General features: G+C 56.0%; 52 protein-coding genes, 4 tRNA genes and 1 pseudogene (1 of these 57 running past the window's edge). 30 read left to right on the top strand and 27 right to left on the bottom strand.

Annotation, left to right across the window (positions count from 1 at the left end):
* A protein-coding gene (locus HMPREF3164_RS10690; RefSeq protein WP_070450952.1) for a dihydrofolate reductase crosses the window boundary here: on the top strand, positions 1–478 show its 3' portion. 209 nt of this gene lie to the left of the window's left edge; only the last 478 of its 687 coding nucleotides appear in the window; its start codon lies off the left edge, out of view; it ends in the stop codon at positions 476–478.
* Between the two features lie 211 nt (positions 479–689).
* Complete coding sequence (gene asd, locus HMPREF3164_RS10685) at positions 690–1,829, top strand: aspartate-semialdehyde dehydrogenase (RefSeq protein ID WP_070450950.1); 1,140 nt, start codon at positions 690–692, stop codon at positions 1,827–1,829.
* Between the two features lie 240 nt (positions 1,830–2,069).
* Here asd and HMPREF3164_RS10680 read toward each other — a convergent pair whose 3' ends face one another.
* Positions 2,070–2,414 carry a PGPGW domain-containing protein gene (locus tag HMPREF3164_RS10680; protein ID WP_048754332.1) on the bottom strand — a complete coding sequence of 115 codons (345 nt, stop codon included), beginning with the start codon at positions 2,412–2,414 and terminating at the stop codon, positions 2,070–2,072.
* Positions 2,415–2,692: 278 nt separating this feature from the next.
* Here HMPREF3164_RS10680 and HMPREF3164_RS10675 point away from each other — a divergent pair, with 278 nt between their 5' ends.
* The 6 genes from HMPREF3164_RS10675 (at position 2,693) to HMPREF3164_RS11470 (ending at position 7,277) form a co-directional block, all read left to right on the top strand.
* Entirely contained in the window at positions 2,693–3,505 is an 813-nt protein-coding gene (locus tag HMPREF3164_RS10675) for a hypothetical protein (RefSeq protein ID WP_070450948.1), read from the top strand.
* Positions 3,506–3,545: 40 nt separating this feature from the next.
* Entirely contained in the window at positions 3,546–3,749 is a 204-nt protein-coding gene (locus HMPREF3164_RS10670; RefSeq protein ID WP_070450946.1) for a hypothetical protein, read from the top strand.
* Positions 3,750–3,931: 182 nt separating this feature from the next.
* Positions 3,932–5,260 (top strand): MFS transporter, encoded by a 1,329-nt coding sequence (locus tag HMPREF3164_RS10665; RefSeq protein ID WP_070450944.1) that lies wholly within the window; start codon positions 3,932–3,934, stop codon positions 5,258–5,260.
* A 299-nt stretch (positions 5,261–5,559) separates the two neighbouring features.
* Positions 5,560–5,709, top strand: coding sequence for a hypothetical protein (locus HMPREF3164_RS11480; RefSeq protein WP_004005373.1), 150 nt, complete (start codon positions 5,560–5,562; stop codon positions 5,707–5,709).
* Complete coding sequence (locus HMPREF3164_RS11475; RefSeq protein ID WP_004005374.1) at positions 5,676–6,398, top strand: hypothetical protein; 723 nt, start codon at positions 5,676–5,678, stop codon at positions 6,396–6,398. Before HMPREF3164_RS11480 ends, HMPREF3164_RS11475 begins: the two co-directional genes overlap by 34 nt.
* Positions 6,399–6,401: 3 nt before the next feature.
* Complete coding sequence (locus HMPREF3164_RS11470) at positions 6,402–7,277, top strand: hypothetical protein (protein ID WP_246822689.1); 876 nt, start codon at positions 6,402–6,404, stop codon at positions 7,275–7,277.
* Between the two features lie 23 nt (positions 7,278–7,300).
* Here HMPREF3164_RS11470 and HMPREF3164_RS10655 read toward each other — a convergent pair whose 3' ends face one another.
* Positions 7,301–7,675, bottom strand: a complete 375-nt coding sequence (locus tag HMPREF3164_RS10655) for a DUF1453 domain-containing protein (RefSeq protein ID WP_246822688.1) — start codon at positions 7,673–7,675, stop codon at positions 7,301–7,303.
* A gap of 202 nt (positions 7,676–7,877) precedes the next feature.
* Here HMPREF3164_RS10655 and HMPREF3164_RS10650 point away from each other — a divergent pair, with 202 nt between their 5' ends.
* Complete coding sequence (locus HMPREF3164_RS10650; protein ID WP_070450940.1) at positions 7,878–8,315, top strand: MarR family transcriptional regulator; 438 nt, start codon at positions 7,878–7,880, stop codon at positions 8,313–8,315.
* A gap of 3 nt (positions 8,316–8,318) precedes the next feature.
* Positions 8,319–8,855 carry a DUF1697 domain-containing protein gene (locus tag HMPREF3164_RS10645; protein WP_070450938.1) on the top strand — a complete coding sequence of 179 codons (537 nt, stop codon included), beginning with the start codon at positions 8,319–8,321 and terminating at the stop codon, positions 8,853–8,855.
* Positions 8,856–8,922: 67 nt separating this feature from the next.
* Here the strand turns inward: HMPREF3164_RS10645 and HMPREF3164_RS10640 are convergent, their stop codons facing one another.
* The 4 genes from HMPREF3164_RS10640 to HMPREF3164_RS10625 all read right to left on the bottom strand — a co-directional run bounded on the left by HMPREF3164_RS10640 (position 8,923) and on the right by HMPREF3164_RS10625 (position 11,532).
* Positions 8,923–9,183, bottom strand: coding sequence for a type II toxin-antitoxin system Phd/YefM family antitoxin (locus tag HMPREF3164_RS10640; protein WP_023133167.1), 261 nt, complete (start codon positions 9,181–9,183; stop codon positions 8,923–8,925).
* 185 nt (positions 9,184–9,368) lie between these two features.
* Positions 9,369–10,478, bottom strand: a complete 1,110-nt coding sequence (locus HMPREF3164_RS10635; protein WP_070450936.1) for a UDP-N-acetylmuramate dehydrogenase — start codon at positions 10,476–10,478, stop codon at positions 9,369–9,371.
* A 137-nt stretch (positions 10,479–10,615) separates the two neighbouring features.
* Positions 10,616–11,077 carry a MaoC family dehydratase gene (locus tag HMPREF3164_RS10630; protein ID WP_070450934.1) on the bottom strand — a complete coding sequence of 154 codons (462 nt, stop codon included), beginning with the start codon at positions 11,075–11,077 and terminating at the stop codon, positions 10,616–10,618.
* Complete coding sequence (locus tag HMPREF3164_RS10625) at positions 11,077–11,532, bottom strand: MaoC family dehydratase N-terminal domain-containing protein (RefSeq protein WP_070450932.1); 456 nt, start codon at positions 11,530–11,532, stop codon at positions 11,077–11,079. Before HMPREF3164_RS10625 ends, HMPREF3164_RS10630 begins: the two co-directional genes overlap by 1 nt.
* 121 nt (positions 11,533–11,653) lie before the next feature.
* On the opposite strand from HMPREF3164_RS10625, the gene HMPREF3164_RS10620 reads away from it, so the two are divergent.
* Complete coding sequence (locus HMPREF3164_RS10620; RefSeq protein ID WP_048753197.1) at positions 11,654–12,649, top strand: LLM class flavin-dependent oxidoreductase; 996 nt, start codon at positions 11,654–11,656, stop codon at positions 12,647–12,649.
* Between the two features lie 169 nt (positions 12,650–12,818).
* Positions 12,819–13,757, top strand: coding sequence for a cation diffusion facilitator family transporter (locus HMPREF3164_RS10615; RefSeq protein ID WP_004005385.1), 939 nt, complete (start codon positions 12,819–12,821; stop codon positions 13,755–13,757).
* A 73-nt stretch (positions 13,758–13,830) separates the two neighbouring features.
* On the opposite strand, the gene HMPREF3164_RS10610 is transcribed toward HMPREF3164_RS10615, so the two are convergent.
* From HMPREF3164_RS10610 to HMPREF3164_RS10590, 5 genes are all read right to left on the bottom strand, one after another.
* Positions 13,831–13,902 (bottom strand) — tRNA-Thr (locus tag HMPREF3164_RS10610).
* A 1-nt stretch (position 13,903) separates the two neighbouring features.
* A tRNA-Met gene (locus HMPREF3164_RS10605) sits at positions 13,904–13,977 on the bottom strand.
* A gap of 29 nt (positions 13,978–14,006) precedes the next feature.
* Positions 14,007–14,078, bottom strand: a tRNA-Thr gene (locus tag HMPREF3164_RS10600).
* A 207-nt stretch (positions 14,079–14,285) separates the two neighbouring features.
* Entirely contained in the window at positions 14,286–16,376 is a 2,091-nt protein-coding gene (locus HMPREF3164_RS10595) for a DEAD/DEAH box helicase (protein ID WP_048753681.1), read from the bottom strand.
* A gap of 464 nt (positions 16,377–16,840) precedes the next feature.
* Complete coding sequence (locus HMPREF3164_RS10590) at positions 16,841–18,592, bottom strand: DUF2079 domain-containing protein (RefSeq protein WP_070450929.1); 1,752 nt, start codon at positions 18,590–18,592, stop codon at positions 16,841–16,843.
* A gap of 219 nt (positions 18,593–18,811) precedes the next feature.
* Between HMPREF3164_RS10590 and HMPREF3164_RS10585 the strand changes: the two genes are divergently transcribed.
* Positions 18,812–19,951 carry a DNA-3-methyladenine glycosylase family protein gene (locus HMPREF3164_RS10585; RefSeq protein WP_246822687.1) on the top strand — a complete coding sequence of 380 codons (1,140 nt, stop codon included), beginning with the start codon at positions 18,812–18,814 and terminating at the stop codon, positions 19,949–19,951.
* Positions 19,952–20,052: 101 nt separating this feature from the next.
* On the opposite strand, the gene HMPREF3164_RS10580 is transcribed toward HMPREF3164_RS10585, so the two are convergent.
* The 3 genes from HMPREF3164_RS10580 to HMPREF3164_RS10570 all read right to left on the bottom strand — a co-directional run bounded on the left by HMPREF3164_RS10580 (position 20,053) and on the right by HMPREF3164_RS10570 (position 21,180).
* A complete protein-coding gene (locus HMPREF3164_RS10580; protein WP_004005389.1) occupies positions 20,053–20,418 on the bottom strand; it encodes a thioredoxin family protein in 366 nt (121 codons plus the stop codon).
* A gap of 178 nt (positions 20,419–20,596) precedes the next feature.
* Positions 20,597–20,678: transfer RNA gene (locus tag HMPREF3164_RS10575), tRNA-Tyr, on the bottom strand.
* A 145-nt stretch (positions 20,679–20,823) separates the two neighbouring features.
* A complete protein-coding gene (locus tag HMPREF3164_RS10570; protein ID WP_048753678.1) occupies positions 20,824–21,180 on the bottom strand; it encodes a hypothetical protein in 357 nt (118 codons plus the stop codon).
* Positions 21,181–21,329: 149 nt separating this feature from the next.
* Between HMPREF3164_RS10570 and HMPREF3164_RS10565 the strand changes: the two genes are divergently transcribed.
* On the top strand, positions 21,330–21,821 hold the full coding sequence (locus HMPREF3164_RS10565) for a YajQ family cyclic di-GMP-binding protein (RefSeq protein WP_048753676.1): 492 nt from the start codon (positions 21,330–21,332) through the stop codon (positions 21,819–21,821).
* 106 nt (positions 21,822–21,927) lie between these two features.
* On the opposite strand, the gene htpX is transcribed toward HMPREF3164_RS10565, so the two are convergent.
* A complete protein-coding gene (gene htpX, locus HMPREF3164_RS10560; RefSeq protein WP_004005394.1) occupies positions 21,928–22,809 on the bottom strand; it encodes a zinc metalloprotease HtpX in 882 nt (293 codons plus the stop codon).
* A gap of 293 nt (positions 22,810–23,102) precedes the next feature.
* Here htpX and HMPREF3164_RS10555 point away from each other — a divergent pair, with 293 nt between their 5' ends.
* Both HMPREF3164_RS10555 and HMPREF3164_RS10550 read left to right on the top strand, forming a co-directional pair.
* On the top strand, positions 23,103–23,681 hold the full coding sequence (locus HMPREF3164_RS10555; protein WP_004005395.1) for a Fur family transcriptional regulator: 579 nt from the start codon (positions 23,103–23,105) through the stop codon (positions 23,679–23,681).
* Between the two features lie 129 nt (positions 23,682–23,810).
* Complete coding sequence (locus tag HMPREF3164_RS10550) at positions 23,811–25,301, top strand: catalase (RefSeq protein WP_048753692.1); 1,491 nt, start codon at positions 23,811–23,813, stop codon at positions 25,299–25,301.
* 211 nt (positions 25,302–25,512) lie between these two features.
* On the opposite strand, the gene HMPREF3164_RS10545 is transcribed toward HMPREF3164_RS10550, so the two are convergent.
* On the bottom strand, positions 25,513–26,868 hold the full coding sequence (locus tag HMPREF3164_RS10545; protein WP_070450927.1) for an SseB family protein: 1,356 nt from the start codon (positions 26,866–26,868) through the stop codon (positions 25,513–25,515).
* A 254-nt stretch (positions 26,869–27,122) separates the two neighbouring features.
* Here HMPREF3164_RS10545 and HMPREF3164_RS10540 point away from each other — a divergent pair, with 254 nt between their 5' ends.
* Positions 27,123–28,646, top strand: coding sequence for a DUF6882 domain-containing protein (locus HMPREF3164_RS10540; protein ID WP_070450925.1), 1,524 nt, complete (start codon positions 27,123–27,125; stop codon positions 28,644–28,646).
* 245 nt (positions 28,647–28,891) lie between these two features.
* A complete protein-coding gene (gene rarD / locus HMPREF3164_RS10535; RefSeq protein ID WP_070450923.1) occupies positions 28,892–29,995 on the top strand; it encodes an EamA family transporter RarD in 1,104 nt (367 codons plus the stop codon).
* A gap of 149 nt (positions 29,996–30,144) precedes the next feature.
* On the opposite strand, the gene HMPREF3164_RS11010 is transcribed toward rarD, so the two are convergent.
* From HMPREF3164_RS11010 to HMPREF3164_RS10515, 5 genes are all read right to left on the bottom strand, one after another.
* The gene (locus HMPREF3164_RS11010) at positions 30,145–30,282 is read right to left on the bottom strand and encodes a methionine/alanine import family NSS transporter small subunit (protein WP_080513847.1); all 138 of its coding nucleotides are present in this window, start codon (positions 30,280–30,282) and stop codon (positions 30,145–30,147) included.
* A complete protein-coding gene (locus HMPREF3164_RS10530; RefSeq protein ID WP_070450922.1) occupies positions 30,282–31,892 on the bottom strand; it encodes a sodium-dependent transporter in 1,611 nt (536 codons plus the stop codon). Before HMPREF3164_RS10530 ends, HMPREF3164_RS11010 begins: the two co-directional genes overlap by 1 nt.
* Positions 31,893–32,180: 288 nt before the next feature.
* Positions 32,181–33,491: a hypothetical protein gene (locus HMPREF3164_RS10525; RefSeq protein WP_070450920.1), complete on the bottom strand. Its 1,311-nt coding sequence runs from the start codon at positions 33,489–33,491 to the stop codon at positions 32,181–32,183.
* Between the two features lie 119 nt (positions 33,492–33,610).
* Complete coding sequence (locus HMPREF3164_RS10520; protein WP_070450918.1) at positions 33,611–34,672, bottom strand: polyprenyl synthetase family protein; 1,062 nt, start codon at positions 34,670–34,672, stop codon at positions 33,611–33,613.
* A 68-nt stretch (positions 34,673–34,740) separates the two neighbouring features.
* Positions 34,741–35,466: a demethylmenaquinone methyltransferase gene (locus HMPREF3164_RS10515; RefSeq protein ID WP_004005403.1), complete on the bottom strand. Its 726-nt coding sequence runs from the start codon at positions 35,464–35,466 to the stop codon at positions 34,741–34,743.
* A gap of 303 nt (positions 35,467–35,769) precedes the next feature.
* Here HMPREF3164_RS10515 and HMPREF3164_RS10510 point away from each other — a divergent pair, with 303 nt between their 5' ends.
* From HMPREF3164_RS10510 to HMPREF3164_RS10500, 3 genes are all read left to right on the top strand, one after another.
* Complete coding sequence (locus tag HMPREF3164_RS10510) at positions 35,770–36,603, top strand: ABC transporter substrate-binding protein (RefSeq protein ID WP_048754345.1); 834 nt, start codon at positions 35,770–35,772, stop codon at positions 36,601–36,603.
* 87 nt (positions 36,604–36,690) lie between these two features.
* Positions 36,691–37,494: an amino acid ABC transporter permease gene (locus tag HMPREF3164_RS10505; protein WP_013397707.1), complete on the top strand. Its 804-nt coding sequence runs from the start codon at positions 36,691–36,693 to the stop codon at positions 37,492–37,494.
* Between the two features lie 27 nt (positions 37,495–37,521).
* The gene (locus HMPREF3164_RS10500; protein WP_048753661.1) at positions 37,522–38,325 is read left to right on the top strand and encodes an amino acid ABC transporter ATP-binding protein; all 804 of its coding nucleotides are present in this window, start codon (positions 37,522–37,524) and stop codon (positions 38,323–38,325) included.
* A gap of 214 nt (positions 38,326–38,539) precedes the next feature.
* On the opposite strand, the gene HMPREF3164_RS10495 is transcribed toward HMPREF3164_RS10500, so the two are convergent.
* Both HMPREF3164_RS10495 and HMPREF3164_RS11465 read right to left on the bottom strand, forming a co-directional pair.
* Complete coding sequence (locus tag HMPREF3164_RS10495; protein ID WP_004005405.1) at positions 38,540–38,980, bottom strand: cupin domain-containing protein; 441 nt, start codon at positions 38,978–38,980, stop codon at positions 38,540–38,542.
* Positions 38,981–39,062: 82 nt separating this feature from the next.
* Positions 39,063–40,553: a phosphatase PAP2 family protein gene (locus tag HMPREF3164_RS11465; RefSeq protein ID WP_246822686.1), complete on the bottom strand. Its 1,491-nt coding sequence runs from the start codon at positions 40,551–40,553 to the stop codon at positions 39,063–39,065.
* 141 nt (positions 40,554–40,694) lie between these two features.
* Here HMPREF3164_RS11465 and HMPREF3164_RS10485 point away from each other — a divergent pair, with 141 nt between their 5' ends.
* Both HMPREF3164_RS10485 and menD read left to right on the top strand, forming a co-directional pair.
* Complete coding sequence (locus tag HMPREF3164_RS10485) at positions 40,695–41,747, top strand: o-succinylbenzoate synthase (RefSeq protein WP_070450916.1); 1,053 nt, start codon at positions 40,695–40,697, stop codon at positions 41,745–41,747.
* A gap of 102 nt (positions 41,748–41,849) precedes the next feature.
* Positions 41,850–43,781, top strand: coding sequence for a 2-succinyl-5-enolpyruvyl-6-hydroxy-3-cyclohexene-1-carboxylic-acid synthase (gene menD / locus HMPREF3164_RS10480; RefSeq protein ID WP_210398385.1), 1,932 nt, complete (start codon positions 41,850–41,852; stop codon positions 43,779–43,781).
* A gap of 157 nt (positions 43,782–43,938) precedes the next feature.
* Here menD and HMPREF3164_RS10475 read toward each other — a convergent pair whose 3' ends face one another.
* On the bottom strand, positions 43,939–44,832 hold the full coding sequence (locus HMPREF3164_RS10475) for an MBL fold metallo-hydrolase (protein WP_013397713.1): 894 nt from the start codon (positions 44,830–44,832) through the stop codon (positions 43,939–43,941).
* A 173-nt stretch (positions 44,833–45,005) separates the two neighbouring features.
* Between HMPREF3164_RS10475 and gluQRS the strand changes: the two genes are divergently transcribed.
* Together gluQRS and putP are read left to right on the top strand one after the other, a co-directional pair.
* Complete coding sequence (gluQRS, locus tag HMPREF3164_RS10470; protein ID WP_070450914.1) at positions 45,006–45,995, top strand: tRNA glutamyl-Q(34) synthetase GluQRS; 990 nt, start codon at positions 45,006–45,008, stop codon at positions 45,993–45,995.
* A 301-nt stretch (positions 45,996–46,296) separates the two neighbouring features.
* Positions 46,297–47,793, top strand: coding sequence for a sodium/proline symporter PutP (gene putP, locus HMPREF3164_RS10465; RefSeq protein WP_070450912.1), 1,497 nt, complete (start codon positions 46,297–46,299; stop codon positions 47,791–47,793).
* A gap of 109 nt (positions 47,794–47,902) precedes the next feature.
* On the opposite strand, the gene HMPREF3164_RS10460 is transcribed toward putP, so the two are convergent.
* The gene (locus HMPREF3164_RS10460) at positions 47,903–49,285 is read right to left on the bottom strand and encodes a hypothetical protein (RefSeq protein WP_246822685.1); all 1,383 of its coding nucleotides are present in this window, start codon (positions 49,283–49,285) and stop codon (positions 47,903–47,905) included.
* Positions 49,286–49,592: 307 nt separating this feature from the next.
* Between HMPREF3164_RS10460 and HMPREF3164_RS10455 the strand changes: the two genes are divergently transcribed.
* The 4 genes from HMPREF3164_RS10455 (at position 49,593) to HMPREF3164_RS10440 (ending at position 54,655) form a co-directional block, all read left to right on the top strand.
* A complete protein-coding gene (locus HMPREF3164_RS10455; RefSeq protein WP_070450967.1) occupies positions 49,593–50,546 on the top strand; it encodes a 1,4-dihydroxy-2-naphthoyl-CoA synthase in 954 nt (317 codons plus the stop codon).
* 32 nt (positions 50,547–50,578) lie between these two features.
* A complete protein-coding gene (locus HMPREF3164_RS10450) occupies positions 50,579–52,084 on the top strand; it encodes an AMP-binding protein (protein WP_246822684.1) in 1,506 nt (501 codons plus the stop codon).
* 50 nt (positions 52,085–52,134) lie between these two features.
* Positions 52,135–53,049, top strand: a complete 915-nt coding sequence (locus HMPREF3164_RS10445; protein ID WP_070450910.1) for a 1,4-dihydroxy-2-naphthoate polyprenyltransferase — start codon at positions 52,135–52,137, stop codon at positions 53,047–53,049.
* 361 nt (positions 53,050–53,410) lie between these two features.
* Positions 53,411–54,655, top strand: coding sequence for a trypsin-like serine peptidase (locus tag HMPREF3164_RS10440; protein WP_239664693.1), 1,245 nt, complete (start codon positions 53,411–53,413; stop codon positions 54,653–54,655).
* A 197-nt stretch (positions 54,656–54,852) separates the two neighbouring features.
* On the opposite strand, the gene HMPREF3164_RS10435 is transcribed toward HMPREF3164_RS10440, so the two are convergent.
* The gene (locus HMPREF3164_RS10435) at positions 54,853–55,140 is read right to left on the bottom strand and encodes a DUF4229 domain-containing protein (protein WP_004005418.1); all 288 of its coding nucleotides are present in this window, start codon (positions 55,138–55,140) and stop codon (positions 54,853–54,855) included.
* A 124-nt stretch (positions 55,141–55,264) separates the two neighbouring features.
* On the opposite strand from HMPREF3164_RS10435, the gene HMPREF3164_RS10430 reads away from it, so the two are divergent.
* Complete coding sequence (locus tag HMPREF3164_RS10430) at positions 55,265–55,696, top strand: PLD nuclease N-terminal domain-containing protein (RefSeq protein WP_048754351.1); 432 nt, start codon at positions 55,265–55,267, stop codon at positions 55,694–55,696.
* Positions 55,697–55,915: 219 nt separating this feature from the next.
* Here HMPREF3164_RS10430 and HMPREF3164_RS10425 read toward each other — a convergent pair.
* Positions 55,916–56,232, bottom strand: a pseudogene (locus tag HMPREF3164_RS10425) (parapinopsin); the annotation flags it as partial.

Genomic DNA, 56,232 nt, shown 5'->3' with positions numbered 1-56,232 from the left:
CGAGCGCACCAATATCGTCATCAGCCGCAGTATGACGAGCGATTCAGCCGCGCCTCTTAAACGCGATGGCGCGCTTTGGGTTCCGTCGCTGGATGCAGCTCTCACCCTTGCAGGCAACACGCCTTTAACACCCAACGCTACCCAGCACCCAGATGCGGCGCACCAGCGAGTTACTGCCTGGATCATTGGCGGCGGCTCCGTCTATGCGGAGGCGCTTTCCCGCGAGGACTTACCTTCCTTTGGACGCATCGAAATTATCGAACGCACCCTCTTCTATTGTCAGGAAGGTAACGAGATTACGGGTGATACCTACGCCCCCGAACTTGCGGTAGAAGGATTTATGGCTGCGGACGAATCGGCGCGATGGCGCATCCTGGGTGAAAGTACCTGGGAGAAGAGCGAGCGCGGCTACCTGCTGGATGCTTCGGGCGGGAAAAATCCCATGTACTACTCATTTCAGACCCTAGCCCGCCTCTGATGTACCTGGCACGGAAATTCCGTACAACAACGTTCGCCTGTGCGAACGGCAAAGTGTAGTCTCGTTTGTCTGAGGTACATTCGTTCACCTCGCAACATCTTACGCCACAGCTCATCACGCTCCTCACACTTCACCTGGTCTTTCCCCATACTGACTAGGGGTTATGACGCTGTTCCACGCGATATGTGGTACACGGGGTAGACTAGAAATTATGAATTTTAATCCCGGTGACTCAGTAGGTTTTGTAGGTTGGCGCGGCATGGTTGGTTCCGTGCTGATGAAGCGCATGCTTGAAGAGAACGATTTCAACGATATTTCTCCCGTTTTTTTCACAACCTCCAATGTGGGCGGTGAAGCCCCCACCTTCGACGGCACGCTTGAACCTTCTACGCTGAAGGATGCGTACGATCTGAATGAGCTTCGCCAGCATAAGATTATTGTGACCGCACAGGGCGGTGACTACACGAAAGAGGTTCACCCGAAGCTGCGCGAATCTGGCTGGGAGGGTCTGTGGATTGATGCCGCTTCTGCCCTGCGCATGAACGATGATGCCATTATCGTACTCGACCCTATTAACCGTGATGTGATTGACCGCGGTCTCGAATCCGGTGTGAAAGATTTTATTGGCGGCAACTGCACCGTCTCATGCCTGCTCATGGGGCTGGGTGGTCTCTTCAAACAGGGTCTGGTGGAATGGACCACCTCGATGACCTATCAGGCGGCTTCGGGAGGCGGCGCCCGCCATATGCGCGAGGTTCTGGGGCAGTTCCGCGACCTCGGCAATGAGGTGTCTGCCGAGCTTAACGATCCGGCAGCGGCGATCCTGGAGATTGACCGTAAGGTGCTTGCCAAACAGCGTTCGGGTGACCTTGATACCGCGCAATTCGGGGTTCCGCTTTCCGGCTCGCTGATCCCGTGGATTGACTCTGACCTGGGCAATGGGCAGTCCCGCGAGGAATGGAAGTCTGATGCCGAGACCAACAAAATTTTGGGTCTTGAGGGCGATAACCGTGTGATAATGGACGGTTTGTGTGTGCGTATCGCGGCCATGCGTTCGCATTCTCAGGCACTCACGATGAAGCTGACCGAAGACCTGCCGGTTGCCGAAATTGAGCGCATTATCGCTGAAGATAACCAGTGGGCCCAGGTGGTGCCGAATACTAAGGACGCCACGATGCAGGGGCTGACTCCGGTTGCCGCTTCCGGGTCGCTGAATATTCCGGTGGGTCGCATCCGCAAGTTGGCGATGGGTCCGCAGTACATTAGTGCTTTCACGGTGGGTGACCAGCTGCTGTGGGGTGCCGCTGAGCCGGTGCGCCGCATGCTCAAAATCGCGGTCGGTAAGCTCTAAAGTAGCCTTCTCAAAGTATTCGTGGGCGCGGTGCCGTAAGAGCGGTTCTGCGCCCACGTATGTTGAGCCTAGCCCACAAGCTTTGAACGATATGCGTGGGAATGAGCAAAACGTTGCCTGTACCCACCTCTTGGTGAATAGGGTTTCTGGTTGCCCCGAACCTAGCGGATAAGCCTGTGCCCCGCATCCTCAATCAGGATGCGGGGCACAAACTCAAAGTAGGCAGGTATATCTTTCAGGCTATGCTTTACGCGCTGCCTTCTGGGCTTTTCGTTTTTCACGCCAGGCTACGTAGCGATGCCAGAGTGAAATCACTAGCTTTTTGAGTCGCTGATTCAGACGATGCGCCCATGCGAACTCGGTTCCCCAGATTCCCAAACCGATAAAGATAAACAGCCAGCCGGGGCCAGGTGTGACAAGCATAATCAGACCGGCAATGAAACAGAAGCCGCCTACGGCAATCACAAGAGGCTTGTAGAGATGCTTCAGCACCGGGTGAGCGTGCATCCGAGCTTTCTTTTTCTCTAGCCACAGGTGAAACTTGCTGGTTTCACTCTCTGTAACTTCATCCTCTAAGGTTTTCACACATCACCTCTTCTCAGGGCGGCTCTCACCTGTGCGTACACGATACATCAACAGCCTAGCACCCGCGCCTGGGAACTCCCTGATAGCCTAACATCGTAAAAAATATCTTTTATGACACCCTCACTATCGCGGCGCCAAAAGATTATAGTATTGTTATCACAACACCTTAATAGCGGACAAGGTTTATAAATATTTGATAACAATATGGCAATGTCTTCTATTTTTAGACCTTTTACCTCATATTAAGGAAATGCACCTCTACACACGCAGAGAGAATCATGGAAAAACTTTCCTATACAACAGAATTTACACTCTGGCCGGTTCCCCATGCCCGACCCCTGATTGATGGAAAGCCAGAGCCGGGTGCGCATCCGGCAGAATATTTGCATCCCGGCAAACTGCATCTTGAAACGAGCGATGATAATTACGTTGATTTATACATCGTTCCTCCCCTTTTTAAACCCGGATATCCCCCGGGATACCAGTTTTATGCTGATCTTATTTTTAGCAATATTTATATTGCACAAGATTTACAGTTTTATTATCGAGCATTTCATGATGAATTACAGTTTGCGGTATCCTCTGATACTATTTGGCAAAATCGCGATCATCAATATGCTGTAGCAATTGTTGACAAAGATTTGAACCTAAGCTGGACTCTGCGCGATTCCGACCCCTTGCGCATGGAATTTATCGAAACCGTTATCAACACCATTCACGCAAGCATGTTCAAGATGCCCCCCATTCTTGCCGAGGGCGAGTATATGGAGTTTATGAATGAGAGGAATATTCTGGACTCCGCTCACCTATGCTGCGGCGATCGTGTTCTTCGCGCGATTGATGTTAAGGCACACACGAATGATCCCGTGCGAGTTCTCACGGAAACCGATTACAGCGCTGTTATACGCGGTACCGTCTATCCCAGTGCCCGCCTCATCTGGAGCGTCCCTCTAGAAGATGCACGCTACTGGCACAACGCCTACAATGTTTTGACTGTTGATCCGGTCATTGGCACCAAGATCCCCGCCGATGTGCGCGCCATCTTGGAGCATCTACCCGCCGCACCCGCCTATACACAGGGACACTCGTAGGTTACTGCGGGTCTTACCCCACATATCCAATCGGTGTTAGATGCGTGATGGCCTGCCCGTGGACCGTGAGGTGCTGGCACACTGTCAGGTTTCGCAGGCTGCGGTACCGCATCCTGCCTCCACCCGAGATGCCGATAATACGCCCCAGGCTCCTCTGCTGGCGTGGGATATTGTCGATACGAATCACGGCCGCATGGCGTATATTCGTGCTGTTTTGAGGGTACCGCCAGGTTCTCGCGGCTAGACAGTCCTGTGCTGCCTGCGGGCGAACACTATATTTCCCGGGACTCTCAGAGGGTTTAAGACTTTATATGACATGTTTAGGTCATTACTACCTTATGTTGATGTAAACTATAGACACGGGAACAAAATTCCCCTTTAGGTACCTAATCCTCGTCAATACTTTCGCATTATCTTAGGCTCCTCATGGCAAAGACCTCTCTGACAGCACGATTAGAAACTCTCCCTTTTACCAAGAAACACACCAGGCTCCTGGGCGTCACCGGTATCGGCTGGGCGCTCGACGCCATGGATGTTGGGCTGATCTCCTTCATCATGGCGGCACTGACCAAACAGTGGGCGCTCTCCCCCACCGAAACAAGCTGGTTAGGCTCCATCGGATTTTTGGGTATGGCTCTCGGTGCCACCGTCGGCGGGCTTCTCGCCGACCGTTTTGGGCGACGCTACGTTTTCGCCGCAACTCTGCTCATCTACGGTTTGGCGACGGGCGCATCCGCACTCGCCGGTTCACTAGCCGTTTTGATGGTTTTCCGGTTTATCGTGGGACTGGGGCTCGGGGCTGAGCTGCCGGTCGCATCCACGCTGATGTCGGAGTTCTCGCCGCGGGCTATTCGCGGTCGCGTGGTCGTTATTTTAGAAGCGTTTTGGGCGCTCGGATGGGTTCTTGCAGCTCTTATCGGCACCTTTATCGTGCCAAACCCAAACGGCTGGCGATGGGCGCTTGCCATTGGCGTGATCCCAGCACTGTATTCGCTGATTATTCGCTGGGGAACACCCGAATCTGTGCGCTTCTTAGAGTCGAAAGGGCGCACTGACGAGGCAGAACGGGTGGTTGCCGAATTTGAGAGCTCCGCTGCCCTCAGCACACGAACTCACGCAGATGAAACCGCCAGCGACAATGCGCCTGAGACTCCTGCCAGCAATGCCCAGGAGGCAACCTCCATCTGGTCGGCTCCGCTGCGTAAACGCACGCTGGCGCTGTGTACCGTGTGGTTCTGTATCAACCTCTCGTATTACGGGGCGTTCATTTGGATACCCACGCTGCTGAGCGCACAGGGGTTCAGCTTGGTGAAGTCCTTCGCATTCACCCTGATTATGACCCTGGCGCAGCTGCCCGGATATGCAGTGGCCGCCTACCTGATTGAGAGGTGGGGGCGCCGCGCCACCCTCGCCGTATTTTTGGCTGGTTCGGCGGGCGCGGCGGTATGCTACGGCCTCTCGCATTCGGATTTCTACATTATCCTCAGCGGGTGCTTCCTCTCGTTCTTCAACCTAGGCGCATGGGGCGCGCTCTACGCCATTAGCCCGGAAGTATTCCCCACCCGGCTGCGCGGCACCGGCACCGGCACGGCGGCCGGACTGGGGCGCATCGCCTCGATTCTGGCACCGCTTATCGTTCCACCGCTCATCTCTTTCGGCGGCACCGGAGTACTGTTCGCTGTTTTCGCGGCGGCGTTCCTTCTTGCGGCAATAACAACCTTCGCGCTGCCCGAAAAGCGCGGGAAATCGCTCTAACGGCTAAAACCTCCAACGCAGGAATGATATGAAACATAGTGTGCCGAGAAGGTGGGAATCTCTCACCTTCTCGGCTTTTATCGGTCGGTCAGGTTCTCGTGAAGTCGCAGAAGACAAAGGGCGTGTAATCCGTGGCATGCCGCAGGCACACACTATGAGGTGCTGGCGTATTTCCGGGTGCCGGTACGTTATGATGACTAAACATCGCGTGTTGCCGCCTCATGATGGTGTACAGGGTGGGGCTCAGTGCGTATCAGATGAGATAAAACGGTCCAGACATCAACCTCAAGGAGCGCGGCATGGCAGACACACCCGCAGTCACCTATATTCCCTGGCCCATAGCCCACACGCCTGCCCCGCTTGAAAACGGCCAGCCGGTCGCAGGAGGCACCCGGCAGAATATCTGGGGCCCGGTGTGCTGCACTATATCGGTTCGGAATTTCACCTGATGGCGGAGCTGAACCCCCAACCTTTCGACCCCGAAAATTCACGGCGCTTTCGGGGCGATCTGGTGCATCGGGACACGTATTTCTCAGGCAATATCACGTTCAGTTTCGAAGCTGATGAGGATTATCTTTACTTTACGGCACACGTTTTTCTGACCTGGCAAGAGCCCTCTGACCGCACGTACGCGCGCGCCCGGGTGGATCGTAATTTCGCTTTTCACTGGGAACAGCACGATGACGATCCGCAGCGCTCGGTCTATATTGAAGCGGTCTTCATGGCACTGTACCGCAGCCTCAGCGTTGAGCATACGGCGCTTGAGGACGGTGAGTTCCTAGACCTGAACGAAGACAAGCGTTACTATTCATACCATATGCGCCAGGGTGACGATATTATTCGGCTGGCGTACGTTACCGACTACAGTTCTCGAACATACCTTGACGTGACGACCGACTACCGGGCAACGGTTTTGAGCTACTGCCACCCTCCGGCGCAGCTGGCGTGGAGCGTTCCGACCGAGGATGCACGCTACACTCTCGAACACACCGACCCTCTCATCTATCCCCCAGAGACCGGGGAAAATATTCCCGAATATGTGCGCCGTGTACTCCCCCACCTGCCGACGGCACCCTATCAGCGAGAGGCCCGCACCTATGTTCCCGCCTCAGGCTATAAGGCAACCTTTACGCCTTGACCTATGACAGTTCAGCAGGGTGGGGATATTCGTGACGCCCAGTATCCGTGGCAGCGGCTTGTGTCCGGGGAATTCCTGATTGAGAGTCGGCAGAACACCCCTTTCAGCATGTACCTGGACGCATGCGAGCCCGATTGGGATTCAATGAAGGGCGACCGCCAAGTCTACGCCGAGCTCATGCCTATCTCGGGGATTATGCCTAACTTGAATCATGCGCGGCCCTGGTTTGGCGTAGATTTTACGCTCGTCATGCGCCGTTGGAATAACCGTTTGGTGTTTGTGGCGGAGCATCTGACCCCGTGGCGTGCCACCGACTGGGAGACCTGCGCCATCGCGATCCTGGATGCTGAAGGGAGCCTGGCCTGGGAGCTTCGCGATGAGGTTGCTGGGCGCGGCGCCTATATCGAGGCACTGGTGGGGCATATTGTGGATTCTCTGGGAACCGAGCCGCCCGTACTCGCCCCGGGCGAAGGAAAGGTTCTCTACGATGATTACGGTCAGGTTTCGTCGGTACACGTCAATACGGGTGAAGCCATGCTGCGGGCGCTCATCACGCATATCTGGTACGGGGTAAACCCGACAACCGGTCAGCGGGCACCGTACCTGTATGAGGCGCGGGTCAAAGATCAGTTTGATGAGGATTCCAGGGGCGGGTTCAGCACGATCGCGTGGAGCTCACCCGAGAAATTCTACTACTGGAGCTGGGATCGGGTGCCCGGGTTCGTGCCTGCGGTAACCGACCCCGAGATTCTGCGCCGCGACGAGGTGGATCTGCTGATTCCGCATCTTCCGGTTGCCCCCGGCGTACCCTCACAGGAGAATGAAGACGATGCAGCGGTGCCGTGGTTTTACGAGGCTTCCACTGCTACGAAAGAGTAAGGCCAGGTGTGCTAAGTGCAGCATCATGTTGTGGTGGCAAGCAGAGCTTGGCGTGCATGAATTAGTTTCCACGCTAGTACGAAGGTGCGGCTCATAACCTCGCAGAGAGCCATCATGATAAGGGCGCTGGCCCATGCGTCTATGGGAATGGAGCAGTCGAGAGAAAATCGATAAATCTGTTCCGCCCCACCATGTTCTGCATATAAGCCAAAAACAAGACGTCCGCTCATCCCGACCAGCCAGAAAACGACAGCCCAGCCGCCTGCTCGTGCATATATCTGGCGGTTCTGCGTATACACTGCCGTCGTTATACCGCACGCCACGCCGAGGATTAGCCCGAGCGTTATGCATCCAATGATGAGTATCCACCCGTTGTTGTGCAGGGGGAAGCCCGTCATATATTCAATAACAGCCCATCCAACGAGAAGTATTGGCCAGATGAGGCTAAAAATTGTGAGTTTTCGCCCTCTAATTTGCCGTAGCACCAACATCATTAGGGCACAAGAAACCAAAATATCTATCAGCGTCATAATTATATCTCCACAGATATATCTTAGCAGATATATTTATGCCTGAACCTCGACCTTTTATACTGGATTCATGACTCTGGGGGAACTGTACCAACTTGCACGCATGCTACGCGATATTACTATCACGGCTGGATCACTTACCCATATGTCGGTACATCCGAGTGAAGCGATGGTATTTGAAGATATTGTTCAGCACCCCAGCACGACTATCAACCAGGTGACAGAGCGCACCCACCTAGCACAGAGCCGTGTTTCAACAATGGTTAATGCCATGATCACAGAAGGTGCGGTTACGGTCAGTACCGACTCTCAAGATCAGCGTCGCAAGACGCTTCAGGCAAGCCCTCAGCTACTGCAAGACATCAAGGCCATAGACTCTGATGAAGCGATTCGCCAAGCTATACATCGACTTTATCCGAGCCTGTCGGAACATCAGATAGTGAATGTCACACAACACCTCGACCACATTTTTACCCTGCTCAGCGCAGACTCAAGGAGCGAGTCATAGCATATGCAGTACATTCTTTTGCTCAGGAGCGTTAACCTGGGGAAGCTGCGCAAGGTGTCGATGCCCGAGCTGAAGAAGCGGCTGGCTGCGCTGGGGTACGAGAACGTCACAAGCTATATCAACTCAGGGAACCTGCTATTTGTGAGTTCGCAGGATAAAACCACCGTGGTGCAGGAGATTACCGAGCTGCTGGCGGAGCATTACGATTTCGAGATTCCATTCTCACTTCTCACCGCTGAAGAATACCGTGAGGATGCGCACAACCTGCCCGCGTGGTGGAACGAGGACATGCCGCGCCTGGACGCCATGTTTTTCACCATTGATGCTGATCGCGATGCGCTCGCCGCTGAGCTCGAAACGTTGGATGTTCCCGACGAGGTGCTTCACGTAGGAACCTGCGCCGTCTACTTCGGTAACTACAGCACACCCGATTATAAAAAGGCTCAGTACGGAAAGTTCATGTCAAAGAAAGCCTTCGCAAACCAGCTGACTCTGCGCAACGCCAAAACCTGCAACAAGATCCTGAACCTGCTGGATTAACAACGCCACCCCACCCACATCACAGTTTGAGTTTCGTATGGGGTGGGTGATCCGTTTAATCCGCCAACTAATCCTCAAAATCCACAGGACGGCGTTGGGCACGGCTGCGCGGCTGTAGTTCTAATTCAATATCGGCGGCGTCGAGTGGCATCAAAGCGTCTAAACCACTCCGAACGGATTTAGACTGCAAAGTCTTCTCATACTCGGTATAGGTCATGAGCACGTATGCGGGTTCGCCCCGATTGGTAATAATGACTGGTTCGGTTTGTGCCGTTTTCTGTGCTTGGCTGACGTTCTGCTTGAACTCTTGATTGGTCATCACGGTCATTACGATAGCTCCTTACACAGCGATATATCTGCAAGAATAGGATGAGCCCCTGAGAACGGCAAGAAAACTCCTAAAATTACAGACCCCACAAACCGCGAGCAGATAGTATTTTGACGAGCATATAACAATCCGCTATCTGCTCGTCAAAATCCTATCTGCTCGCGGGAATAAGAGGCTGAAGAGTCCTAAATCTTCCCGTTCACCACAACCGGCTCGGGCACCAGCTCAACCCCGAATTTCTCGGCAACACCGGCGCGCACCGCCCGGGCGATCGCGAAAATATCCTCAGCGCTGGCATCCCCACGGTTCGTAATCGCCAGCGTATGCTTGGTCGAGAGCGAGGCGCGACCACCCGCAATCTCGCGCGCATCGCCTTCGAGCCCGAAGCCTTTCTCGAACCCGGCGTGCTGAATCAGCCAGGCGGCGGAGAGCTTCACATGCTCCTCGCTCTCCTGCTGCTCGGTTCCGAACACTCCGGTGCGCGTTACTACCGGGAAACGCGGCGCATCCTCAGGCAAAGAATCAAGCACAGACACCGGTACAATCGGGTTTGTGAAGAACGAGCCGGTCGAGAAGGTATCGCGGTCGGAGGCATCCAGCACCATCCCCTTGGAGGCACGCAGCGCCAGAACCTTATCCCGCACCAGTGCGGATTCGGCGCGCTCCCCCACCTGCACGCCCAGGCTCTTCGCCAGCTCGCCGTATTTAATGGGTGAAGACAGGCTGCCGAGCGTGAACTGGAAATCCACGGTCAGCACCACATAGCGCGGCGAGCCGTTCACCATGTTTTGCTTCAGAATTGAATCGCGGTAGCCGAAACGCAGATCGGCGTTTGCAAAAGTCTTGAACTTTCCCGTCTCGCGGTCCCAGGTGCGCACGGACGCAATGAACTCGCCAACCTCCACCCCGTAGGCGCCCACATTCTGCACGGGGGTTGCACCCACGGTCCCGGGAATACCTGACAGTGCCGCCGGGCCGGACCATTCTTTTTCAATGCTCAGCTGCACGAAATCATCCCACACGGTACCCGCCTGCACGCGCACATTCGCGCCGCCACATGCGGGAATAGGCAGCTCCTCAACCCCGGTGGATGCAATATGCACAACGGTACCGTCAAACCCGGCATCAGAAACCAGCAGGTTTGAGCCGCCACCCACGATCAGCACGGGTTCGTTGGCAGCATCGGCGGAGGAAACGGCCTCGACAATCTCGGCTTCAGTCGTGGCGCGGATGTATGTGCGGGCAGGGCCGCCAACTTGGGCGGTGGTGATCTCACTCAGCAGCTTTTCAGTCATGTCTTTAAGAATACCGGTCTGTCACGTTTTATTCCGTTAGGGTCAGCTAAACCTTATGGCAGGCCCGCCCCGTAATCGGAGCGGGCCTGCCATAACTCAACGCACAGTCACACAGAGTATCGACTGCAAGGCGCAGCCTAGGCAAATTTCACTACGGCCTGAGTCTTCATCAGAACCTTCTGCTGCCTGCCTTCACCGTCGTCAGCGGTAACGGTAAGGTCGATGCGAGCCGTGCGCGCATCCTCATCCACGGCGCCTACCTTGCCGGTGATGGTCAGCGTATTCGTGGGGGTGTCCGGGTTGTCGCCGCCGGGCGCATCCGGCACCGGTACAGGTTTGGTGAAGCGAGTCTGGTAGTCCACGATTGCACCCGGATCGCCCGCCCAATCGCTCACCAGCTGCACGGCGGTGCCCATCGTGAGCATACCGTGCGCGATCACGCCGGAAAGCCCCACGGACTGGGCAAAACGCTCGTTCCAGTGAATCGGGTTGAAGTCACCGGATGCGCCCGCATACCGCACCAGCGATGCACGCGCAATCTCAACGGTTCGGGTGCCGATCTCTTGCCCTTTTTCGAGTTCTGCAAAGTTTACGGACATTATTCGCCCTCCTCGTCGGTACGTACCAGCAGGGATGAGATACAGGTGGTAACGGGGTTTCCGTCGGCATCGGTGATTTCTTCGCGGGTGGTGAGCATGGCGCCCGCACCCATCACACGCACGGAATCCACATGAACTTCGGTGCGCAATTCGTCCCCCGCCACGATGGGGCGGTGATGCGTAAAGCGCTGGTCGGCGTGCACCACACGAGAGAAATCAATGCCCGCAGATTTATCGCCGATCAGTGCGGCATCGGCTGCTTGGGACAAGATGATAGCGAAGGTGGGCGGGGCGATCAGGTCTGCGTAGCCTGCGGCGCGTGCCGCCTCAACGTCATGATGCAGAGGGTTTTCGGCGTGTACGGCGCGGGCAAATTCCCGGATCTTCTCGCGACCGACGACGTAGGTGCCCTCGGCGGGGTACACGCGACCCACAATGTCAGGGTTAATACTCATACCCACCAGTCTATCGGGTTGGTACCGTAGCTGCCGCCGCTTACCGCGAACATGAAGGTATCCATGAGCATAGGGAGCGTAGACTGAAAGGGTACTTTTTCTCGTTCTGAAAGGAGCCATCATGTCTATCCCGTTCTCGGTTCTTGATCTTATGCCCACGCGCCCCGATGATTCTCACGCGCAGACCATGCGCAAGACGGTTCAGGCGGCGCAGGCGGCTGAGCGTTTTGGGTTCAACCGTTTCTGGGTTGCCGAGCATCATAACGCGGGTTCGCTGCTGTCTTCGGCGACGGTCGTGGTGATGGCAGAGCTCGCTGCCGCAACCGAGCGCATCCGGGTGGGTTCGGGCGGCATTATGCTCCCCAACCACGCCCCCTATGTAGTGGCAGAACAGTTTGGCACCTTAGAGGCGTTCCATCCCGGGCGCATTGATCTGGGTTTGGGCCGCGCACCCGGTACCGACCCTATGACCGCGCAGGCGCTTCGTCGCGATAATTCTGCAGCTATGAATTTCCCCGCCGAGGTAGAAGAGATTCAGCGGTATCTGGGTGAGCCCTCCCCCATGCGCCGCGTGCACGCTATCCCCGGGCAAGGGTCCAATGTGCCGCTCTATATTCTGGGGTCATCAACTTTCGGGGCTTCTTTGGCGGCTAAGCTGGGTCTGCCGTTCTCGTTTGCTTCACACTTCGCCCCGGCTGCCCTGCAGGATGCGCTCAATGTCTACCGCAATAACTTCACCCCGTCTCAAACCCTGGATAAACCCTACGTTATTGTGGGCGCAGGGTCGCTGGTTGCCGAAACGGATGAGCAGGCGCAGCATCTTTTCACGACTGCGCAACAGCACGCCCTAGGGATTATTCGCGGGCGTCCGCAGTTTTCTCCGCCAGTCGACGATATGGAAAAGCTGTGGAGTCCTGCCGAGAAACGGCATATCTCCTCAATGCTTCAGGAGGCGGTGGTCGGTTCCCCGCAAACGGTTCAGAGCAAGCTCGAAGATTTGGTTGCCCGCACCGGTGCAGACGAAGTGATTATCACGAGCACGCCGTGGGAGTTTGAAGACCGCATTCGAAGCTACGAATTGCTTTCGGAGCTGCCGATTTTCCAGAAAACCAATTAGACTAACGAGGATTTATCTCACCTCTTCTGAGCGATTTACCACATACTTCTGGCATGTCTTGGCATAAGGTTTATGAGGCTTTACCCTAGATATATAAAATAACTTTTATATATTATTGGTAAGCCCCTTCCCCACACCAAGACATGCCAGAACAACAAAAGGTACGCTCATGAGCTCGGAAGACCAGTATTCTTCTGCCCGCACCCGTTCCCAGAACCCAGACCTGCGTCCGCGAATTGCACTCGCCTTTGGGCTTGCTGCAGCGATTGTCGTAATCCAGTTCGTCGGATCTCTTATGACGGGCAGTCTCGCCCTTCTTACCGATACGGCGCACGCGCTCACCGATGCCTCCGGACTGCTAGTCGCTTTGATAGCGGCGACTCTCGCGCTGAAGCCCGCAACGGCACAACGAACCTGGGGATTCCGACGCATCGAAGTTCTTGCAGCACTCGCCCAAGCCACCTTACTGATGGCGGTCGGTCTTTATGCGGCCTTTGAAGGGATTCATCGTCTCTTCGAGCCTCCAGAGGTACCGGCTTCCGAACTTTTGCTCTTCGGCGTCATTGGTTTGGCGGCAAATATTGCCGGAATCATGGTGCTTTCTGGGCGCCGTGATGCGAACTTTAATATGCGCGCTGCGTTCCTTGAAGTCCTCAACGATGCACTTGGTTCCGTGGGCGTCATCGTCTCTTCACTCGTTATAGTCTTCACCGGCTTCATGCAGGCCGATGCCATTGCGGGCTTATTCATTGCGGCGCTAATTGTTCCTCGCGCGGCAAAGCTCATGCGTGAGACCACCGGTGTACTGATGGAGTTCTCTCCCCAAGGGCTGGATCTTGAAGAAGTGCGTCGCCATATATTGACCGTGCCGGGTGTACATGAGGTTCACGATATACATGCCTCAACCATAGCAACGGGTCTGCCCGTACTGACCGCTCATATCGTTATCGCCGATAAATGCTTCACGAATGGTGAGGCCCTGGAAATCTTGCGGCAAGCCCGAACCTGCGTATCCGAGCATTTCGAGGTATCTATTAGCCACTCGACCTTCCAGCTTGAGAATGCGCTTTTCGGGCAGACAGAACCCGAAGAGACCCAACACCCTTAGATACGTGTGACCCATTTAGCCACCCGAAAGGCACAAACAAAAAAGCCTGCCTCATACGAGACAGGCTTAGCTGAGCCCCGACCGGGAATCGATCCCGGGACCTCCATCTTACCAAGATGGCGCTCTACCACTGAGCTATCGGGGCGTAGCGGTGGACGGGCTCGATCCGTCGACCTCACGATTATGAGTCGTGCGCTCTAACCAGCTGAGCTACACCGCCAGAACATCAACCTTGCAGGCCAATGCGAGAGCCCCGACCGGGAATCGATCCCGGGACCTCCATCTTACCAAGATGGCGCTCTACCACTGAGCTATCGGGGCAACAGATAAAAGTTTACAGTATCCTAAACCACCCGCGCAAATAAGGGTTAGGTGTTCTGTGACACTTTGTTTTAGCCCTAAAAATAGGCGTTTTTACACCGTTTATTCGCGGATGCGCCCACCGGTTTTTCCGTCCACAATACCGGCGGGCGCATCCCGCTTTTATGAAATAACGAAACGCCTTATTTTACGGCTAACTTTCACAGACTAGTAGCGTTTACCGTGTGACTTTCCGCGGCGATCATCCCGACCACCACGGTGATCATCGCGACGGGACCGGAACCCGCCATCGCGGCGATCGTTGCGGCGGAAACTGCGGCCACCGCCTCCCTGAGGCCCCCGATCCTTACGGATGTTGATGAACTCACCGGCAATCTTGGTATCACGCAGACGATCGAAGAAACCCTTGGGCAGGTCTTCGGGAAGACCCACGATCGTGAAGTGCTGGCGAATATCGATCGAGCCGATCTGTGAGCCCTTAATACCGCCCTCGTTTGCAAGCGCGCCCACAATGGCAGAGGCTTTAACCCGAGAGGCGCGGCCCACGTTGAGTTTGTAGTTCACCATGCCTTCGTCGCTGTGGTTTCGCCCCTTCTTGGGCCCGCGTTTGCCGCGGTCCTTGGTGTCGTCGGCGAAAGCGCGGGATTTACGGGCAATATCGTCGTTTTCATCGAGGAAGAAGGCGCGACCTTGCTGTGCAATGACGGCGAGCGCGGCGGCAATGTCTTCTGCCGTGGTGTCGTGCTCGTTTTCATAGTCTTCGATGATCTTGCGGAAGAAGTTTAGGTCTTCCGTTTCGATCGTTTCGGTGATCTGCTCGGCGAAGCGCTGTTTACGGCTGCTGTTCACGTCTTGCGCGGTGGGCATATGCATTGGCTCAACCTTTTGACGGGTTGCCTTTTCGATCTGCCGCAGCATGTATTTTTCGCGCGGAGTTACGAAGAGTATCGCTTCGCCGTCGCGTCCGGCTCGACCGGTACGCCCGATGCGGTGCACATAGGATTCGGTGTCGTGCGGAATATCGTAGTTCACCACGAGGGAGATGCGTTCAACATCCAGTCCGCGGGCGGCTACGTCGGTTGCTACGAGAATGTCGATGCGCCCGTCGCGCAGCGCATCCACGGTGCGTTCGCGCAGCTGTTGGGGAATGTCGCCGTTAATAGCTGCCGCTTGGAAACCGCGTGCTTTGAGTTTATCGGCTACTTCTTCGGTTTCTTTTTTGGTGCGCACGAAGACGATAATGCCGTCGTAGTTTTCGACTTCGAGCACGCGGGTCATGGCGTCAAGTTTGTGGGAGTGCATGACCTGCATGTAGCGCTGGCGGATGTTCGCCCCGGTGGTGGTCTTGGTTTTGACGCGCACCTCGGTGGGGTCGTTGAGGTATTGCTGAGCGATTTTGCGGATCGAGTTGGGCATGGTGGCTGAGAAGAGTGCCACCTGTTTGGCGTCCGGGGTACCTTCGAGAATGGTTTCTACGTCTTCGGCGAAGCCCATGCGCAGCATTTCGTCGGCCTCATCCAGTACCAGGTATTGCAGGTTTGAGAGGTCGAGCGAGCCCTTTTCGAGGTGGTCGATCACACGCCCGGGGGTGCCGACGACTACCTGTGCGCCGCGGCGCAGTCCGGCAAGCTGGGGTCCGTAGGGTGAGCCGCCGTAGATGGGAAGCACAGTGAAGTCTTCCATGTGGGTTGCGTAGGAGGAGAAGGCCTCGGCAACCTGCAGGGCGAGCTCACGGGTGGGGGCAAGTACAAGCACCTGGGTGTCTCGGGAAACGCCGTTGATATCGGCAAGTTCTGCCATGCGGGAGAGCGCGGGCAGCGCGAAGGCTGCGGTTTTGCCGGTACCGGTCTGCGCCAGACCCACCACATCGTTGCCGTCGAGCAGCGGCGGGATGGTCTGTTCCTGGATGGGGGAAGGTTTCTCGTAGCCGACTTCTTCGAGTGCAGAGAGCACTCGGGGGTCTAGCCCCAGGTCGGTGAATCGGGTGCCTTCTTCTTCGTGGCTTTCGTGAGTATTGTCTTCAGTATTCTTCTTAGTGGCCGCGTTGTCTTCTCTAGGCTCTGCTGTCATGCTTTCTGCAGCGTCTGCTTTTTCGTTCGCGGGTTTTTCACCGGTTTCTAGGGAAGATTCTTCAACGGTTTTTTCTACAGATAAGGTCTCTTCGGTATTGCCGAGCGTAGCGCCTTGTTCGGTGTTCTCGGCAGGAATATTTTCAGTCACTTTTTCCTCATTTTGCTGGGGTGTTCGGGCGCACGCTTTTCGGCGCCGTTCGGATTCCCCTACACATTCCAGCCACATTCTGCGCGCCTTATTATCAGGCGGGCGAGCAAGACAACGCAACCCGGGCATCCGGTAAGGCGGAGGCACTCAGGGATAGGATTTCTCTACGCTGGGGGTTGGTCTTGAATTTCTCGGTGACACGCAAGTCTCGGCACATCTGGAATGAGGTGCGATGTGTATTGACGCCACGAGGCGGCATAGCATACTGAGTTCGGTGATTTTGAGTTCGGCGCCAGACGTGAGGTTAGTAACCGATTCGACCGGTTGGGGCGCACAAGACCTGTATCGGGGGTACCCGTCTTTATAAGTGTACCCTACTTTGGTGCGGCAACGCGCCGGATGCGCGCAAACCCCGGTTTTTCGCCGCGGGTTCTAAGCAAAATAGCCCCTTCAGGTCATGGAAACATGGATGTGCAAGGCTATTTCCCCGCACTACTACGCGCTTGCGGAATGCAACGCGCAGGGTCGTGGGATGGGTACGCCTAAGATATTTTACGCGCGACCTCAAGGGAACCGTAAGTACCCACCTGCGCATAGGGGTGCCCATAACGGTCAGCGGCATACTGTGCGGTGTTTTGCGGCGGGTTACCTCCCCACGCTGAGCCGCGCTTATCGATCACCACGTAGTCGGGCGCCGGTTCTCCCGCATGCCCAATCCAGTAGACGGTTCGACCCGGAATCAGCTGGGTGAGGGTCGAGAGGTCTGCCGCAACGCTTACATCCTGCGGTACCGCCTCAACAGCCTGCATACGGTTCGTTTCGGAGGCCGTCAGCCGGTTGCTGGTGAACGAAGACTTGGTCAAATCGGCAAGCGGCTGGTCGGACGTGGGAGTAACGGTCGGAATCACCGAGACCAGCAGCGCAACCGCCGGGAAGAACCAGAGCGGAACACGGCGGACGGACTGGCGTAGATTCTCTACCCATCCGATGGGTTTATCCCCGGTTTCTGCCGGTTCATCCTCTGATTCTTCGTCTTCCGCAAGCGGTTTAGGGTGCGCCAGCACCTTCCCGTACCGCAAGTTGAGGATAACCTCTAGAAGAGCGAGGAAAGCCACGGGCATCAGCACGAGCGAGTAGTGCCAGGTGCTCAGCCAGTACGCCTCCGTATTTGAGAGCAAACGCCACAGGAGCGTGGGCAGAATGACGATAGCGAACGGGCTTGCAACCCAGATAATAGCGCCGCAAAAGAGCAGCAGCAGAATCGTCCAAACCTTCTGGTCATAGTTAAAGATAGTGATCGCAGAACCGAGCGGATCGGCGAAAGCGCCGTATACATCAACCTTATCGCCGTAATCGAACTGCCCGTTGGCGTTAAAGAGCGGAAGAATAAGCGCAACCGCGGCATAAGACCAGAAGAGACCCCAGAGTATCAGCATGGTTGATTCAGCGGCACCCCGCGTCTTAACCCAGGAATTAAAGGTGTTGCGGATGCGCTCACCCCGCGGCAGCGGTTTATCCTCAGGATTCTGGGGGAAGAGCTCGTCGAGCCCTTTGCGTATCCACCCAGTGCGGACGAATGCGACAATACCGATCATCGCGGCAGTAACGCCCATATCTTCTTTGACGAAGGCAAGCGGGGCAGCCCACAGACAAGCACGAATAATATAGCGGGAGCGTTCATCAGCATTGATGCGACCGGCAAGCACCAGATTACCCAGCGCCCCACACAAGAACGGCAGAGCGAACGCAACCTCATGGAACTGCGCAGCCACCGCCTGCTGCACCCCGTAGCTGAGGGCGAAGGCAGCACCCAGAAGAACACCCACAAAAGTTCCTGCGGGTTCGGGTTTGGCGCTTGAGAGGGCACATGCCCGCTGTGTAAACCGCACCATCATATAGACGCTGGCGGCAATCATAAAATTCTGGACCACTAGAAGCGTCAGCGGCGAGGGGAAAACCGCATACACAGGCCCTAAAAGCACCAGAATAGGATGAAAATGATCGCCCCACAGATTAAAATCGGTCCCCTTAATCTGCACAATTGGCATGTCGAAATGCGAATATGCCTGCGCCATCTGCGTGAAAATCGCAAGATCCCATGAAGGGGTAATCCAGTGCTTAAGCTGCTGAACGGAGTAATAGCAATAGAGGGCAAAAACCGCTAGGGCGAGCATAATCGCCACCAGCACTCTGCCCGCGGTCACCGAACGATGTGCCCGGGTATGTTGTGATGCAGAAGTTTTCGCCGATTTCTCGGTAGGTTCCGAGTCGGGTGCACTCACCTCAGCCGCCATGCGTTTTCCTCGTGTTTGTTGTGTTTGGTGCCCGGTGGCAAGCACACACGTTCTTAAGTTACGCTACGTCGCCGGTGCGCCCGCTCACCTGTGAAATATATAGTTACTACTCAGGGTATCCTATTATTAAACGTTATCCCGAGATCTGCGCCTTTTTTACGCAGTTAACTCAAGATATATCTCACGCGCATATTTTCTCCCCTACACGCTAAGGATGCTGTGCCCACCGAATCCGTGCCTGATGCCGCATACCGCATCGAGCTTTCCCGCTTACCGATGCGCACCTCGGCGCTGACGGCGCGCATCACGGTAGGGATACAGGCGCTTATTTACCCGTACGTTCCGGTGCATGTAGGACAGACACTCGGTCGTTTACAGCGCGGCCCGACCGATCCGACTTTTCACCGTCTGCGTGCCCCGCGTTCTGAGCGCTCACACGCGGCAGACGATACTCTGTGGATCGGGGCGCGCACGCCGTCCCTGCAGCTGCCCGCGACCCTGCACTTTACCCGCCGTTTCGAGGGCGCAACCTCTGCGCTGAATGCTCCGGTTCAGGTTTGCCTATGGGCGGAGTCCTCCCCCGCTACACCCGACGATGCATTCCCTACCGAACAGGTCTACAGCGAGCTTGAAGACTTTGCCTCCCTTATGCCCGCGTGGCTGGGCCTGCACGATCCCCGAGAAGAGTTTGCGAAGCTCCCCGCTTTTGAGCATCTGCCGCTAAAAATTCGGCGTGCTTATCGTGAGAATCCGGGGCTACGGCTGAGCGCATCCGGGCAGCTTACCCGGCATATGTTAGCGGCGATCGTAGAACAGCGGGTGACCCAACCGGAGGCTTTTGACGCACTGCGCTGGATTATCATGCGATACGGCGAGTCCGCGCCCTTCAGCGGCAATCCGGCACAGCCTCCTCATCTGCGGGTGTACCCTACTGCTCAGGTTCTAGGCACAATTCCCTCATGGGATTGGCATCGTGCGCGGTTAGATTCCGCCCGATACAGCGCGATTTACCATTTTGCCCAACGCGCCGATGCACTCGAACGCCTTGGGGCAACCGGTCGTATCGTACACCTTGCGGCGGCTCTCGACGATATTCCGGGGGTTGGTCCCTGGTCGGTGGCGGAAGCTCTTCAAGGTTTCTGCGGGCATCCGGATGCTGTCAGCGTGGGCGACTACCACTTAGCGCATACAGTGGGGTTTGCTTTTACGGGAGAACGCACCGACGACGCCGGAATGCTTCGCCTGCTTGCCCCTTACGCCGGTCATCGGCAGCGGGTTGTGCGCCTTATTCAGGAGGCGGGCATTCGCAAACCCAGGTATGGTGCGCGTATCAGTATTCCGGATTACCGGGATTTTTAATATGCGTGTGGAGCCGGTACCGTAAAAAGTACCGACTCCACACGCATAAACCACCCTTCACCGGGCGGGTTTATCACCTAACTATCTCTATGATGAAATGGCTAGTTCTGCTCTGCAGTTGCCATTTCTTCACGAACCTTATCCATATCGAGTTCGCGGATCGAAGTAATCACCTGCTCAAACTGGGACTCATTGAGCGCACCGGGCTGGGAGAAGACGAGAATACCGCCGCGGAAACCCATAATGGTGGGAATGGAGGTAATGCCTGCGGCCTGTGCCAGCTGACTCTGATCCTCGGTATCCACCTTGCCGAAGACGATATCGCTGTACTTCTCGGAGGCTGCCTCGTAGACGGGAGCGAACTGCTTGCAGGGACCGCACCAGTCTGCCCAGAAATCGAGGAATACGATATCGTTACCCTCGACAGTCGAGGTAAGGTTCTGCTGGGTGATTTCAATAGTAGCCATGGAGATAACGCTACACCCTGCACGTACATTGCGCTAATTTTTCACTCACAGACTAATAAATAGTTTAAAGCGCGTCATAAACCCTATTTTTTTGCCGTGAGCGGGCATTTTTGTCGGGTGTGTGAGGGTGCCAGATGCAAAGAACCCGGCTACCGAAGTAACCGGGTTCTTTTTAGGGTGGCAGATGAGGGATTCGAACCCCCGTAGGCTGTGCCAGCTGATTTACAGTCAGCCCCCTTTGGCCGCTCGGGTAATCTGCCGAACTAGCTAGGCTAGAAGTTCGCTCAAGCGAACAGAGACTACTGTACAGGTTTTTAATGAACTTGTGAAGCCAGAGCCTAGCTTTGTGACGAATACAACTTTTTGGGCTGTTTTTCGTTTTCGGAGGCTGTTTTTCAGGCGAGTTTACAGGTCGCCGTCCTGCTCCATCAGAAGCGTAATTTCCAAATGCTCAAGATAGCGTAGCGCCTGTTCAACTGTGCACATCTCGCTTCGAATCTCACGAGCAAGATCGCGCCGCACTCCCTCGAAGCGGGCAACGAGTTTGGGATCTGTCAGCGTTGAGCCGATTCCCTCGAAGGCAGGAGGCTCAACAACATCCGAAGAATCTTCGCTCTGAACCGCATCCACTCGCTCTGCCTCAGGGATGTTCTCAGGTTCAGAACCAATCGAACTGTAGAGGTCAAGGAACAGCAGGGCTTCAGCATCGCGAGCTTCTTCGCGATTCACGCTGCCGGTCGTTGACGAGTATTGTGTAGCCATGTTTCCATTCTGGATGTTCAAGGTTAACAACAGCTGAGAAACGCATCAAAGAACCTGAAAATTATCTGTGAGCGCAACAGAAAACAGGTATTCTATGAGGGACAGATACCGTCGTATTCCGCACAAACACAACGAAAGGACATAGTTTTATGGCAAGCGAATCTTCTTTCGATATTGTCTCAAAAGTTGATAAACAAGAGGTCGCCAACGCCCTGCACCAGGCACAAAAAGAGGTTTCGCAGCGTTACGATTTCCGCGGTGTCGGTGCTGAGATCGACTTCTCAGGCGAGAAGATTCTCATTAAGGCAAACGCCCAAGAACGAGCTCTCGCGGTGCTCGACGTTTTCCAATCAAAGCTCGTCAAGCGCGGTATTTCGCTAAAGTCCCTGGACGCAGGCGACCCCTACGCTTCGGGTAAAGAGACCCGCATCGAATGCTCCATCAAGGAAGGTATCGCACAGGATCAGGCTAAGAAGATTTCCAAGCTGATCCGCGATGAAGGACCTAAGGGTGTGAAAGCTACGATTCAGGGCGATGAGCTACGTGTGTCCTCAAAGTCTCGTGATGATCTGCAGAGCGTGATTTCACTGCTTAAAGGTGCAGATCTTGACGTTGATCTGCAGTTCGTGAATTATCGCTAGATACCTCTGCTGTGCACGTAGCATCAGTGCACCATTAAGGCGGGGTGGTTACCAGTTCTGGTAACCCCCCCGCCTTTCGCCTATAAGACAAACACGTACGCAGGTTTTATAGCTGACCGTTATCGCGCGCCATCTGCTGCAGGCGGGCGATGCGTTTATCCATCGGTGGGTGAGTAGACATGAGGTTCTTCAGGCCACCGAAGGGGTTCGCAATCATAGAGGCCGAAGTATTCACAACCTGCTGATTCTTGGGATCCATTGGGTAGAGCGAGACACCCTTCTCCAACTTATTCAGGGCGGAGGCAAGTGCAATCGGATCGCCCGTGAGCTTTGCACCGTCTTCATCGGCATCGTATTCGCGGGTACGGCTGATAGCCATCTGAATAACCGCCGTAGCAATGGGAGCCAGAAGCGACATCAGGATTATACTCAAGAAGTTTCCGCCGCCGCGCTCACGGTTCCCGCCCATCATGGAGCCAAAGCCAACAATCTGCGCCGCCGCCGTAATCAGGGTTGCGATACCGGCTGCCACCGAGCTTGTAAGAATATCGCGGTTGTAGACGTGCATGAGCTCGTGCCCTAGCACACCGCGCATTTCGCGTTCGTCAAGAAGCTGCAAGATACCCTCGGTACAGCAGACGGCGGCATTGCGCGGGTTGCGCCCGGTCGCGAAGGCGTTTGGAGTCTGGGTGGGTGCCACATATAGGCGCGGCATAGGCTGACCGGCGCGCGAGGAAAGTTCCTCGACGATGTCATACAGAACCGGAACCTCCTCGCGGGTAACGGCATAGGCGTTCATGGAACGCAGCGCGAGTTTATCGGAGTTCCAGTATGAATATGCAACGGTACCCAAGCTCACAAGGGCGAAACCCCAGATAAAAATTGAGCTGCGGAAGTATGTTGAAAGGCCGCCGCCGATAAGCATCAGCAGACCGACCATGCCGCCCAGCAGAAGGGCGGTCTTAAGCCCGTTATAGTGTTTGTGCATTGCGTGTACCTTTAGAAATCGTGTTGCCGTGAACGTATTAGATTACAGCATACGGGATATATATGAGGCAGACATCCAGATTCGCCACCAGCGTGTATTTCGTATTCTCGCATCCACAGGTTCCTCGAATGCGAGCAAGGTCACATGAAGTCTCGAAGTGTTCTGTTATCCCCCAGAAATTCGCAGTTTTAGCGACATAGTGTCATGGTGAAAGTACCCCGAACACGACTCTTATTATGAATTTATCGTAATTGTAATTGTGAAAAAGTCAGATTAACGGTAGAGTATTGTTCATGACCGAACCCCTAGATACGAACGCACACCCGGAACCCGAGCACCCTCTTCACGGATGCTCCCACACCGGCGTGCTACCGTTGGCAGCAGAATCCGCGACCGAACTTCTCACGGAATCTTGGTCGCAAAACTTGCGCGCTAAGGGGCGCAGGGTCACGAAACAGCGGCTTGCTGTTCTACGTGCGGTTCAGGCTCATCCCCATGCCAATGCCGAGGAAATAGTTACCGCTGTGCGGCAAGAGATTCCTACCATTACCGTGCAGTCGGTGTATGTGATCCTCACGGATCTGACGAATATCGACATGCTGCGTAAGTTTGAGCCGCCGGGAACCCCAGGGCTCTATGAGACTCGCACGGGCGATAACCATCACCACGCATTCTGCATTCGCTGCGGAAAAGTTCAGGATGTAGACTGCGCTATCGGCTCAGCGCCCTGCCTAACTCCCAGCGACTTCCACGGCATGGCGATTATCAGCGCAGATGTACTGTATCGAGGCGTCTGCGCAGACTGTCAAACTGAGGCAGAAGCAGAACTGGCGAAGAGCCAGGTGCAAGCCGCAGCGAGCGTTCAGCACTAACGAACCACATTCCCACACCTTACTCCGGGCGTGAAACAGCGCCTCGGTGTTCGTTAGCTGCACCCTAAAACAGGAAGAATGCTCGTCGAAAACCACATAGCATCACCAAAAACACAGGGAGAAGCAAATATGTATCAGACCCCGCAGAACCCCATTCATCCCGGTTCTTACACCACCACGAGCACTGGCACGCCGGTGGCTTCAGATGATCATTCGCTCACCGTGGGAGCCGATGGTCCCATCGTTCTGCACGATGCTTACGCTGTTGAAAAGCTCGCTCAGTTCAACCGTGAACGTGTGCCCGAGCGTGTGGTGCACGCAAAGGGAACCGGCGCATACGGCTACTTTGAAACCACCGAAGATGTTTCGCAGTACACCCGTGCGGCGCTCTTTCAACCGGGCGTTAAAACCGAGCTACTGATTCGTTTCTCGACCGTGGCGGGCGAATCCGGCTCCCCCGATACCTGGCGTGACCCACGCGGTTTCGCGGTGAAATTCTACACCACCGAAGGCAACTACGACCTGGTAGGCAACAACACTCCTATCTTCTTCATTCGCGATGCCATCAAGTTCCCCGACTTCATCCACTCGCAGAAGCGTATGCCCGGTTCGGGTCTGCGCGATAACGATATGCAGTGGGATTTCTGGAGCCTCAATCCGGCATCAGCACATCAGGTAACCTGGCTGATGGGCGACCGCGGTTTGCCCCGAACCCTGCGCCACATGGACGGCTTCGGCTCTCACACCTACCAGTGGATTAACGCCGAGGGCGAGCGCTTCTGGGTTAAGTACCACTTCAAGACCGAGCAGGGCAACGAGTTCTTCACCCAGGCTCAGGCCGATGAAATGGCGGGTAAGGATGCTGACTTCCACCGCCGCGACCTGCGCGAGGCTATCGAGCGTGGCAACTACCCCGCCTGGACGCTCTATGTGCAGATCATGCCCTATGAGGACGCGAAGACCTACCGCATTAACCCCTTCGATCTGACGAAGATTTGGCCGCACTCAGATTACCCGCTGATCAAGGTGGGTCGCATGGTGCTGGATCGCAACCCTCAGAACTTCTTCGCCGAGATCGAGCAGGCTGCCTTCTCCCCCTCGAACTTTGTGCCCGGTATCGCGGCTTCGCCCGATAAGATGCTGCTCGGTCGTATCTTCTCCTACCCGGATGCGCATCGCTACCGCATCGGCACCAACTTCGCACAGCTGCCCGTGAACGCACCACACGCAGCGCCGGTGAACAACTATTCGCATGACGGTTCGATGCGTTATAACTTCAACGACCCGTCCGTTCCGACCTACGCGCCGAATAGTCTGGGTGGACCGCATGCGGATGCGGCACGCGCTGGCGAAGGTAGCTGGGAGTCTGATGGCGAGCTGGTACGCACCGCCTACACCCTGCGCCCGGATGATGATGATTTCTCGCAGGCGCGCACCCTCTACGAGGTAACCATGAACGACGAAGAACGCGAACGCCTGATCAGCAACATCTCTGGTCACGTAGGCGCTGTTCGTTCCGACGAGATTCGTGAACGCGCGTTCCAATACTGGGATAGCGTTCACCCTGAGCTCGGTTCTCGCGTTCGCGAGGCCGTGTCAGCCGCCGCATCTGGTTCGTAAGATACGGCAGCGTCTGTTCTCCTGTAGGTTCGAGAACATGACGCACGGCTGCAGCATGGGGCCGGTGACTTTCAGTGAGGTGGAGTCACCGGCCCCATATTTTAAACCCGTTTACAGGATTACAACCCTCTCCAAACGCAAAATCGCCCGGAAGAGACAACACCGTGTGGGTGTTTCTTCCGGGCGATTTTAGCGTGACGGGTTTTACGAACTATGCGGATGCACTAGCACCAGCGGGAGAAGCGCCGAAGACCGCTTCCTGTTCACGCACAATATCGAGGAGCTCGCGGATCTGCTTGATGTCGAGCACAGCGCTGGGGTTGAAGTAATTGATCTGAATACCCGGGGCATTGAGCTGTTCCGCGAGGGTCAGCACCTCAATCGCATGCGCTACACGCACCTCAATCGCAGGGTCGATAGCGGCAACTTCAATCGGCGAGGTGAACGCCAGCATATTCGTGGGGTTGCCTTCATCATCGGGGACGAATGCTGGCCCCTGTACCTTACTCTTGGGGTCAATCGCCACCACCAGAATAGAGTTTGGTGCCACCAACGAACCGAGAAGCTGCTGCATATTGTCGTTGATAAGAGCCATTTTCGCGCCGTCGTTACGGGGCGAGTTCACAACCCACTGCACCTGGGCGCGCTCAATATAGCATTCGTGGTTGGAACCCGGATCTATCGCAATCAGATCAAGGTCGGGGTTGCTCAAGAAATCCATGAAAATCTTGACGGCGGGTTCGCGCAGAATCAGCTCGTCATCGTCGGAGTTTTCACGCATGTAGCTCTTCGAAACGTACTCTGCCGACGAGAATACGCATAGCGCCTGCATCCCGTTTTCAAGGCGAATAACCTGGTAGCGCAGCTGCGATTCGGGACCAATATCAAGGTGCCCTGCGGGAACAATAGTTGAGCCGGAAGCATCCACGAGCAAATCGCCGCCGAGCATGGTGCGCACTACGTTAATGAGGGTTCGCTCTTTGACATCCTTCTTGAAAGCTTCGAGTGCAGCGGCGAGGTAGGGATTGGGAATTTCGTAATCGGTTTCTTTATGCAAGCCCGAAACATCGCGGGCGCGACCGTGCATACGTTCGGTCGCCCAAGCGGGAATACGCTCGGAATCGCGCGGGAACATGTGCAGATGCTCGCGTACATCCGAAGCACTCAGGGTTCCTTCAGTACCCCAATTTTCCGGCTCTTCGTCGCGGTTATAAGATGCCCCCACGCTGAACTTCGGTTCGGGCCAGTTATTGGCCGCCACCACTACAGATGCGGTAAACCAGGTGCCGCGGTTGCCGTCGTAGGCGGCGCGCTGGAGCTTGCGAAGATCAGGCAGTACGGGCGAATCTTCCTTGAGGGGGCCCACCGAACCGATGTACTCTTCGCCGTCACGGAATTCACGCACGCGAATATAGACCTGCCCGGCGAGGGGTTTTACGTCGAGGATCATCTCGCTCCACCCGGACTCAGCCTTGACGACATCAAGAAGCCAGCTACCGATACGGTTGAGCGCATCCTGGGTGCGGGCGGCTCTACTCGTCGGTTCAGAACGTCGGGTATCCGTCATGGTTTTCCATTCCTTTATCGTCAGCTTGCATCTTAGGTCCCGGCGGGAAGCTACCCGCTACTCTATTGATTTTAGCGAAGCATCCGCCGTCACGCCGATTTATAACGTCATGATAGGTTAGGGAACACACTTTTGCGTGTGTGCTCTAGCATCGGTTACCGAGTTGTCTCTTGTTCAAATTTTTTCTCCATCCGACCCACAAAATTGGTGCAGTTTGTGGGTACTCACACCAAAAAGGTTGTTACCCTTAACCTATGACGAATTCTTTGCAGGATCTTATTGACGCATCAATCTTTATCTCGACCGAATACCAGGCGCGGTTGGCTGAACTTATTGGGTCTGCTGACTACGACGTAAACTTCGCCGAACAGTCCCTCACGTTCAAGGCCGCCGATCCGGTGTCTTTTCAACCCTACCTGCTCGGTACCGAATCTGAAAACCGTGGAACCTGGATTTGGTCGTGGCAGCAATTGGGATATTTTCCAGATTCGGTAGTCTCAGCGGCGCTGCAGGCGCGAGATACCGGTGAACGCGACTCAGTGCTGGAGCTGAGTACCGACGAAATTCCGCTCTCAGAGGGATTGGCGCGTCGTCTGACTTTGGCGACTAAGACGGTGACCGGTTTGTACGCTCACTATCCTCTGCCGTCGGGGTCTGTGCGGGCGTGGAGCCTGATTGACAGCCCCGAACTGACCCTGGATGCGCCCACGTACAAAGGTGTAGGGCGCGTGATTGCGAAGGCTCTGCAAAGCGAAGATATTCACGATCATCCACTCGCCGTTAATTCTTATGCGCGTCAGCGCGGGTTCCATACCGCTTGGGATACCGAGGCCACCGTGGTACTCACCATGACCGACGGCGCCCTGCGGCTATGGTTCGATGAGGGGCGCATCAGCGGTATCGAGCGCGCGAAGCCCGAGGTTACCGCCCAAGAACTTGCGCAGCTTGCCGCAGAGGCTGAGCAGTACCGTGCGGAATTGGCGGCTGAACGCACCGAAGTTGAGCAGGCTGCCGCTGCCGAGGCTGCAGAGCAGGTGGCCCTGCGCGAACAGCAGTCGGCAGAGCGTGCGGCGGCACGTGCCGAAGCCGAGCAGGCACCCGCCGTTCAGGAACCCGAGGAAGCCCAGACGCCTAAGGACGCACAGGCAGCAAAGAGCGCCCCCGCACAGGAAAATGCACAGCCGGAAGAAGCAGCACCGGCTCAGCCTCAGGCTCCCGCGGCGGCCGCAAAGCGCGCTGTACCCGCTGGCGCATCGCAGAAACCGGTGGCGGGTGTGCGCACGACCGAGAACCTCTACCCGGATACCGAAGCTCCCTTCGACCAAGATCCACGTGAGGATTCCGAGCACGGTCGCGTAACGGTCAATACCCTCCCAGGCGATGTTGTTCCGAACGCTGGCGCTGCACAGACCGGCGCGACCGCGGGTCAGGCTAAGGCGGCGAAGCCCGGTGCCTCCGATGCCTCGAAGTCCCGCACATCGATCACCCCGCGCGCAGCTGGCAAACCCGGCGCGAGCGCAGGTCAGGGACAGGAAGCACCTCAGTCCGGCGCACAGAAGCCCGCAGCGGCAGGTGCCCAGCAGCAGCAGCCGCAGCAGGCACCCAAACCTGCCGCTTCAGGTACCGGCGCATCCGCACCGCAGACCGAGAACACCCCGGCAACTGCAATTCCGGTGATCAAGCCCGCCGAACAGAAGGCTGATCAGCACGAGGAACAGGAGCAGGCTCAGGAAACCGGCAAGAAGAAGGGCTTCTTCTCGCGGTTCTTCGGTCTGTAGACAACGCTGTATCAGCAGGCGTACAGGGTCTTTACCTCGTGCCTGCGGCATATTATCCTGACCTAGGAATTTCATCATTCCGGTGGGGTGCAACGCTGTATTATGTTGCGCCCCATCGGCGTTTAATAGGCGACTCGCCTCCGCCAGCCGATACCTCGCACTCGTGCAAGAGTGCGGTGAAGAGTAGAGTTGTTAGAAGTTCACATCTCATCTTTCGTTCACAGGTAGGGAGGAGCCCTCACACTATGGCGCAGAACGCTCACAGCGCTACAGCACCCGCATCAGGCACGGCGGCACACGCTGCACAGACCCGCAATGGTTTTATCTGCCTTTTTACCACCTACGCGATCTGGGGTATGCTGCCGCTGTATTTCTATCTCATGGCGTCTTCGTCTGCGCTGGAGATTGTGCTCTCGCGTGTGATTTTTTCACTGGCATTCTGCGCGGTTCTGCTCCCTATTTTCCGGTTGACCAAGCCGTTTAACCGGGCGGTGCGTACTCCGCGCACTATGGGTATTTTGACGGTCGCGTCTTTGCTGATTGGCGCGAACTGGATGATCTATGTGTACTCCACCACGCACGGGCATACGATCGACATGTCGCTGGGGTATTTTATTAACCCGCTGGTCTCCGTGGTGTTGGGGGTCGTGTTCCTGCACGAGCGGCTGCGAAAAGTTCAGTGGATCGCCATCGGGATTTCGACCGTGGCGGTGCTGATTATGAGCGTGGTGTACGGACAGATTCCGTGGCTGGGCTTAGGTGTTGCCTTCACCTTCGGAACGTATGGGCTGCTCAAGGCGCGGGTGGGGTCAAGTGTGCATCCGGTGGTGTCGCTATCGCTTGAGACTTTTATTTTGCTTCCGGTGGCGCTCGTGGTGCTGTGGTGGATGAATACGCAGGGACAGCTCACGTTGTTTTCGCAAGGCCCCGGGCATTTCTGGCTGCTCGCTTCCACCGGCGTTGTCACGGTGACTCCGCTGGTTCTTTTCTCGGCGGCGGCGCGAGCGCTGCCTCTGTCGGTGATCGGCATGGTGCAGTATATGGGTCCGACCATTCAGTTCTTCCTGGCGCTCTTCGTGCTGCACGATAGGATTACGCCGGATAAGTGGATTGGCTTATCTCTGATTTGGGTGGCTATCGTAATTTTTACGGTGGATGCGGTGCGCGCCTCACGCACCTCGCGCCCGTCAAAACTCACGGCGGTCGAGACCGGCATGATCCCTATTGTGCAGATTTCTCAGTCCTCTGAGGGTGGCGAAGACCGTGAACAGAACTATCTTCTGGATGCGGTTCAGCTCTCGCCCGAAGACACCGAGGATTCTGCGGCGAGCGCCCGCGACAAATCCTGAATTCTTGCCGCAGATGCATAAAAGTGTTGACACGAGAACCGATCAGAGTTCCCATGCCAACACTTTTTATTCGCGTCGAGTGCGCAAGTATTCTATGTTTCTACGTGCCGGGGCACAGTCCGCAGACCTGCCCGCGCGTATAAACGGTATTATTCGGTGGCTGCCTGCTCGACAGCATCATCCTCAGGTTCTTCGGGGTGCCTGCTCAGGTTTACGAGGGCAAACACCAGGCCGCCCCAGATAATGAGGATTGCCACGATCATCATAGCGATAGCTGCACCGCTCATTATGCCTCCTCACCCTGTGCTTTTGCGTGTGCTTTCAGTGCGGCATCGTCCACATGCGTGTGGGCGAGTTTACCGCCGATAACGGGCGGTGCTGGGGGTTCCTCGGCAGCACGTGACTTATGCGACCACGGCAGGAATGAAATCACGATGGAGCCAACGATCAGGAGTACGACCATGCCCCAGCCGAAGATACCAAGCAAATCTGCAGGGTACCCTCCATGGGGTTCGGCAATTGTCTTCACGAGCGTGGAGATCAGGCTGTACCCCAGGATCAGCGGGGTAACGCCCGCCAAGAGAATCATCCAGATCCAACCCACTTTGAAGGAGGAAACAGAGTTTAGGTGCTCCCGCAGGATCGGCAGCGCCCGCACGCCATAGGTGATCACGACAATAGAGGTGAGGCCAGCGGCAAGAATGCCAAAGTTATTCACGAAGGTATCGAGTATATCCAGCATGTACAGACCGGATGCGGTGGGCATCAGCAGGGTCGAGATAATCGCCAGCGGGATAATCACGATCATAGTCGAGGTCAGGCGTGAGGTGCCTGCTTTATCCTGTACACCGGCGATAATGACCTCAAGAATTGAGATGAGCGAGGTGAACCCTGCGAAGAGGAGCGAACCGAAGAACAGGAACCCGATGAGCGCTCCCGCCGGTGCCTGCGAAATAATGGTGGGAAAGGCAATGAAAGCCAAACCTATTCCTTCTTCGACAACTTTATCCACGGCGATGCCCTGTGCCTGCGCCATGAAGCCCAGCGCCGCGAACACGCCGATACCCGCCAGCAGCTCAAATCCGGAGTTGGCGAAGCCCACGACGGCACCCGAGCCGGTCAGGTCGGTCTTGGGCTTCAGGTAGGATGCGTAAGTCACCATAATGCCAAAACCAATGGAGAGCGAGAAGAAGATCTGTCCGTAGGCGGCGACCCACACCTCGCCATTGGTTAGCGCACCCCAGTTGGGAGTGAACAGGGTGTTCAGGCCGTTCATTGCGCCGGGCAGGGTGAGCGAGTACGCGACCAGACCCACGAACATAAAGATCAGCAGGGGCATAAACACCACATTGGCGGCACCCACGCCTTTTTGTACGCCCAGCGCCATGATGACGATCAGGGAAATCCACACCAGCACGAGCGGAATGAGAATGCCGGGGTTAAAGTCGAAGGAAAGTTGTGGATCCCCCACTTTCAGGAAGTCCTTCATGAAGAAAGTTTTCGCGTCGTTGCCCCATTCCTGGTTGAATGAGAAAATCATGTACCGCACTGCCCAGGCGATAACTGCGGCATAGTAGATGGCGATAACCGCGCTAATGCCCATATGCCACCAACCGATGAACTCGGTTTTGCGGTTGAGGCGGCGGAATGCCAATGGGGACGATGCGCGCCCGCGGTGGCCAATCGCGTAGTCGAAGAAGAGGAAGGTGAGGCCTGCGGTCAGCAACGCCACGATGTACGGGATCATGAAGGCGCCGCCACCGTTCTTGTAAGCAACAGCGGGGAAACGCCAAATATTTCCCAGACCAACAGCTGAGCCGATGGCGGCAAAAAGGAAGACCCTGCGGCTGGAGAAGCCTTCACGCTTCGCCGGGGTCTTGGCGGGTTTTGTACCCATGATAGTGGTTACCTCGGTCTAGATGTTCATGTATGCACGTCACGCGACGATGCACCTTGAGGGTAGATGGGGCATGTCGTCGTGAACGGAGGCGCGCTAGGGTTTGGGCGCGACTCTCCGGTGCTCTGTGCTCTCAATGATGTATGGGCACAGACGTTCTTTAGGTTTACCTGATGTAGGCTATTTGGTCAATGATAGCCCATCATGTGGGATTCTGTGGGATTTATGAGGGGAATGTAACAGATAAACACAAGCATTTTTAAACTAAAGCTTCTCGACCTTCGGCCCTCACAACCTCTCGTGCCGAGTGGCAGGTGCATCTTGGAAGAGGCCAGATTTATCGGTACTTTTACGGCTCTCTACCTTTGGACTCCGCAAGATTCCCACCAGAATTACCGTGAATCCGCACAGTGGAGCAGCCCCGAGGGCGAGCTCGGTACGGCTCACCACATCCAGCGGCACGTGCAGCAGGAGCAAGGCCAACGCAGCCGCACAAACCCAACCGCTCACATATAAACGGTGCATATTCAAGGCAATAGCCAGATTTCCAGCAAGCACAAGCACGGCGATAATCGCGGATTCGAGGGTCAAAATAGCAAGCATCATTCCGGGTGCAAGACCGGCATATTTAGAGTAGAAAATGTCAAAGAGAAAAGGACCGATAAGATAGGCAAGCAGTGCGCCGAAACCGCCGATTCCCAGAACCCACAGACACGGGCGTGCTAAAGCGCGCAGTGGGTGATCTTGGTGCTTTAAGAAAGCCGATATGGCGACCCCTTGAAAGGCCTGAAGCGGCATCATAATCGGCGAACGTGTAACGCCAATAGCAGCGACCAGGGCATTGAACTGTGCGCTTTGTTCCTGCGTTGTGAACTGTAAGAAAAAGGGGAACGCCGTCATAAGAATCGATGCACCGGCGGATGAAAGCATGAGCATCACAATATTTCGTGCATACCGCCGCGAACTAACATCAATGCTCGCGTGCCAGACGCGCCGCCCGGTACGTGAAAATACGACGCACGGAAGCCAGATCAGCGAGGCAACAACCACGGCGGTCTCAAATCCGAGCAGGTGCCACGACAACGCTACCGCCGCCAGTGTTGCCGCCAAACGTATCAGTGCCTCACCACTGCCTAAAGCGGCGTAAAAATACCAGGAATCCCGCCCTGCGGATGCGCCACTAACCGCAGCATAGACGGCGTACATCACGACGCCGAACGCTATCAGTACAACACTCATCTGCGGGTAGGTGGGGAAAGCGGAGGACCACAGCGGTGAAGTCATGACGACGATCACGGCAATACCCAGACCTAACAGGGCTGCCACGGCGGAATATGAAAGTCTATTGGTGTGTGTTCGTGATTCCGGATTCTGCAGAAGGGACTCCCCGACTGCCCGCGTTGTCTCCTGCTGAATAGCGCCGGTTATGCCGTAAATTCCGAACACGAGAGGCCAGAATGCGGACTGAAACTGCCTAAACTCACTGTGCGATAAAAAGTACGCAGCAATAACCGATATAGCAAACGTTGCCGCAGCCGCTATAACCGAGCTGAGGAATATTGCGGCAGATTGATATGCGGTAACGGTTTTGTGGGCCATAGTTTCCCTTAAAGAACTCTATCGAGTTCAGCTCCACCTGGGCGTTCTTCACACACTACGCTGCATCGATATACACATTCTCGTGAAGAAGTCTTCCTGAAGCAACCGTATCACGCGGTTTAGCCCTCGCGATGCACCACGGCATGCGCGAAGGATTCCAGCGCCGCCTTCGCGGTGGAATCCGGCAGCGGCGCAATGGCCGCGATCGCACGATCCGCCCAATCATAGGCTATCTGCCACGCTTCTTGCGTGACCGGATGCGCGGCGAGCGCGGATACAGCGGCAGCAAGCGCATCGTCGCTCGATAGGTCTGCCTCAATGAGCGTTTGAACCTGACGGGCTGATTCGTCCCCGGCCTCTGCGGCACGGTTGAGCAGAATAGTCGGCAGGGTCGGCACACCCTCACGCAGATCGGTGCCCTGGGTTTTCCCGGAGGATGCACCATCGCTGACAATATCGATCACGTCATCGGCGAGTTGGAATGCCACGCCCACGAGTTCGCCGTAGGTGGCGAGCATCTGAATAACCTCTTCGGAGGCGCCCGCCAAGAGTGAGCCGTACTCCCCCGCCGCCGCGATCAGCGAACCGGTTTTCCCTTCAATCACGGAGATATAGTGATCGAGAATATCCTGGTTTTCGCGTACACCGGTTGTTTCGTAGAGCTGCCCCAGCACCAGGCGCTCGAAGGTTTGCGCCTGAATTTTCATGGGTCGCGTGCCCAGATCGGAGACCAGCAGCGAGGCACGGGAGAAAATGAGGTCGCCCGTCAGGATGGCGACGGAATTTCCCCAAATGGTCTGGGCGGTATCGACACCGCGGCGTTTGGGCGCGTCGTCCATCACATCGTCGTGGTAGAGGGTCGCCAGATGGGTGAGCTCAACGACCACCGCAGCCTCAATCACCTCGTCGTTAATCTGTCCGTCCACGGCGGCGGCAAGCAGGGTCAGAAGGGGACGCACGCGCTTTCCACCGGCGAGCAGTAAGTGTCGGGCGGCAACATCGGCGAGCTTATCGGTGTAGCTGATAGCCTCGGCAAGCCGCTCTTCAATCCGCGCCAGTGAGGTAAGAATCTGGGGGCCAAGCTGCGGGTCGGACGCAATGAGCTCAAACCCGGCGGGCAGGTTGAAATCAAGTCCTGCCATCAGGTCGGTGGCTGCAATGGATTGCTCTGAGGTGCTCACGATGCCTTCTCCGGTGTGTTGGTGCGTAGCTGTATACTGTGTGTTGCTCAATGATGATGTGCTGAGTGTTAGTTTTGGGGTTTGAAGCCACGGTGAATGGCAACAATTCCGCCGCTGAGATTACGATATTTGACGTCCTGCCAGCCCGCCTGCGCGAACTTGTGGGCAAGGGTTCTCTGATCCGGCCAATCGATAATCGACTCCGCCAAATATACATAGGATTCCGGGTTCGAGGAGATCGCGCGCGCTACGGGCGGTATCGCCTTCATAATGTATTCCTTATACACCTTACCGAAAGGGGCGAAGGTTGGGGTTGAGAATTCCAGTACCACGATGCGCCCGCCGGGCTTAGTAACCCGGTACAGTTCGCTCAGCGCACGGGGATAGTCTGCAACGTTACGCAAACCGTAAGACATGGTGACGGCATCGAAGCTGTCGTCTTCGAAGGGAAGGTCGGTGACATCCGCCCGCACGAAGGTCATATCGGGGCGGCGTTTGCGCCCGACCTCCAGCATTCCTTCGGAAAGGTCCGCGGCGATAACATCAATCCCGGCGTCGGCGAAAGGCTCGGATGAGGTTCCGGTACCGGCGGCAACGTCGAGCACCTTCTGCCCGGGATGCGCATCTACGGCGGCAACGGTCTGCTTGCGCCAGTAGATGTGCCGTCCCAGCGACAAGATGCCGTTCATCAGGTCATAGCGCTTCGCGACGGTGTCAAACATGGCGGCGATATCGCCGGTCTTCTTGTCAAGGGTTGCGCGGGTACCCTGAACATTTTTCTCTACGTTGCTCACGCCTTCAATTGTGGCATGTTCTGCCGCCCGTGGGGTAGTTGAGCACCCCTTGATACGTCATCTGAGGTGGCGAACACTTTAACTCACGAAAATATGCACTCTTGTGCCCGGTGTTGCGCACGTGCAGCACGTTTCTCCCGCCATCCGCTGCGGCGCGACAGTATTCCTGGTTTTATGCATACTATGCATACATAATTCTTTATTTACTCAGAAAAATAGTGAATATTTATAGGCATACTTGCATTCTTTATCGCACAGGTGCACAATGGAAAACATCAAAATTTTCTACACACGGAGCACACCATGTCGATTTTCACCGCAAAACCCAACCTCAAAAAGTCCCTCGCGCTCCTCGCGCTCGCACCCCTCGTCCTCACCGGATGCGTCTCGACCGCATCCGACGGCGAAAACGGAGAGGTAAACCTTATCAACAACGGCGTCCTCACCGTCTGCACCAACACCCCCTACATGCCCTTCGAATACGAAGAAAACGGAAAAATCGTAGGTATCGATGCAGATATCGCAAACGCTATCGCCAAAGACCTGGGCGCAGAAGCACAACTCACCTCCATCAGCTTTGAGGGCCTCGATTCGGGCACCGGACTCACTAGCGGACAATGCGATATTGCGCTCGCGGGTATCAGCGTGACCGACGAGCGGAAATCTAAGATGGAATTCACCGATGTCTATTTCGAAGACAACCAGGCAATTCTGGTTCCCAAAAACTCTAAGATCTCCTCCGTCGAAGATCTTAAGAACGCCAAAGTCGGCGCTCAGCAGGCAACCAGCGGCGAATCCTATGCCAAAGAAAAAGGCGCGGATGTTGTGCAGTACGAGGACAACGAGCTCATGTTCTCGGCATTGAAGACCGGTCAGGTGCAGGCCGTCTCGGCAAACCTCTCAGTTATTTCTGAGGCGCTAACCAAAGACCCCGACTCTTTCAAGATCGCCTATCAGACCTCGGAAAACGCCGACCAGATTGCCGGTGCGGTAGCCCCCGAAAAGAAAGCCCTGCTGGATAAAGCAAATAAGACAATTCAGCAGCTCAAGTCCAGCGGCGAACTCGATAAGATCAAGGAAAAGTGGACCAAGACTAAGTCTTCGCCCTCATCCGCATCTTCATCCAGCGCAAACTAACCGCGACTAGCGCGGTGCGCGTTCGTTCTCTCACGTGCACCGCGCATCCTGAATATCACGATCAACACAGACTACGTTAGTGTAACGATGGCACAGAATAAACTATCTCCACGCAAAAAACAGGCGATGTTCCGGTACTCCCAGTACGCTCTGCTGGCGGTTATCGCGGTTCTTATTATTGCCCTTGCCGACTGGAAAACGCTGTCCAGTCAGGTATTCAACCTTGAGGTTGCGCAAAAGCAGTTCCCGAACGTTATTACGGTAGCGCTCAAGAATACCCTGATCTACACGGCCCTGGGTTTCGCCGTGGGTCTAAGCCTTGGTCTTATCCTGGCACTCATGCGTATCTCATCGATCGCACCCTATCGGTGGCTGGCTACAATCTATGTCGAAATTTTCCGTGGCATTCCGGCGCTCTTGGTGTTCTTTGCCTTCGGTTACGGCATTCCCCTAGCCTTCAAAATCCGGTTTGTCGATAACCTCATTCCGGTAACACTCTCCCTTGGACTGGTGTCCTCTGCCTATATCAGCGAGGTGCTGCGTGCTGGACTACAGGCGGTTCCGAAAGGTCAGTATGAGGCGGCACGGTCGCTGGGCATGTCGCACACCCGGGCGATGCTCTCGGTAATTATTCCGCAGGCATTCCGCATCGTGCTCCCCCCGCTGACTAACGAAGTTATTCTGCTGACTAAGGATTCCTCGCTCGTGTACCTGCTGGGTGTACAAATCGCGCAGTACGAGCTGGCGAAATTCGGGCGTGAAGGTATTACCGCATCCGGCGCAGGGCTCACTCCCCTGGTGGTCGCGGGCCTGTGCTACCTGATTATTACCGTGCCGCTGGGGCAGCTATCCGCATATTTTGAGAAGCGCACGGGCGCATCACGCAAGTAACCACGACAAAGACTTTGGGAGATTGTCATGACTGACACAGTAACATCGGCGGCATCGGTGAGCATCACGGGGCTACACAAGTCTTATGGCAAAAACGAGGTGCTGCGCGGTATTGATATTCAGGTTGAACCGGGCGAGGTCGTCTGTCTGATCGGCCCTTCGGGATCGGGTAAATCAACGCTTCTGCGATGTGTAAACCTGCTCGAAGAGCCCAATGCGGGAACCATTACCGTGGGCGGTGTCGAGGTAACCGATCCGGACGCCGATATTAACGCCTTGCGCACCCGCATGGGCATGGTGTTTCAGCAGTTTAACCTGTTCGGACATCTGAGCGTGCTTGATAACTGCACGATTGCTCAGATTAAGGTCTTGGGGCGCGATCGTGCAACGGCAGAGAAGATTGCCCGCGAACAGCTGGCGAAAGTGGGGCTGGCAGATAAGGAAAATGCCTACCCGAGTAAACTTTCGGGCGGCCAGCAGCAGCGTGTGGCGATCGCTAGGGCGCTGTCGATGAACCCCGAACTCATGCTCTTCGACGAGCCGACAAGCGCGCTCGACCCCGAAATGGTGGGCGATGTCCTTACGATTATGCGTGATCTCGCCGACGAAGGTATGACGATGATCGTGGTGACCCACGAGATGAGCTTCGCCCGCGATGTCGCCGATAAGGTCGTCTTCATGGCAGATGGCGTGGTCGTCGAAGAGGGACCCGCTGAGCGGGTGATCGGCAGCCCGCAACATGAACGTACCAAAACATTCTTAGCGCGTGTGCTTGATCCCACCCACGTGGATGAAACCCCCGCAGATCAGGATGCGGCAGCAAACGCCTAGTCCGTTTGCCCTGTTTCAGACCAGCCCCGCAGATACGTTTTCCTCCAAGTGCTCCGTGAGGAAGGTATCTGCGGGGTTTTTACCGTTTCACAGAAAACCTGCTCATAACAGCTTTGCCTGTTGGGGAGAATATACGACAATGTCCCGTATCCGTCGCTGAATACGGGACATTACCGTGCTTAAAGGGATTTATTTATTTCTAAGGCGTTGTGCCCTAGACCTGTTCAACCTCAATAGTGATATTAGGCTCCGGATGTGATTCTCCGGTCAGCATAATGACCATCAGGGTCGAGTCTTCGAGTGCCGTGACCGAGTGCAACAGCTTTGCCGTGGTGTGGATGATTTTACCGGGTTCCAGAATAATACTCTGCCCCTTGGCGCTGTAATCAACCTTGCCTTTAAGCACCTGCACAATCACCGGATGTACACTGTGGTGTTCGTGCCAAGATTGACCGCCTGCCAGCTCCATCAGGGTGATGCTGCCACCATCGGCATCAAGAAGTTTCTTTGCCTGCGGCTTAGTCTCAAAGGGGGTAAGAACTTCGGTGAGCTGTGGGAAAACAATCACACGCCCTTCGTGAGTACCCGCCATGAGTTCTAACCTTTCGCCGATGATGGTTGTTCTTTTAGGATACGAACGTCCTAAAATCTGCATGAACTGTACTAAATTCTATGCCTGTGTTAGGGGCTAGGCAAAAAGTGAGGCATATATTTCATAACGTGATACGAATACGTCCTTAGTATTCCCACACGCGCGTATAGGGAGAAGATACCTGGTTACGCGGGCGCAGAAGCCGCACCAGTATCGCCGTGGTGCCCGTGCTAACCGCCAAAATCAGGCAGGTTGAGGCAACGAACACTCCCCCGGGCATGGTGGAAAACATGGTGACCGCATACATCGCGACCGCGCAGAACGAGAGGAACAGGCTTGCAATCGTCAGCAGAGGCACCGCGATGGCTCCCACCACGCGAGGGGTCGGTGCGTTAAATTCTGCACGGCGCAGGTACCGAAGAACGCCCAAGCCGAGAACGGTCCAGAGAGCAACTACCAAAATCGCGCTGATAACATCCGCTGGGCGATGCCAGCCGTTAATAATGGTAGATGCGCCCGTAGCGCAGGTTGCCATCGCCGCCAGGACCGCAATCGTGGGTCGAAGCGCGCGAGGCGCTGCGATAAACAGAGCGGCGCCCGCAGAAGCGGCGAATGCCGTGTGCCCGCTTGGTGCGGAGTTCAAGAGGGCTTCCTGAATACCGAAATTAGGTTTGGTGACCACATAATTCTTGAGAGCGTGGACGCTCAAACACGCGCCCGTGCCCGCAAGAATACCCACGATAGCGGGCAGGATACGGTGCTTCCAGATCAGCCCAATAATAATGCCGATCACCGCGATTACGCCGGTAATCGTCGGCAGGTTATCGAGCGCCGCCAAGGTAGGACGCTGGTATTCCGCGAACTGGCTAGCATATTCGGTAAACGCATTTTCGTCGAGCTGCTGCCCGGTACGGCTGTAGATGAAGAACTGGAGCGTGGCGTAGAGCAGAGCACCGAACAGCACCATAACGCCCAGGTGCTGCGCCACAACCTTGGTACTCGGCGGATCATTAGGAATGGGGGCTTCTGCGGGAGCGACCACTCCGGGGGCCGCAGGGTTCGGGCGAGCGCCGTATCCGGCATAGTTCGCGGCGCTCATCGTCGGGTTAGCGGCGTGGGGATGAGCGGCGGCATTGTACTGCGTGCCCGGGGGCGTGGTCTGCATACCGGGAGCACCCGTTGGCATGGCGACCGTGGCGGGGTAATCAGCCGAAGGGGCTATATCCGGCTGCACACGGGTTTGCGGCTGGGCGGCACGCGTGTGCTGAACGTAGTGAGCACGCGGATCCTGCGATGCGCTGATGGCTTCGGTTGGAGAATCGTCAAGAGCGTCGAGGGCTACTGTGTCAGAGCTTTCACGGGGTTTAGGCGCCTCGTGCGGGTTCGGGATGGCGCGGGTTGCGTCCGTATCTGGTGAGGAAGATGGCAGATCCTGAAGATCCAGAAATTCGGTCGCATCATCATCGGTTTCATAGGAAGATTGGATGCTCGATAACGGAACCGTCGCATCGGCATCGGCACTGTCGTTATCGGCTAGAGTCTGAGGAGATAGAATACGCGTAGCATCGTCCGTGTCATTTGAGGTACTGGTATGGCGAGGAACATGACCACGCGATGTGTGAGGACCCTGTGACATACTTTTTCCCTCCAAAATGTCTGTGATGCGGTGTCTGTAAACACGACATAGAAAACACTATCTCAGGTTAAGCTATGAAAAATACGTGTTTTCTAAATTCCAAGCTGGGAGTTTACCGAGAATACCTTAAGGAGAAACGCCATGTCATCCGTGCCGCCGTTGGGATACGGGTTCATCACTGAGGGCTTAGCTTTGCCGCCGTTAGAGCAGGTTTTACGCGCCGTTCGAGTGGTTGATATTCCCATGCGGGTGACCTTCCGCTCAGTCAATCGGCGCCAGAGTGCGCTGATACAGGGTCCCGCCGGATGGGGCGAGTTCGCGCCGTTTTTAGAGTATGACGATCATGAGGCGGCGGCATGGTTAGCCTGTGCGTTAGAGTCCGCCTGGCTGGGGGCGCCGCCCGTTCGACGAACCACTATTCCGGTGAACGCGACCCTTCCCGCGGTGAGCGCCGAGCGGGTTCCCGAAGTGCTGAACAACTATCGTGGAACCATCCACGAGCTTAAAATCAAGGTTGCTGAAAAGGGGCAGACTCTCGACGATGATATTGCCCGCGTTGCGGCGGCGCGGCGTGCCCTCCCGAACGCGCGGTTAAAGGTGGACGCTAATGCGGGGTGGAGCGTCCCCGAAGCTCTCGAAGCCCTTGCGGCGCTGAACGAGTACGATCTACTTTATGCCGAGCAGCCCGTCGCCACGGTTGATGAGCTTGCGCAGGTGCGTGCCCTGGTGCGCGAGCACGGCCTTTCGATGCTCATCGCCGCCGACGAATCCGTGCGTAAAGCTAGTGACCCTCTCAAGGTGGCGCAGGCGCACGCCGCCGATGTGCTGATCGTCAAGGCGGCGCCTTTAGGCGGGGTTCGGCGCGCGCTAAAGATCGTTGAACAGGCAGGTTTACCCTCGGTGGTGTCTTCGGCGCTGGAGTCTTCCGTAGGTATCGCGACCGGTGTGTCTCTGGCGGCGGCTCTGCCGGATCTTCCCTATGCGTGCGGGCTGAGTACGGTCTCGCTGATGAGCACCGATGTGACCGAAAATTCGCTACTTGCTCGCGATAGCGAGCTCGAAGTGCGGCGGGTTGTGCCTACGGAGTCGGCGCTGAGGCGCGTTGAAGCAGAGAGCGAAGTGCGGGATGCCTGGATGGAGCGCATCCGACGGTGCTACCTGGTGCTTCAAGAAGCCTTGCCCACGAGTCTTTAGCCAGGTATGTTCTGAACGCTCTGGTCAGTGTTCTGGGGGCTAACTGCCCGTTTAGGGACCCCATATTCTTCACACGCCCAAACACCGGTCTAGAATAGACGGGTGACTGAAAACCCCGACCGTGCCGACACCATTCAAACTCCCCCCGCTCCAGACTCCATGCTCTCCGCCGTCGCCGTGCTCGATTCCCTGATTCGCGCGGGCATGCGGCATGTGGTGGTTTCCCCAGGTTCTCGAAGCGCCCCCTTGGCGTATGCGGTTGCGGCGGCCGAAGAGGCAGGTGCGTTGGTTGCCCACGTGCGCGTTGATGAGCGCGTGGCAGCGTTTACGGCGCTGGGTATCGCGAAAGCTTCGCGGCTGCCCGTGGGGTTAGTGTGCACCTCGGGAACGGCGCTGGGTGAGTATTTGCCCGCCGTGATGGAGGCTTACCATGCCGGGGTTCCACTGGCGATCATGAGCGCGGACCGTCCCGTAAGGCTGCGTGGGACCGGTGCTAATCAGACGACGGTTCAAACCGATTTTTTCTCTCCCTTTGTGCGTGCAAGTGCTGATTTGACCTCGTACCCCGAACATAATCCTGGGCAGCAGACCGCCGATTTTATGGCATGTTTAGCGGCGCTGACCGGCAGCGATGCGCAGGATTGGTCGCGCGCAAGCGATGAGCCCGTGGGGCCGGCGCATATTAACGTGTGTTTCGATACCCCGCTCACACCTTCGGCTCGGACAGCCGAGATTCTTCCCACCTGGGCCGCATCGCTTGCCGAGCATATTGCCCCGGGGGCCGCATCGTACCCCGTTGAGCTTGAGCCTGCACGGCTGAGCCCTGTCGAGAAGTTTTGGCTGATGCAGCATGAACAGGCGGCTCAGGCCTCGCCACTTAAACCCGAAGGCGCACCAGACTGCCCGAAAACGGTGGTGATCGCGGGAGACGGTGCCGAGCCGTTCGCCGCCGAGTTTGCCCGCGCATTGAATCTGCCGCTGCTGGCGGAGCCTTCTTCGCAGGCGCGGCACGGCGCTACCTCGATTCCCCAGTACACGACGGTGCTCGGGGAACATGCGGCTTCCGAGCTGGGGCAGAGCATCGAGCGAACTATTTTATGCGGGCATCCTACGCTTTCGCGCGCTATTTCTGCGCTTTTAGCGCGTACCGATGTGCAGCATGCCTACTATGCGCCTCGGCGCGCCAGCTGGTATGAGCCTGGGGCTCGTGCCGTTCGCGAGATTGATTCGCCCGCCGAACTTGAAGCATTTGCGCTTATGGGATCGGGCGTGCGAGCCGATGATACTTGGCTTGATGCTTGGGTCACTGCCGGTCGGCGGGCTCAGGAGGCATCGCTCACGTTGATCGAAGCCTATCGTTGTACCGAGTCTGAAACAGTGCAGCCGCAGACCTCTGCTCCATCCGAAGAATGTCACCAAGACGGTGCACATACTTCTCAGCCTGCTAGAATTCCCGCTCAGGCGCTTGCACTCCAAACCTGGAATACATGCGCACAGCAAAGTCGAGCCCTTGTCGTCGGCTCGTCGAGTATTGTGCGCGATCTAGATATTATCGCCCCCGCTCTTGGTGCCGATGCGCCCGCACGGGTTCTCGCAAACCGCGGGCTTTCCGGCATTGACGGGCTTATCGCAACGGCTGTCGGTGTTTCTTTAGCGGGCTACTACCCCACCGGCAACGCACGCACGGCTGTCGATGCTTCCGCCCATGTGGCGGGCGCGCCGATTCCGGTTACCCTCATATGCGGCGATTTGACCTTTCAATACGACATTTCTGCGCTGAACCTGCCCATGACTGAGCTTCTGCCCGATCTTGACGTCGTCGTCTATGACGACGCCGGAGGCGGCATTTTCACCGCGCTGGAACACGGCGCTCTTGCGCAGAATCCACAATTTACCCGCGCCATCGAGCGGTTCTTCACGGTTCAGGCGGCACCGAATACGGATTTGGAACGCATGGCGGCGGGCTTCGGTGAGGAGTCGGGTATTCGGGTGCGCATTCACCGCCCGAACGATATTTTCGATACCCAAGCTTAGGTTGCGCCTTACCCCTTCTAAGATTCGCAGAATAAGACCTCCGCACAGGGACGCACCATAACCTCGAAATGGTACGTACCCTATACAGAGGTTTTCAGAAATTCTTATGAATATGACAATATATGTCATACCCAGTCGTCATATGTCTGCGCTTATGCTAGTGCAGGCTGCCAATCGTGATAGGACCGGTGTATCCGGTGGTTTCAGAGCTGTCGGTAGGCACTTCGGTACCATCAAGCTGCGCCATACGATCTAGCAGGAACCGGGTAGGTCCGGGTGCGTACGGCAGGTGGTACATGGCGGCGGTGGTACTCGCATCATTCGGGTCAATAGTCGAATGGCGAATAGCGTAAATAGCCTTCTTCATGGTTTCCTGAAAACGTTCCACAAAGTCACGCTCTACGGGGTCGCCGCAGCCAGGCACATAGACGCGGTAACGATCAAGCTCAAGAAGCGCGCCTAGGGTCTCTACCCAACGATCGGGGAAAGAGTCTTCAAAGGATGGGTCGGTCCCCTGCTCCAGCAGACCGCCCGTAAAGAGCACGTCGTCGATGCCCACCAAGATATCGCCCTCGGTATGGCCGGGACCCAAGTAGATGAGGGTTGCCGAGCGTTCCCCCAGATCAACCGGGGTAAAGGTAATGCCTTCCCCACTTTGGGCAACCAGATGATTTGGCACCACGATATCGGTTGCCGCCCCCTGGTGGTGTGCCATCTCAGGTTCTAGGGTCTCCACATACAGGCGCTGCCTATCTCCGTACTTCTTGATAGCGCGTGCCGCCCGTGGGTGCGACCAAAACTCTTCGGTGCCCATAGCCGCAAAAACGTCGTTCCCGAAGTAACGCTCGGGGTGTGCGTGCGTATTGACGACGACGAGGGGCATACGGGTAATACGACGAACCTCATCATAAATTTCGGTTGCCTGTCGAGGTCCTGCACCGGTATCGATCACGAGTGCTTTCTCAAGACCGAGGATGAGTCCGGTATTTAGACAGTAGTTATCGGTTGCAATACGATAAACACCGTCCGCTAGTTCAATCGTGGTTGCCATACTTCTAACGGTACTCGACTTTAGCGTCAGATACGGAATATTTTTATAAAGGTTTAATAACACACTTGCGAATGTTTATCACGAAGCTCCCGAGAGAATTGTTATTATTTTGTTATTTTTTGCCGCATCCTATGGCGTGAGGCACTTTTAGTGATACCGCTAGGATTAAAATCATGAGCACACACAGCACCACCACCCAGGATTCTTTCGCAATGCACGCTCCTTCTTCACCAGGTGCAGGCAGGTACGCACCATCCCCCTCTGGAGACCTGCATCTGGGCAATCTGCGCACAGCAATTCTCGCATGGCTTCTCGCGCGACAAGAGGGACTGCGCTTTGTGATGCGCATCGAAGACCTGGATCGCGTGCGCCCCGGTGCCGCCGAACAGCAGCTCGCCGATTTAAAATCTTTGGGGCTCGATTGGGATGCAACGCCCGGCGAAGACCCGCAGCGCCACGACCATGTTTTACGCCAGAGTACACGGCTTGCTGCCTACGATGCCGCCGTGCAGAAGCTCCAGGATGCGGGGCTGCTCTACGAATGCTATTGCACGCGCCGTGAGATTTTGGAGGCAACTTCGGCACCGCACGGCATCCCCGGCTCCTATCCGGGAACATGTCGTAATCTGAGTGATGCCGAGCGTGAATCTCGGCGTGAGATACGCCCTCCCGCCCTGCGTTTGCGCGCCGAAATCAGCGAATTTACGGTACAGGATATGTTTGCCGGTGAGTATACGGGCGCCGTCGATGACGTGGTGGTTCGCCGCAACGACGGTACCTACGCTTACAACCTAGCCGTCGTGGTCGATGACCATTATCAGAGTGTGACCCAAGTAGTGCGCGGAGACGATTTATTATCTTCCGCTCCGCGCCAGGCATACTTGGCAGCACTCCTGGGGTATGAACCGCCCCACTATGCCCACGTCCCCTTAGCCCTCAACACGGAAGGTAAGCGTCTAGCGAAACGCGACGGCGCGGTAACGCTGAGACAGCTTCGGGATGCAGGGTTTGCAGAGTCCGATATTTTGGAGTGGATTCGAGCCTCCATTCCCATTCCTGATGCCCCACAGTTCCCGAAATCGGCGCAGGATTTTCTGGAATACTTCGATCCTAAAGCCATGAGTTCCAAGCCGTGGATCGTTACAAATCCTTTAGATTTATAAGAAGCAAAAGCATCACCACACGCTACCCGTTCACGTTGTGGTCAAAGCAACCTCAAGAGCCGCGAATTTTCGGGGTCGTTTCGCCAAAATTTCCCACATAAAACCACGCTTTACCACGGCATACCTCGTATGGTGTGAATATATATTCAGCAGTATGCAAACACGCTGAATGTATTACGAGTTGGTAAATCTATTCCAAGCGGTTAGACTGTATCCCAAGCCACTCATAAAGTCATAGAGTTGCGCATAATTACACAGATAGTTACGTAACGAAATCCCAACCACTAGATAGGAATGAGAGATGACCGACGGTACGTTCCAAGTCATCGCACTGGCGATTTACTTCATCGCCATGATTGTGATTGGTCTGTGGGCAAACAGTAAAAACAACGACCTTGACGACTATGTGCTTGGAGGACGACAGCTCTCCCCCACCGTCGCGGCTCTCTCGGCAGGCGCCGCAGATATGTCCGGCTGGCTCCTGATGGGTTTGCCCGGCGCTGTCTATTTAGCCGGTCTTTCCAAATCATGGATTGCTATCGGTCTGACAATCGGCGCATGGGTCAACTGGAAATTCATCGCCCCCCGTCTGCGCAGCTACACCGAAGTCGCTGGCGATGCCGTGACCGTCCCCGTGTTCCTCAGCAACCGACTGCACGATAAATACAATATTCTGCGTATTTTTGCAGGCATTATTATCCTCGTCTTCTTCACCTTCTACGTCTCCTCCGGCATGGTTGCTGGCGGTAAATTCTTCGAGTCTTCCTTCCACCAGGATTACCTCACCGGTATGCTTCTCGTCGCCGGTATCACCATGTTCTACACTTTCTTCGGCGGCTTTATGGGTGCTTCCTACACCGATATGGTGCAGGGTCTTCTGATGCTCGCCGCATTGGTTGCCGTGCCGATCGTGGCTATTACCAATATGGGCGGACTCGACCACGTCACGGATGCCGTCGCCAACGTTCGCCCCGACGCCCTGGGACTTTTCGCGGGAACGACGTTCATCGGTATCGCTTCGGCGCTCGCCTGGGGCCTGGGATACTTCGGTCAGCCGCATATTATCGTGCGTTTTATGGCACTGCGCACCCCCAAGGATGCGAAAGCCGGGCGCCGCATCGGCATGAGCTGGATGCTCCTGACCGTGGTAGGCTCCATCAGCACGGCGTTCGTGGGCGTAGCCTACTTTGCAACCCACCCCGAAGTTTCTCTCACCGATAAGGAAAGTGCGGAGACAGTCTTCCTGGATCTCGCGCAGATTCTCTTCCACCCCTTTATCGCCGGTATGATCCTGGCTGCCGTACTCGCAGCTATTATGTCCACGCTCTCCTCGCAGCTCGTGGTCTGCTCCTCGGCTCTCGTGGAAGATCTTTACGGTGTCTTTGTGAAGAAGAAGCTCAGCTCAAACCAGTCACTCTGGCTTGGACGTGCGGGCGTAGCGATTGTGGCGGTCATCGCGACTCTCATGGCGCTCGATAAGAACAACTCGATTCTCTCGCTCGTGGAGTTCGCTTGGGCAGGCTTTGGTTCGGCCTTCGGTCCAATCGTGATCCTCTCACTGTACTGGCGCAAGCTCACCCTACCAGGCGCGGTCTCGGGCATGGTCGTGGGTGCTGTCGTCACCTTCTTCTGGCGCCAGATCTTCAACCTCACCGAAACGATCGATGTTTACGAGATGATCCCCGGGTTCTTCCTAGCCTTCCTGGTGACCGTCGTGGTCTCTCTGGCTACCTACCAGAAGAATGAGGAAATTGAACAAGAGTTCGATAAGGCCGCAGAACTCGCCAAGGCTGGCTAAGGTCTGAACTTCTGCTCACAGATTTGCCCCGACCCGCGCATTACGGGTCGGGGCAAATTTTTAATATTTTCAGCTCTAGCCTCTGTTTGGGGGCTAATTCACACGGCTTTTAGAGCGTGCCCGCCATCAGTTCCTGGCACCATTTCTGGATCGGGTGGCTAGCCTCCAGCAAGGCTCTGCGCAGTATACGGTACGTTTTCGCATCCATAGCATCATCAACGTTGAAGAGTTCTTGCTCAATCTCGTAGCGTGGCTCTCGCAGCTGGTCAAGGTGCTGCAATTCGTCCAGCGTCAGCACGCGCACCACCCCATAGTTGTACCCCGTGTGCTCGTTATTCTCGGGAACATACACGCTCCGGGCGAAAGAGGGGCTGTCCTCCTCAAAAATCGTGTTCTGAAAGTTCGTGGTGTCGAGATATGCCGAATCCTCAAGATTGACGGGACCGGCAAAATGCGAATCGGAGAAATCGACGGAATCGTTATAGATAGAATCCCCGAACGTGGCCTCCTGCAAATAGGTCGAATGCCAGAACCATGCCAGACCGTAATAGACGCTCTTGCTCAGGTTCGCACGCCCGCCATAGGTGCACCGGTCAAGATCGGCGAAGGTCGCGTAGGTGCTCAAGAATAGGTCTGCTCCGCGCCTGTAATCGCAGTTCCCCAGGCTTGCGTGGCCCACGTAGGTGCAGCAGGCAAGATCGGCGTGCCCCTCATAAATACTGTCGTTCAGGGCAGCCTCGCCCCAGTAGACGTTGTAGCTCAGGCTGGCGTTGGCACGGTACACGGACTCGCTGAAATCGACGTTACCGCGGTAGCTGCAGAAGCTCGCGTTAACCCCTCCGTTGTATGTGGAACCCGAAAAATCGGCCTCTGTATAGTAGGCGGAGTTGCTGCAATCTAAGTACCAGGTATAGGTGGAACCCGAAAAATCGGCTTCAGCGTAGTAGGTGCACCCGCGCAGGTTCAGACGTCCTTCCCATTGCGAGCGCCCAAAGCTAACCGGATAGAAGAACACGCTGCCCGAAAAATCGAAGGAGAGGCGGCTCCACGGTCCCGGTCCCTCATAGCGGGGCATAACCCGCAGGTGAATGGTATCGAGGACGGTTTGGCGGAACCGCGCCTCAGCACGAAATTCGGCTTGTTCGGTGCGGAATCGTGCTTTTTTCTGGGAGTCCCAGCGTTTCTTCGGTTCTCGGTTCAGCCGCATGTAGTCTTTATGCCTGGAGGCGGGCAGGAACGGGGCATAGATACACGCGCAAAACGTATCGATAATAACCTGTGCTTCAGCAAGGCGCTGTTCTTCGGGGGTTCGATTATCTGCAAGCCACTCATCGGCAAGACGCACCAAAGCGTTAAACCCTCCCACGCGCGTGGCAAATCCGCTCTCCCCTAGAAGCGTGGTCGCCGCCGCATACCGTTCATGCCGCATTGCATGAAGGTGGATGAGGGAATTATCGGGTGTTGCAGAAGTTCGCGACGTGTACTCTGACATATTCTTCTGTCCTTGGTGGCTGGGCGGGCATAAATAGGCTCTTCCAGCATCTTATAGCAGGAGTGGATGCGCAAGGGATATGAATGTGACATGTTTCGTCGTGTTTGCCACGATATCGAGTAAACACACGACAAAACCCTTGAATATGGTGCCCAGGCCTGCAATATTTCTTCAAGGAATCAACGGGTTTTATCGGAAAAGTGTGTGTACGCTTTACATCTGCTTCGCGGCTTATCGCTCAAGGGTAACGGAAGTATCCTCTTGGGTCCGGAGCATGGGCGGGTTCATACTGCGTAAAATAGGGGGCATGACTGTTACGTTCCCTCCCCAGGTTTCCGATATTTTCAACCCGCAGCACTGGCGCATCGTTGAAGGGTTTGAGGATTTTACCGACATCACCTACCACCGCCAGGTGCAGCGCGACGAGACGGGCGAAATCCTGCGCGACTTGCCGACCGTACGCATTGCTTTTAACCGGCCCGAGGTGCGTAACGCCTTCCGCCCGCATACTGTGGACGAACTCTACCGGGCGCTCGATCATGCCCGCATGACCTCGGATGTAGGCACTGTACTTCTAACAGGGAACGGCCCCTCCCCCAAAGATGGCGGGTGGGCGTTCTGCTCGGGCGGCGACCAGCGCATCCGCGGGCGCGACGGCTACCACTACGCCAGCGGCGACACCGCCGAATCTATTGACCCTGCACGTGCTGGGCGGTTGCATATTCTGGAGGTGCAGCGCCTGATTCGTACCATGCCCAAGGTCGTGATCGCTCTGGTCTCCGGGTGGGCTGCGGGCGGCGGGCATTCCCTGCACGTGGTCGCGGACTTGACCATTGCTTCCGAAGAGTACGGCAAGTTTAAGCAGACCGATGCGACTGTCGGCTCTTTCGACGCGGGCTACGGTTCGGCGCTTTTGGCGCGGCAGGTTGGGCAGAAGTTTGCGCGCGAAATATTCTTCCTCGCCAAAGAGTACGATGCACAGCGCATGTACGAGATGGGTGCCGTTAACGATGTGGTGCCCCACGCAGAGTTGGAAAATAAGGGCCTGGAATACGCGGCTCATATTGCCCGGCAGTCTCCGCAGGCTATCCGTATGCTCAAGTACGCCTTCAATCTGCCCGATGACGGTATGCTCGGGCAGCAGGTTTTCGCAGGCGAAGCAACCCGCATGGCGTATATGACCGACGAGGCTGTTGAGGGGCGCGATGCGTTCCTGCAAAAGCGTGATCCTGACTGGTCGAACTATCCCTACTATTTCTAGGGTTTCACACGTTGCAGAATAACCGTTCTATTGTGTCGGAAGGCCCTCGCATTCCCCGCGAGTCCCGGGTGGATAGCGGCGAGGCGGACTCCGCGAGAGGCGCATTCCCCGGTTCACTCACGCCGCTTCCTGCCCCGCTCCAGGATGCGCTGCATCCGCACGCGGTTCTCCTCAGCGCCGATGAGCCCGCCGATCCGCAAGAGATTTTGCGTGCCTTCGAGCGCTCTCTCACCGGGGACTTGCCGAACAATGCTTGCGATAATCAAGACCCACTCGGGCAGACAGAAGACCCGGAGTCTATTGCGCTCGTGGTGGGCACCTCCGGGTCTACAGGTGCACCCAAACAGACGGCGTTAAGCGTACGGGCGTTGCGGGCATCCGCTCGGGCGACCGAGAGGTTTTTTGCGGACTACCCTTCGACCGGTTCAGCTAAGCCGCAGAGGGCTGCTTCTGAGGTTCCTGCGCAATGGCTTCTTGCCCTGCCCGCGCACTATGTGGCGGGAGCCCAGGTTCTCGCCCGGTCGGTGCTCGCCGGAACGACGCCGGTAGTTGCCGCATCGATCACCGACGGGGTTAGTTTCACACCCGGGGTCTTTCTGAACGCCGCCGAACGGCTCAGCTACGCCCGCCGGTTCGTCTCTCTTGTGCCCACACAGGTGCACAAGCTCCTAGAAGCCGCCGAAGCCAACCCCGCACTGGGATCAGAGATTTACGATGCGCTCGGTCAGTTCACCGGCATCCTGCTTGGCGGTGCCCCGGCGAGCGCATCCCTGTTGGCAGCGGCACGAGAGCTCGGGTTGAACGTGGTCACCACCTATGGCAGCGCAGAAACCGCCGGTGGGTGCGTCTATTCGGGGACCGCGCTGCCCGGGGTGCGGCTGCGTGTGGTTCCCGAGGACGCGGGTTTAGCAGACAATTTTGTGGCGGGTGACGCTGCGGATGCCGGGCGGAGCGGCTGCGCTTCGGCAGAGGGCACCCCTAACATCGGGCGCGTTTGGCTTGGTAGTGAGCACCTTGCCAGCGGGTATATGGGCGATAGCGCGCGCACCGCATCCCATTTCTTCGTTGATGCCGACGGGTGCCGGTGGTACCGCACCGACGATTACGGCTCGCTCACCCCCTCTGCCCCGAATGCGCCAGAGAACGAGGGCGCCCCGATGCTGAACATTGTGGGGCGCTCCGATGATGTAATTATTACCGGAGGGGTCAAGGTTTCCGCTCGCGCAGTTGCCGCCGTTCTTGAAAGCCATCCGGCGGTGCGTGAAGCTGCGGTCATGGGCATTCCCGATGCGCGCTGGGGCTCGGCGGTGGCTGCCGCGATCACGCTGCGGGGCGCATCCGGGGTGCAGAGTGCCCCCGATACCTCTCAGGCTACATGCGATATGCTCCGTGAGTTCTGCACCGACAAGCTAGGTGCGGCGGGTACCCCTAAATACCTGAGGATACTCGCCGATTTTCCGACCGCGAGCACGGGCAAACCCGACCGGCAGGCTATATACAGTATGCTGTACAGAGAATACACAAATACGAGGGGCTAAAGACCCCGCCAAGAATCAGTTTTCGCACGCTCGCTACCGGAGGGATCACCGTGGCAACACCCGCAGAGTGGATTGAAGGCGCACGCCTGCGCACCTTACCGCTTGCCATCGCCCCTATCATCGCCGGATCAGCCGCAGCGTACGAGATTGACGCTTTCAAGCCCTGGTATGCATTTTTAGCGTTTTTGGTGGCGTTCTTTCTACAGGTCGGGGTGAATTACGCAAACGATTATTCCGACGGTATCAAAGGCACCGATGAGGGCAGGGTTGGCCCGATGCGTCTCGTTGGTTCCGGCGCGGCAAGCGCGAAATCTGTCAAATACGCCGCGTTTTTATGCTTTGGTCTAGCCATGTGTTCCGGTTTGATTCTGGTGGCGTTGGCAAACCAGTGGTGGTTCTTGGCGATTGGCGCCTCCGCAGTCTTCGCCGCTTGGGGGTATACCGGTGGTAAGCACCCCTACGGTTATATGGGTTTGGGCGATATTTTCGTGTTTGTCTATTTCGGACTGGTCGCCACCTTAGGTACCCTCTACACGCAGTCTCATGAGCTGACGGTGACCGGGTGGGTGTCCGCGATAGCTATCGGACTTATTTCCTGCGCCCTGCTTATGGCAAATAATGTGCGTGATATCCCGACCGACCGTGAATCCGGTAAGCTCACGCTGGCAGTGCGGCTTGGGGATTGGCGAGCGCGCATCGCCTATTGTGCTGAAATGCTGATAGCACTTCTTTTAGGGGCTTTTGTGGTTCCGCATAATCCTTGGTTTTTGGTAACTTTTATTCTTCTGGGACCGACTGTTCATTCTTGCGTAACGGTTTTGTTTAAACAGGGACCGGCGCTTATACCCGTACTCAAACAAGCGGGAATTGTGGCACTAATCTATAGTATTTTAGTTGCTATTTCAGTATGGCTACATGGATTAAATCTATTGAGTAATACCGTTGAGGTTTTCACAGGGTATTAAGAATACGCACCACTTTGCCGAAAACCCCCTGAACTCTGTTTTTACCACGTATTCCCGGCATCCTACCAGCATCTCCCCCATACCAAAAAGGCTCTTTATGTGAATAAAGCAAGTTCTCTAAAACTTTATTCACATAAAGATCCTTTTTATACCCACAGGGAATGTGGGATGCTGCGGACGGATCTCATATGTTCTCACATCGTGAGTTTTGATGACATAATTCACCTTTTTCTGCATGTCATATTGACATTTGAAAAAATCTTTATTTACATTAATAATAATTTCAAGTGTTGACATATCATTCACTCAATTACATAGCGACTCTTGAATCACCACTCTACCCACCTGAAAGGACACCTTCGTGCGCCATTCACTTCAGGGTGCCGTGCAGCGTGCACCCTTTTTTCTTGCAGCATCTTTGCTTGTATCGACAAGTTTTATCCCCGCGAATGCGGTCTCTACCCCTAACGAATCCGCATCGTACACCCACACCGTCTCTGAGAGAAGCGACGATTCCGCTTCCGCAGTAGCACCTCTCAGCGACGACGTTCTTAACGCCGATCCCCAGGCATCGGTTGTGGCAGGTCAGGAAGGCGAGAACCCGGGGGCTATTCCCGAGGGAGACCCGCGAGTCATTACCTATTGGACGACCGAGCGTATGGAAAACGCTATTCCTGCAGATAACGTAGAGGATCCCCAGCAGGAGATCAACAATGCCGTCTCTCAGATGGAGACTGAAGAGCAGAATCCCGAGGTCGTTTCTCAGGAGGAAACCAACGAGTCCGGTGAGGAATACACCCCGCAGACTCTCACTCAGGAAGCTGACGAGCCTGAAACCACCGCTGAGTCTGTAGACCCCGTTCTGCCCGAACAGAAGAACGCACGCAATGGTGTGCAGCTTCAGGGTGCATCCAAGGTAACGAACTTCTCGCACACCAACGGCAAGATTTTCTACACCGATGCCAGTGACGGTAAAAACTATGTATGCTCCGGTGCGGCGATCAACACTCCCACCAAGCGTACCGTGGTAACCGCCGGTCACTGCGTGCACGGTGGTAAGAATAAGACCTGGCACCGCAACATCGTGTTTGTTCCCGGCTACAACCGGGGTGTGCGCCCACACGGCACCTTTAGCGCACAGTACCTGCGTGTTGCCAACGACTGGGTTCAGTACGGTCAGCCCACAGGCGGTACCGGCGACAGCTACAAGCACGACGTTGCTTTCATCAAGACCAACACCAACGAGAAGGGTCAGCTCCTCGTGAATATGGTAGGTGGGCACGGTTTGAACGTGGATCGCAGCCCCATCTTCGAGAGCACCGTCTTCGCATACCCCGGCAACAAAGAGTCTGGTAGGGTTATGCACGCCTGCTGGGGGAACACCCACACGATCCGCATTACCCCCTACTACTTCCCCACGCTTTCGGGATGCGAATTCGCGGGCGGATCCTCAGGTGGCCCGTGGCTTGCCGACTACAATAATGCGACCGGCCTGGGTAAGGTCCAGAGCGTAACCTCGTTCGCAACCAATAACAATACGTCCGTCTCGGGTGCGATCTTCGACCGCCCCGTCTGGGACATCTACCAGAAGGCAGCTCAAGACTAAGAGCTGCCGCGAACAGGTAGTTTTTGGCCGAGCAGGTAGGAAAATACTACCTGACCGGATCGAAAACGATCTGCTCGCCACCTGATACACAACTAAGATGCGGCATCCCGCGCCCCTGCCACCGCCGGGTGGATTTGGGGCCGGGGTGCCGCATCTTTGTTCTATGGAGCTAGATTTAACTCTGATGAGAGAATATCTTAGAAGTCTTCGCCCGAAACCTTCTTATGCTCATCGACGAGCTGATCTTCGAGCGTGCGGTTCTCTGCTTCATCTTTGTTTTTAATGGTGGGGGCGCGTTTGAAAATTTTACGCATATCCGCGCTGGCAGCCGCGTGAAGTTTGGGGAAGAAAATATACGCCAGGGCGAAGGCGCATAGAATAGCGGCAGGACCAGCAATAAAAATACCCGCATCTATCAGCATAAAAAGGTAAAAGAGTACTACGACGAGGCCGAGCCGCAGCAGTGTGTACTTGAACAAGTTCATAACATCCAGTGTATCGGGGTTGCGATAAGCCCCCAAGTAAACGAATGCGGCACGCCGGGCACGTCACAGATTATTTGACAGTTTTCATTGTTGGTTATGCTCAGAGTGTGTAACACTAGAGACTATGATTCGAGCCATGATGATTATTGGTGCTTTCGCCCTGGTGGTGGGACTAACTCTATATACTCTCTTGGATGCGCTGCGCACGCATCAGGACCAGATGCGTACCTTCCCCAAATGGCTGTGGATTATTGCGGTGATCTTCTTTCCCGTCGTGGGTCCTCTCCTGTGGCTTCTGCTGGGTCGCCCGCGCGCCGTGCGAACCCCTAAAACGCAGCAGGGCGGCGGGTTCACGGGTTCTCGGCGAGGCACGCCGCCACCGGCAACATCTTCACCCGACGACGATGAAGAGTACCTGCGCTGGCTCAAGACGAAGGCCGACCGTCAGCGCCGTTCCCGCGAAAAGGATGCGGGTACCGGTCCTGCGGACGGCGGCACGGGTGAACGTTCTGACGGCGAGAATGACGAGTCCGGTGAGAAAGGTAGTTCAAAATAGGTTCTAGGACTCATTAGATATCTTGCGACTTACGGGAGTTTTCTCTACTGCGCGACGCTACCGATGTCGCTCCATCAGATACAGCCACCGAACCCGCATTCACCGTAGAATTCAACGCCAACAGCTTCCAACTAGGCGAAGGATGAACAACGCCAGGGTGCCCCAACCCCATCTGCCGATAAGACCCCAAACTATCTGAAACTATAAACTGCTAAAATCCTACCTACTGTGCAGCCTCTGTGCACGAGCCATACCACGACGCATAACATCCTCAACCTCAGACACCCACGGTGCACCCACAACATAACCAGCCCACCACGGAGCCACCAACAACACCACCGGATAACCCCACACCCACAACACACCCACCACACTCACCACCAACAACACAACATACACCCACCCCGAAACCTTCCACCCCAACACACGCTTCACCAACACCGACACCGCCACCCCGGTTATCGTCACCACCACCACAGGAAAAATCATCGGAGACGGATCATACCCCTTCCAATGCATCGCCGGAATACCCACCG

This window comes from Rothia sp. HMSC08A08 (genome assembly GCF_001808385.1).
In the GTDB taxonomy this organism is placed as follows: Bacteria; Actinomycetota; Actinomycetes; order Actinomycetales; family Micrococcaceae; genus Rothia; species Rothia dentocariosa.
The sequence above is the reverse complement of the archived record's forward strand: the minus strand, read 5'-3'. Positions and strand labels throughout refer to the sequence as shown.

What these genes read in the sequence shown, in the direction of transcription:
- HMPREF3164_RS10550 (WP_048753692.1), top strand. Translation starts at nt 23,811, where the DNA reads ATGTATCAGACCCCGCAGAACCCCATTCATCCCGGTTCTTACACCACC.
- HMPREF3164_RS10590 (WP_070450929.1), bottom strand. Translation starts at nt 18,592, where the DNA reads ATGGCGGCTGAGGTGAGTGCACCCGACTCGGAACCTACCGAGAAATCG.
- HMPREF3164_RS10650 (WP_070450940.1), top strand. Translation starts at nt 7,878, where the DNA reads ATGACTCTGGGGGAACTGTACCAACTTGCACGCATGCTACGCGATATT.
- HMPREF3164_RS10540 (WP_070450925.1), top strand. Translation starts at nt 27,123, where the DNA reads ATGACGAATTCTTTGCAGGATCTTATTGACGCATCAATCTTTATCTCG.
- HMPREF3164_RS10620 (WP_048753197.1), top strand. Translation starts at nt 11,654, where the DNA reads ATGTCTATCCCGTTCTCGGTTCTTGATCTTATGCCCACGCGCCCCGAT.
- HMPREF3164_RS10655 (WP_246822688.1), bottom strand. Translation starts at nt 7,675, where the DNA reads ATGACGGGCTTCCCCCTGCACAACAACGGGTGGATACTCATCATTGGA.
- HMPREF3164_RS10565 (WP_048753676.1), top strand. Translation starts at nt 21,330, where the DNA reads ATGGCAAGCGAATCTTCTTTCGATATTGTCTCAAAAGTTGATAAACAA.
- gluQRS (WP_070450914.1), top strand. Translation starts at nt 45,006, where the DNA reads ATGAGCACACACAGCACCACCACCCAGGATTCTTTCGCAATGCACGCT.
- HMPREF3164_RS10435 (WP_004005418.1), bottom strand. Translation starts at nt 55,140, where the DNA reads ATGAACTTGTTCAAGTACACACTGCTGCGGCTCGGCCTCGTCGTAGTA.
- putP (WP_070450912.1), top strand. Translation starts at nt 46,297, where the DNA reads ATGACCGACGGTACGTTCCAAGTCATCGCACTGGCGATTTACTTCATC.
- HMPREF3164_RS10545 (WP_070450927.1), bottom strand. Translation starts at nt 26,868, where the DNA reads ATGACGGATACCCGACGTTCTGAACCGACGAGTAGAGCCGCCCGCACC.
- HMPREF3164_RS10615 (WP_004005385.1), top strand. Translation starts at nt 12,819, where the DNA reads ATGAGCTCGGAAGACCAGTATTCTTCTGCCCGCACCCGTTCCCAGAAC.
- HMPREF3164_RS10530 (WP_070450922.1), bottom strand. Translation starts at nt 31,892, where the DNA reads ATGGGTACAAAACCCGCCAAGACCCCGGCGAAGCGTGAAGGCTTCTCC.
- HMPREF3164_RS10630 (WP_070450934.1), bottom strand. Translation starts at nt 11,077, where the DNA reads ATGTCCGTAAACTTTGCAGAACTCGAAAAAGGGCAAGAGATCGGCACC.
- htpX (WP_004005394.1), bottom strand. Translation starts at nt 22,809, where the DNA reads ATGCACAAACACTATAACGGGCTTAAGACCGCCCTTCTGCTGGGCGGC.
- HMPREF3164_RS10495 (WP_004005405.1), bottom strand. Translation starts at nt 38,980, where the DNA reads ATGCAGATTTTAGGACGTTCGTATCCTAAAAGAACAACCATCATCGGC.
- HMPREF3164_RS10580 (WP_004005389.1), bottom strand. Translation starts at nt 20,418, where the DNA reads ATGGCTACTATTGAAATCACCCAGCAGAACCTTACCTCGACTGTCGAG.
- HMPREF3164_RS10555 (WP_004005395.1), top strand. Translation starts at nt 23,103, where the DNA reads ATGACCGAACCCCTAGATACGAACGCACACCCGGAACCCGAGCACCCT.
- HMPREF3164_RS10640 (WP_023133167.1), bottom strand. Translation starts at nt 9,183, where the DNA reads ATGACCGTGATGACCAATCAAGAGTTCAAGCAGAACGTCAGCCAAGCA.
- HMPREF3164_RS10430 (WP_048754351.1), top strand. Translation starts at nt 55,265, where the DNA reads ATGATTCGAGCCATGATGATTATTGGTGCTTTCGCCCTGGTGGTGGGA.
- HMPREF3164_RS11010 (WP_080513847.1), bottom strand. Translation starts at nt 30,282, where the DNA reads ATGAGCGGTGCAGCTATCGCTATGATGATCGTGGCAATCCTCATTATC.
- HMPREF3164_RS10570 (WP_048753678.1), bottom strand. Translation starts at nt 21,180, where the DNA reads ATGGCTACACAATACTCGTCAACGACCGGCAGCGTGAATCGCGAAGAA.
- HMPREF3164_RS11480 (WP_004005373.1), top strand. Translation starts at nt 5,560, where the DNA reads ATGGCAGACACACCCGCAGTCACCTATATTCCCTGGCCCATAGCCCAC.
- HMPREF3164_RS11465 (WP_246822686.1), bottom strand. Translation starts at nt 40,553, where the DNA reads ATGTCACAGGGTCCTCACACATCGCGTGGTCATGTTCCTCGCCATACC.
- HMPREF3164_RS10665 (WP_070450944.1), top strand. Translation starts at nt 3,932, where the DNA reads ATGGCAAAGACCTCTCTGACAGCACGATTAGAAACTCTCCCTTTTACC.
- rarD (WP_070450923.1), top strand. Translation starts at nt 28,892, where the DNA reads ATGGCGCAGAACGCTCACAGCGCTACAGCACCCGCATCAGGCACGGCG.
- HMPREF3164_RS10505 (WP_013397707.1), top strand. Translation starts at nt 36,691, where the DNA reads ATGGCACAGAATAAACTATCTCCACGCAAAAAACAGGCGATGTTCCGG.
- HMPREF3164_RS10670 (WP_070450946.1), top strand. Translation starts at nt 3,546, where the DNA reads ATGCGTGATGGCCTGCCCGTGGACCGTGAGGTGCTGGCACACTGTCAG.
- HMPREF3164_RS10485 (WP_070450916.1), top strand. Translation starts at nt 40,695, where the DNA reads ATGTCATCCGTGCCGCCGTTGGGATACGGGTTCATCACTGAGGGCTTA.
- HMPREF3164_RS10475 (WP_013397713.1), bottom strand. Translation starts at nt 44,832, where the DNA reads ATGGCAACCACGATTGAACTAGCGGACGGTGTTTATCGTATTGCAACC.
- HMPREF3164_RS10455 (WP_070450967.1), top strand. Translation starts at nt 49,593, where the DNA reads ATGACTGTTACGTTCCCTCCCCAGGTTTCCGATATTTTCAACCCGCAG.
- asd (WP_070450950.1), top strand. Translation starts at nt 690, where the DNA reads ATGAATTTTAATCCCGGTGACTCAGTAGGTTTTGTAGGTTGGCGCGGC.
- HMPREF3164_RS10525 (WP_070450920.1), bottom strand. Translation starts at nt 33,491, where the DNA reads ATGGCCCACAAAACCGTTACCGCATATCAATCTGCCGCAATATTCCTC.
- HMPREF3164_RS11470 (WP_246822689.1), top strand. Translation starts at nt 6,402, where the DNA reads ATGACAGTTCAGCAGGGTGGGGATATTCGTGACGCCCAGTATCCGTGG.
- HMPREF3164_RS10645 (WP_070450938.1), top strand. Translation starts at nt 8,319, where the DNA reads ATGCAGTACATTCTTTTGCTCAGGAGCGTTAACCTGGGGAAGCTGCGC.
- HMPREF3164_RS10675 (WP_070450948.1), top strand. Translation starts at nt 2,693, where the DNA reads ATGGAAAAACTTTCCTATACAACAGAATTTACACTCTGGCCGGTTCCC.
- HMPREF3164_RS10500 (WP_048753661.1), top strand. Translation starts at nt 37,522, where the DNA reads ATGACTGACACAGTAACATCGGCGGCATCGGTGAGCATCACGGGGCTA.
- HMPREF3164_RS10595 (WP_048753681.1), bottom strand. Translation starts at nt 16,376, where the DNA reads ATGTGGCTGGAATGTGTAGGGGAATCCGAACGGCGCCGAAAAGCGTGC.
- HMPREF3164_RS10460 (WP_246822685.1), bottom strand. Translation starts at nt 49,285, where the DNA reads ATGTCAGAGTACACGTCGCGAACTTCTGCAACACCCGATAATTCCCTC.
- HMPREF3164_RS10510 (WP_048754345.1), top strand. Translation starts at nt 35,770, where the DNA reads ATGTCGATTTTCACCGCAAAACCCAACCTCAAAAAGTCCCTCGCGCTC.
- HMPREF3164_RS10625 (WP_070450932.1), bottom strand. Translation starts at nt 11,532, where the DNA reads ATGAGTATTAACCCTGACATTGTGGGTCGCGTGTACCCCGCCGAGGGC.
- HMPREF3164_RS10635 (WP_070450936.1), bottom strand. Translation starts at nt 10,478, where the DNA reads ATGACTGAAAAGCTGCTGAGTGAGATCACCACCGCCCAAGTTGGCGGC.